The sequence below is a fragment of the Bacillus sp. SRL543 genome (assembly GCF_984799205.1).
This window is the reverse complement of record NZ_OZ481794.1, coordinates 3954125-4011795: the sequence shown is the minus strand read 5'-3', so window position 1 is coordinate 4011795 and position 57671 is coordinate 3954125. Positions and strand designations below refer to the sequence as shown.

The 57671-nt window shown below is 44.8% G+C and carries 56 protein-coding genes, 3 pseudogenes and 3 riboswitches (2 of these 62 running past the window's edge); of the genes and pseudogenes, 50 read left to right on the top strand and 9 right to left on the bottom strand.

Annotation, left to right across the window (positions count from 1 at the left end; genetic code table 11):
• From AC4E8B_RS20535 to AC4E8B_RS20370, 34 genes and pseudogenes are all read left to right on the top strand, one after another.
• Positions 1 to 866, top strand: partial view of a 3-hydroxyacyl-CoA dehydrogenase/enoyl-CoA hydratase family protein gene (locus tag AC4E8B_RS20535; protein ID WP_490219810.1) — the final stretch only. It extends 1516 nt beyond the left edge of the window; only the last 866 of its 2382 coding nucleotides appear in the window; its start codon lies beyond the left edge, outside the window; the stop codon is at positions 864 to 866.
• A 59-nt stretch (positions 867 to 925) separates the two neighbouring features.
• Entirely contained in the window at positions 926 to 2101 is a 1176-nt protein-coding gene (locus AC4E8B_RS20530; protein ID WP_490215239.1) for an acetyl-CoA C-acetyltransferase, read from the top strand.
• 80 nt (positions 2102 to 2181) lie between these two features.
• A complete protein-coding gene (locus AC4E8B_RS20525; protein ID WP_490215237.1) occupies positions 2182 to 3966 on the top strand; it encodes an acyl-CoA dehydrogenase FadE in 1785 nt (594 codons plus the stop codon).
• A gap of 209 nt (positions 3967 to 4175) precedes the next feature.
• Complete coding sequence (locus tag AC4E8B_RS20520; protein WP_490219808.1) at positions 4176 to 4532, top strand: arsenate reductase family protein; 357 nt, start codon at positions 4176 to 4178, stop codon at positions 4530 to 4532.
• A gap of 72 nt (positions 4533 to 4604) precedes the next feature.
• The gene (gene gcvH, locus AC4E8B_RS20515; RefSeq protein ID WP_490215235.1) at positions 4605 to 4991 is read left to right on the top strand and encodes a glycine cleavage system protein GcvH; all 387 of its coding nucleotides are present in this window, start codon (positions 4605 to 4607) and stop codon (positions 4989 to 4991) included.
• 144 nt (positions 4992 to 5135) lie between these two features.
• The gene (locus tag AC4E8B_RS20510; RefSeq protein ID WP_224904778.1) at positions 5136 to 5375 is read left to right on the top strand and encodes a YusG family protein; all 240 of its coding nucleotides are present in this window, start codon (positions 5136 to 5138) and stop codon (positions 5373 to 5375) included.
• Between the two features lie 225 nt (positions 5376 to 5600).
• Positions 5601 to 5957: a toprim domain-containing protein gene (locus AC4E8B_RS20505; RefSeq protein ID WP_490219806.1), complete on the top strand. Its 357-nt coding sequence runs from the start codon at positions 5601 to 5603 to the stop codon at positions 5955 to 5957.
• Entirely contained in the window at positions 5954 to 6274 is a 321-nt protein-coding gene (locus AC4E8B_RS20500; RefSeq protein ID WP_490215233.1) for a thioredoxin family protein, read from the top strand. The genes AC4E8B_RS20505 and AC4E8B_RS20500 overlap by 4 nt, the downstream gene beginning before the upstream one ends.
• A gap of 236 nt (positions 6275 to 6510) precedes the next feature.
• Entirely contained in the window at positions 6511 to 7779 is a 1269-nt protein-coding gene (locus AC4E8B_RS20495; protein ID WP_490215232.1) for an MFS transporter, read from the top strand.
• Between the two features lie 154 nt (positions 7780 to 7933).
• Positions 7934 to 8031, top strand: a riboswitch (SAM riboswitch).
• Between the two features lie 97 nt (positions 8032 to 8128).
• On the top strand, positions 8129 to 9466 hold the full coding sequence (locus AC4E8B_RS20490) for an O-acetylhomoserine aminocarboxypropyltransferase/cysteine synthase family protein (RefSeq protein WP_490215231.1): 1338 nt from the start codon (positions 8129 to 8131) through the stop codon (positions 9464 to 9466).
• Positions 9467 to 9572: 106 nt separating this feature from the next.
• A riboswitch (SAM riboswitch) is annotated at positions 9573 to 9682 on the top strand.
• A 192-nt stretch (positions 9683 to 9874) separates the two neighbouring features.
• A complete protein-coding gene (locus tag AC4E8B_RS20485; RefSeq protein ID WP_490215230.1) occupies positions 9875 to 10900 on the top strand; it encodes a methionine ABC transporter ATP-binding protein in 1026 nt (341 codons plus the stop codon).
• Positions 10893 to 11561 carry a methionine ABC transporter permease gene (locus AC4E8B_RS20480; RefSeq protein ID WP_490215229.1) on the top strand — a complete coding sequence of 223 codons (669 nt, stop codon included), beginning with the start codon at positions 10893 to 10895 and terminating at the stop codon, positions 11559 to 11561. The genes AC4E8B_RS20485 and AC4E8B_RS20480 overlap by 8 nt, the downstream gene beginning before the upstream one ends.
• 15 nt (positions 11562 to 11576) lie before the next feature.
• Positions 11577 to 12425: a MetQ/NlpA family ABC transporter substrate-binding protein gene (locus AC4E8B_RS20475; RefSeq protein WP_490215227.1), complete on the top strand. Its 849-nt coding sequence runs from the start codon at positions 11577 to 11579 to the stop codon at positions 12423 to 12425.
• Between the two features lie 147 nt (positions 12426 to 12572).
• Positions 12573 to 12950 carry a carboxymuconolactone decarboxylase family protein gene (locus tag AC4E8B_RS20470; RefSeq protein ID WP_490215225.1) on the top strand — a complete coding sequence of 126 codons (378 nt, stop codon included), beginning with the start codon at positions 12573 to 12575 and terminating at the stop codon, positions 12948 to 12950.
• A gap of 316 nt (positions 12951 to 13266) precedes the next feature.
• The gene (locus AC4E8B_RS20465; RefSeq protein WP_490219804.1) at positions 13267 to 13419 is read left to right on the top strand and encodes a YuzK family famiily protein; all 153 of its coding nucleotides are present in this window, start codon (positions 13267 to 13269) and stop codon (positions 13417 to 13419) included.
• Positions 13420 to 13827: 408 nt separating this feature from the next.
• Positions 13828 to 14613 carry a Fe-S cluster assembly ATPase SufC gene (sufC, locus tag AC4E8B_RS20460; protein WP_148974251.1) on the top strand — a complete coding sequence of 262 codons (786 nt, stop codon included), beginning with the start codon at positions 13828 to 13830 and terminating at the stop codon, positions 14611 to 14613.
• Between the two features lie 17 nt (positions 14614 to 14630).
• Positions 14631 to 15941: a Fe-S cluster assembly protein SufD gene (gene sufD / locus AC4E8B_RS20455; RefSeq protein WP_490215223.1), complete on the top strand. Its 1311-nt coding sequence runs from the start codon at positions 14631 to 14633 to the stop codon at positions 15939 to 15941.
• Positions 15941 to 17170, top strand: a complete 1230-nt coding sequence (locus AC4E8B_RS20450) for a cysteine desulfurase (protein WP_490215222.1) — start codon at positions 15941 to 15943, stop codon at positions 17168 to 17170. Before sufD ends, AC4E8B_RS20450 begins: the two co-directional genes overlap by 1 nt.
• Complete coding sequence (gene sufU / locus AC4E8B_RS20445; RefSeq protein WP_490215220.1) at positions 17160 to 17603, top strand: Fe-S cluster assembly sulfur transfer protein SufU; 444 nt, start codon at positions 17160 to 17162, stop codon at positions 17601 to 17603. Before AC4E8B_RS20450 ends, sufU begins: the two co-directional genes overlap by 11 nt.
• 53 nt (positions 17604 to 17656) lie before the next feature.
• Positions 17657 to 19054: a Fe-S cluster assembly protein SufB gene (gene sufB, locus AC4E8B_RS20440; RefSeq protein ID WP_490215218.1), complete on the top strand. Its 1398-nt coding sequence runs from the start codon at positions 17657 to 17659 to the stop codon at positions 19052 to 19054.
• 406 nt (positions 19055 to 19460) lie between these two features.
• Positions 19461 to 19973: pseudogene (locus AC4E8B_RS20435) on the top strand (DUF72 domain-containing protein); the annotation flags it as partial.
• Between the two features lie 229 nt (positions 19974 to 20202).
• Positions 20203 to 21516, top strand: coding sequence for a hypothetical protein (locus AC4E8B_RS20430; protein ID WP_490215216.1), 1314 nt, complete (start codon positions 20203 to 20205; stop codon positions 21514 to 21516).
• Positions 21517 to 24213: a hypothetical protein gene (locus tag AC4E8B_RS20425; RefSeq protein ID WP_490215215.1), complete on the top strand. Its 2697-nt coding sequence runs from the start codon at positions 21517 to 21519 to the stop codon at positions 24211 to 24213.
• A 10-nt stretch (positions 24214 to 24223) separates the two neighbouring features.
• Positions 24224 to 25969: a hypothetical protein gene (locus tag AC4E8B_RS20420; protein WP_490215214.1), complete on the top strand. Its 1746-nt coding sequence runs from the start codon at positions 24224 to 24226 to the stop codon at positions 25967 to 25969.
• A complete protein-coding gene (locus AC4E8B_RS20415; RefSeq protein WP_490215212.1) occupies positions 25947 to 26705 on the top strand; it encodes a hypothetical protein in 759 nt (252 codons plus the stop codon). The genes AC4E8B_RS20420 and AC4E8B_RS20415 overlap by 23 nt, the downstream gene beginning before the upstream one ends.
• Before the next feature lie 47 nt (positions 26706 to 26752).
• Positions 26753 to 27739, top strand: coding sequence for a DUF5677 domain-containing protein (locus tag AC4E8B_RS20410; RefSeq protein WP_490215211.1), 987 nt, complete (start codon positions 26753 to 26755; stop codon positions 27737 to 27739).
• 155 nt (positions 27740 to 27894) lie between these two features.
• Positions 27895 to 28230 (top strand): annotated as a pseudogene (locus AC4E8B_RS20405) (DUF72 domain-containing protein); the annotation flags it as partial.
• An 87-nt stretch (positions 28231 to 28317) separates the two neighbouring features.
• Positions 28318 to 29670, top strand: coding sequence for a bifunctional metallophosphatase/5'-nucleotidase (locus tag AC4E8B_RS20400; RefSeq protein WP_490215209.1), 1353 nt, complete (start codon positions 28318 to 28320; stop codon positions 29668 to 29670).
• Positions 29671 to 29733: 63 nt separating this feature from the next.
• Positions 29734 to 30036, top strand: a complete 303-nt coding sequence (locus AC4E8B_RS20395; RefSeq protein ID WP_490215208.1) for a YunC family protein — start codon at positions 29734 to 29736, stop codon at positions 30034 to 30036.
• 190 nt (positions 30037 to 30226) lie between these two features.
• Positions 30227 to 31333, top strand: coding sequence for an HD-GYP domain-containing protein (locus tag AC4E8B_RS20390; RefSeq protein WP_490215206.1), 1107 nt, complete (start codon positions 30227 to 30229; stop codon positions 31331 to 31333).
• Positions 31334 to 31393: 60 nt separating this feature from the next.
• A complete protein-coding gene (yunB, locus tag AC4E8B_RS20385; protein ID WP_490215205.1) occupies positions 31394 to 32143 on the top strand; it encodes a sporulation protein YunB in 750 nt (249 codons plus the stop codon).
• Positions 32144 to 32209: 66 nt separating this feature from the next.
• Positions 32210 to 32414, top strand: a riboswitch (Lysine riboswitch).
• A gap of 144 nt (positions 32415 to 32558) precedes the next feature.
• The gene (locus AC4E8B_RS20380; RefSeq protein ID WP_490215204.1) at positions 32559 to 34133 is read left to right on the top strand and encodes a Na+/H+ antiporter NhaC family protein; all 1575 of its coding nucleotides are present in this window, start codon (positions 32559 to 32561) and stop codon (positions 34131 to 34133) included.
• Between the two features lie 330 nt (positions 34134 to 34463).
• Positions 34464 to 35975: a sodium-dependent transporter gene (locus tag AC4E8B_RS20375; RefSeq protein ID WP_490215203.1), complete on the top strand. Its 1512-nt coding sequence runs from the start codon at positions 34464 to 34466 to the stop codon at positions 35973 to 35975.
• Positions 35975 to 36079: a methionine/alanine import family NSS transporter small subunit gene (locus AC4E8B_RS20370; protein WP_224904738.1), complete on the top strand. Its 105-nt coding sequence runs from the start codon at positions 35975 to 35977 to the stop codon at positions 36077 to 36079. The genes AC4E8B_RS20375 and AC4E8B_RS20370 overlap by 1 nt, the downstream gene beginning before the upstream one ends.
• A gap of 59 nt (positions 36080 to 36138) precedes the next feature.
• Here AC4E8B_RS20370 and AC4E8B_RS20365 read toward each other — a convergent pair whose 3' ends face one another.
• Positions 36139 to 37131 carry a M23 family metallopeptidase gene (locus AC4E8B_RS20365; protein WP_490215202.1) on the bottom strand — a complete coding sequence of 331 codons (993 nt, stop codon included), beginning with the start codon at positions 37129 to 37131 and terminating at the stop codon, positions 36139 to 36141.
• Between the two features lie 170 nt (positions 37132 to 37301).
• Between AC4E8B_RS20365 and lipA the strand changes: the two genes are divergently transcribed.
• Complete coding sequence (gene lipA / locus AC4E8B_RS20360) at positions 37302 to 38237, top strand: lipoyl synthase (protein ID WP_490215200.1); 936 nt, start codon at positions 37302 to 37304, stop codon at positions 38235 to 38237.
• A gap of 67 nt (positions 38238 to 38304) precedes the next feature.
• Here lipA and AC4E8B_RS20355 read toward each other — a convergent pair whose 3' ends face one another.
• Positions 38305 to 39003 carry a YhcN/YlaJ family sporulation lipoprotein gene (locus AC4E8B_RS20355; protein ID WP_490215198.1) on the bottom strand — a complete coding sequence of 233 codons (699 nt, stop codon included), beginning with the start codon at positions 39001 to 39003 and terminating at the stop codon, positions 38305 to 38307.
• Between the two features lie 126 nt (positions 39004 to 39129).
• On the opposite strand from AC4E8B_RS20355, the gene AC4E8B_RS20350 reads away from it, so the two are divergent.
• On the top strand, positions 39130 to 39405 hold the full coding sequence (locus AC4E8B_RS20350) for a YutD family protein (protein ID WP_009791458.1): 276 nt from the start codon (positions 39130 to 39132) through the stop codon (positions 39403 to 39405).
• Positions 39406 to 39435: 30 nt separating this feature from the next.
• Here AC4E8B_RS20350 and AC4E8B_RS20345 read toward each other — a convergent pair whose 3' ends face one another.
• A complete protein-coding gene (locus tag AC4E8B_RS20345) occupies positions 39436 to 39726 on the bottom strand; it encodes a hypothetical protein (RefSeq protein WP_009791457.1) in 291 nt (96 codons plus the stop codon).
• A gap of 70 nt (positions 39727 to 39796) precedes the next feature.
• The gene (locus AC4E8B_RS20340; protein ID WP_490215196.1) at positions 39797 to 40063 is read right to left on the bottom strand and encodes a DUF3055 domain-containing protein; all 267 of its coding nucleotides are present in this window, start codon (positions 40061 to 40063) and stop codon (positions 39797 to 39799) included.
• A gap of 159 nt (positions 40064 to 40222) precedes the next feature.
• Between AC4E8B_RS20340 and AC4E8B_RS20335 the strand changes: the two genes are divergently transcribed.
• The 5 genes from AC4E8B_RS20335 to AC4E8B_RS20315 all read left to right on the top strand — a co-directional run bounded on the left by AC4E8B_RS20335 (position 40223) and on the right by AC4E8B_RS20315 (position 45290).
• Entirely contained in the window at positions 40223 to 41536 is a 1314-nt protein-coding gene (locus AC4E8B_RS20335; RefSeq protein ID WP_490215194.1) for an EAL domain-containing protein, read from the top strand.
• 25 nt (positions 41537 to 41561) lie between these two features.
• Positions 41562 to 41999 carry a DUF86 domain-containing protein gene (locus AC4E8B_RS20330; RefSeq protein ID WP_490215192.1) on the top strand — a complete coding sequence of 146 codons (438 nt, stop codon included), beginning with the start codon at positions 41562 to 41564 and terminating at the stop codon, positions 41997 to 41999.
• Between the two features lie 195 nt (positions 42000 to 42194).
• A complete protein-coding gene (locus AC4E8B_RS20325; protein ID WP_490215191.1) occupies positions 42195 to 42959 on the top strand; it encodes a TIGR01457 family HAD-type hydrolase in 765 nt (254 codons plus the stop codon).
• Positions 42960 to 43124: 165 nt separating this feature from the next.
• A complete protein-coding gene (locus AC4E8B_RS20320) occupies positions 43125 to 44348 on the top strand; it encodes a S1C family serine protease (RefSeq protein ID WP_490215190.1) in 1224 nt (407 codons plus the stop codon).
• Between the two features lie 60 nt (positions 44349 to 44408).
• Positions 44409 to 45290, top strand: coding sequence for a peptidylprolyl isomerase (locus AC4E8B_RS20315; protein ID WP_490215189.1), 882 nt, complete (start codon positions 44409 to 44411; stop codon positions 45288 to 45290).
• Positions 45291 to 45451: 161 nt separating this feature from the next.
• Here the strand turns inward: AC4E8B_RS20315 and AC4E8B_RS20310 are convergent, their stop codons facing one another.
• The gene (locus tag AC4E8B_RS20310; protein WP_490215188.1) at positions 45452 to 46054 is read right to left on the bottom strand and encodes a kinase; all 603 of its coding nucleotides are present in this window, start codon (positions 46052 to 46054) and stop codon (positions 45452 to 45454) included.
• 964 nt (positions 46055 to 47018) lie between these two features.
• Entirely contained in the window at positions 47019 to 47525 is a 507-nt protein-coding gene (locus tag AC4E8B_RS20305; protein WP_009791447.1) for a phosphatidylglycerophosphatase A family protein, read from the bottom strand.
• A 212-nt stretch (positions 47526 to 47737) separates the two neighbouring features.
• On the opposite strand from AC4E8B_RS20305, the gene yutH reads away from it, so the two are divergent.
• The 5 genes from yutH to thrB all read left to right on the top strand — a co-directional run bounded on the left by yutH (position 47738) and on the right by thrB (position 53350).
• Entirely contained in the window at positions 47738 to 48733 is a 996-nt protein-coding gene (gene yutH / locus AC4E8B_RS20300) for a spore coat putative kinase YutH (protein WP_490215187.1), read from the top strand.
• 107 nt (positions 48734 to 48840) lie between these two features.
• Positions 48841 to 49806 (top strand): 2-hydroxyacid dehydrogenase, encoded by a 966-nt coding sequence (locus AC4E8B_RS20295; RefSeq protein WP_490215186.1) that lies wholly within the window; start codon positions 48841 to 48843, stop codon positions 49804 to 49806.
• Positions 49807 to 50078: 272 nt separating this feature from the next.
• Positions 50079 to 51374: a homoserine dehydrogenase gene (locus AC4E8B_RS20290; RefSeq protein WP_490215185.1), complete on the top strand. Its 1296-nt coding sequence runs from the start codon at positions 50079 to 50081 to the stop codon at positions 51372 to 51374.
• Positions 51375 to 52436 carry a threonine synthase gene (gene thrC / locus AC4E8B_RS20285; RefSeq protein ID WP_490215184.1) on the top strand — a complete coding sequence of 354 codons (1062 nt, stop codon included), beginning with the start codon at positions 51375 to 51377 and terminating at the stop codon, positions 52434 to 52436.
• Positions 52433 to 53350 (top strand): homoserine kinase, encoded by a 918-nt coding sequence (gene thrB, locus AC4E8B_RS20280; RefSeq protein WP_490215183.1) that lies wholly within the window; start codon positions 52433 to 52435, stop codon positions 53348 to 53350. Before thrC ends, thrB begins: the two co-directional genes overlap by 4 nt.
• A 71-nt stretch (positions 53351 to 53421) precedes the next feature.
• On the opposite strand, the pseudogene AC4E8B_RS20275 reads toward thrB, so the two are convergent.
• Positions 53422 to 53634 (bottom strand): annotated as a pseudogene (locus tag AC4E8B_RS20275) (NifU family protein); the annotation flags it as partial.
• Positions 53635 to 53803: 169 nt separating this feature from the next.
• Here AC4E8B_RS20275 and AC4E8B_RS20270 point away from each other — a divergent pair.
• A complete protein-coding gene (locus tag AC4E8B_RS20270; protein ID WP_490215182.1) occupies positions 53804 to 54133 on the top strand; it encodes a YuzD family protein in 330 nt (109 codons plus the stop codon).
• 334 nt (positions 54134 to 54467) lie between these two features.
• On the opposite strand, the gene AC4E8B_RS20265 is transcribed toward AC4E8B_RS20270, so the two are convergent.
• The gene (locus tag AC4E8B_RS20265) at positions 54468 to 55535 is read right to left on the bottom strand and encodes an NAD(P)/FAD-dependent oxidoreductase (RefSeq protein WP_490215181.1); all 1068 of its coding nucleotides are present in this window, start codon (positions 55533 to 55535) and stop codon (positions 54468 to 54470) included.
• Positions 55536 to 55882: 347 nt separating this feature from the next.
• On the opposite strand from AC4E8B_RS20265, the gene AC4E8B_RS20260 reads away from it, so the two are divergent.
• Positions 55883 to 56122 carry a YuzB family protein gene (locus tag AC4E8B_RS20260; RefSeq protein WP_490215180.1) on the top strand — a complete coding sequence of 80 codons (240 nt, stop codon included), beginning with the start codon at positions 55883 to 55885 and terminating at the stop codon, positions 56120 to 56122.
• Positions 56123 to 56175: 53 nt separating this feature from the next.
• On the opposite strand, the gene AC4E8B_RS20255 is transcribed toward AC4E8B_RS20260, so the two are convergent.
• Positions 56176 to 56868, bottom strand: a complete 693-nt coding sequence (locus AC4E8B_RS20255; RefSeq protein ID WP_490215179.1) for a DUF2225 domain-containing protein — start codon at positions 56866 to 56868, stop codon at positions 56176 to 56178.
• Positions 56869 to 57060: 192 nt separating this feature from the next.
• On the opposite strand from AC4E8B_RS20255, the gene AC4E8B_RS20250 reads away from it, so the two are divergent.
• The gene (locus tag AC4E8B_RS20250) at positions 57061 to 57426 is read left to right on the top strand and encodes a HesB/IscA family protein (protein WP_490215178.1); all 366 of its coding nucleotides are present in this window, start codon (positions 57061 to 57063) and stop codon (positions 57424 to 57426) included.
• Positions 57427 to 57526: 100 nt separating this feature from the next.
• A protein-coding gene (locus AC4E8B_RS20245; RefSeq protein ID WP_490215177.1) for a hypothetical protein crosses the window boundary here: on the top strand, positions 57527 to 57671 show its 5' portion. The gene runs 542 nt beyond the window's last position; the window shows 145 of its 687 coding nt (coding positions 1-145); its start codon is at positions 57527 to 57529; the stop codon falls past the right edge of the window.

The following is a 57671-nucleotide window of genomic DNA, read 5'->3' as shown; positions in this document are numbered from 1 at the left end:
TCCAGATGATCAATTTTGCGGTTGATGAGGTTGAAAAGAATTTCAAGGGCCTCGTGATCGGCAACCAGGGCAAGAACTTCTCGGTCGGCGCCAATCTGGCCATGATCCTGATGGAGGCTCAGGATGATAATGTCTTTGAATTGGACATGGTTGTCCGCCATTTCCAGCAGGCTATGATGAAAATTAAATACAGCACCAAGCCTGTTGTGGCAGCGCCATTCGCCATGACACTCGGCGGCGGTGCGGAGATCTGCCTGCCGGCAGCACATATCCAGGCTTCCATGGAAACGTATATGGGGCTTGTGGAAGCCGGCGTAGGACTCATTCCTGGCGGAGGCGGCAACAAGGAGCTTTATATCAAGCATCTTGAAGGCATGCCAAACGGGGTGGAGTTTGATCTGCAAAAAGTGGCCAACAAAGTATTTGAAAGCATTGCGATGGCCAAAGTATCGACTTCAGGCGAAGAAGCAAGGGAAAATAACTTCCTTGGAGCTGCAGACGGCATCAGCGTGAACGGAGACCATCAGCTGTATGATGCGAAGCAGGCTGTACTTGCTCTCCATGAACAAGGCTATACGCCTCCGGTAAGGAAGAAGGTTCCTGTTGTCGGCGAAACGGGATATGCGACGCTTCTCCTTGGAGCACAGGCGATGTTGTATTCAGGCTTTATTTCTGAGCATGATTTAAAGATTGCCCAAAAGCTGGCGTATGTCATTGCCGGCGGCAAGGTGCCATACGGGACGGAAGTTGATGAGCAGTATCTTCTGGATCTGGAAAGAGAAGCTTTCCTCAGCCTCGTAGCGCAGCCGAAATCCCAGCAGCGCATGCAGCATATGCTTGTTAAAGGAAAGCCATTGCGCAACTGACATATTGGCAGATTGATAGATTAAATCTCGAACATCCACAGAAAGAGAGGGAATGAACGATGAGAGAAGCAGTTATTGTTGCTGGTGCCAGGACGCCCGTCGGCAAAGCGAAAAAAGGAACACTCGCCCATGTCCGTCCAGATGATTTGGGGGCACTGGCTGTAAAAGAAACCTTAAGAAGGGCCGGAGGTTACGAAGGCAATATCGATGACCTGATTATCGGCTGTGCCATGCCGGAGGCTGAACAGGGGCTGAATATGGCCCGCAATATCGGGGCGCTTGCAGGGCTGCCCCACACAGTGCCGGCTGTGACAGTCAACCGTTATTGTTCTTCAGGCCTTCAGACCATTGCTTATGCTGCAGAAAAAATCATGGTAGGCAGTGCGGATACAGTCATTGCAGGCGGTGCTGAATCAATGAGCCTTGTGCCGATGATGGGCCATGTGGTCCGTCCGAATGCAAAGCTTGCCGAAAGTGCGCCTGAATATTATATGGGCATGGGGCATACCGCGGAAGAAGTGGCCAGGAAATACGGCATCAGCCGTGAAGACCAGGACGCATTCGCGGTCCGGAGCCACCAGAGAGCGGCTAAGGCAATCCAGGAAGGCAAGTTCCAGGATGAAATCGTGCCGGTGGATGTTACCTTCCGTTCAGTTGGAAAAGACAATAAGCTAGTTGAAAAGAATGTACAATTCACTACAGATGAGGGAGTTCGCCCGGATTCAACGGTTAATACGCTCGGCAAGCTACGTCCGGCTTTCTCTGTCACTGGCTCTGTCACGGCAGGAAATTCCTCGCAGACAAGTGACGGCGCTGCAGCGGTCATGGTGATGGACCGCGAGAAAGCTGAATCGCTCAGCCTGAAACCGATGGCCAAGTTCAGAAGCTTTGCCGTTGGCGGTGTGCCGCCTGAAGTAATGGGGATCGGACCGATTGTGGCGATTCCGAAAGCATTGAAGCTGGCCGGCCTGGAGCTGTCTGATATCGGCCTGTTCGAACTGAATGAAGCATTTGCTTCCCAATCGATACAGATCATCAGGGAGCTTGGCCTTGATGAGGATAAAGTGAATGTAAACGGCGGAGCAATTGCGCTTGGGCATCCGCTTGGCTGTACAGGTGCAAAATTGACACTTACGCTCCTGCACGAAATGAAGCGCCGCAACCAGCAGTTCGGGGTTGTCACAATGTGCATCGGCGGCGGCATGGGTGCAGCCGGGGTATTCGAGCTTCTCTAAATGCCGGCAATCAAATTAAAAGCTTAATTCAAAATAAAAAACGGAGCCTTGCGCTCCTTCAATTGAATGGAGGAAAAAAGATGTCTAACCAAACAGAAAGCGTAATCAAAGGCGGAAGTTTCCTGATCGAAGATGTATCCTATGAGCGTGTTTTTACACCGGAGGATTATACTGATGAGCAGAAAATGATTGCCAAGACAACTGAGGATTATGTAGTAAATGAAGTGGTTCCGCAGGTAGAACACCTGGAAAACCATGAGTTCGACCGCTCGGTCAAGCTGCTGAAGCAGGCAGGGGACCTTGGGCTCCTTGGCGCAGATGTGCCGGAAGAGTATGGCGGGCTTGGCCTTGATAAGGTAAGCTCAGCACTTATCGCTGAAAAAATGTCCCGTGCAGGCGGATTTTCAATCACCCACGGCGCCCATGTCGGGATCGGTTCTCTTCCAATCGTCCTGTTCGGGGATGAAGAACAAAAGCAAAAATATCTGCCTCTTTTGGCGACTGGCGAGAAGATTGCTGCCTATGCACTGACTGAGCCGGGCTCAGGATCTGATGCACTGGGCGCAAAAACAACTGCCAAATTAAATGCTGAAGGCACACACTATGTCCTGAACGGCGAGAAGCAATGGATTACCAATGCCGGCTTTGCCGATGTGTTTGTAGTTTATGCGAAAGTGGACGGCGAACATTTCTCCGCCTTCATCGTTGAGAGAGAGTATCCTGGCGTTTCCACGGGTCCAGAGGAAAAGAAAATGGGCATCAAGAGCTCTTCCACAAGAACGCTGATCCTGGAAGATGCACAAGTGCCGAAGGAAAATCTGCTGGGTGAACTTGGCAAAGGGCATATCATTGCCTTCAATATTCTGAATATCGGCCGCTACAAGCTTGGGGTGGGTGCAGTCGGAGCTTCAAAGCGCGCATACGAAGTTACTGTACAATATACAAATCAGCGCCAGCAGTTCAAAACGCCGATCTCACAATTCAACCTGACGAAAGAAAAGCTAGCCAATATGGCGGCAAAATTGTATGCGGCTGAGAGCTCTGTCTACCGCACAGTCGGCTTGTTCGAGGACCGTATGAGCAGGCTGACAGATGAAGAAGTAAAGAACGGCAAGGAAGTGGCCAACTCTATTGCAGAGTACGCAATCGAATGCTCTCTGAACAAGTTCTTTGCCACAGAAGTGCTTGACTATATTGCCGATGAAGGCGTACAGCTGCATGGCGGCTACGGTTTCATGGCTGAATATGAAATTGAAAGAATCTACCGCGATTCCCGCATTAACAGGATCTTTGAAGGTACAAACGAAATCAACCGCCTACTTGTGCCTGGCACATACCTGCGCAAAGCTTTCAAAGGAGAGCTCCCATTATTCCAGAAAGCACAGGCCCTTCAGGAAGAGCTGATGATGCTGATGCCTGAGGAGCCTGGCGATGAGCCTTTGGCACAGGAAAAATATTTAGTGAAGAATGCCAAGAAAATCGGCTTGCTTGCAGCAGGGCTCGCAGCACAGAAGTTTGGCAAAGCGATTGAAAAAGAACAGGAAATCCTAGTTAATATTGCAGACATCGTTTCCAATGCCTATGCAATGGAGTCAGCAGTACTCAGAACAGAAAAGGCAATCAGCAAGCATGGCGCTGAAAAGAGCAAGCAAAAGCTTCTTTACACGCAGATTTTCTGCCAGGAAGCTTTCAATAAGATTGAACAGGATGCAAAAGAGACTTTGGTTGCTGCAGAAGACGGGGATGCACTGCGCATGATGCTTTCCGCTCTACGCAAATTCACTCGCCACACGCCGATCAATCTTATTGCTAAAAAGCGCGAGGCGTCTGAGAAGCTGATTGATGCAGAGCGTTATGTACTGTAATCGGAAATAAATCCGGATTATCTTTGAACTAAAATCGTAATGACGCATTGCTCCTCTATCCGGAGGGGCAATTGCTGTTTTTGGACACCCTTAATCTGACGAAATTTTTAAAACTCAAGGTTATGAATTTTGCCGAAAATATGATAGTATGCAATTAAATGGGTGATTAACCTGTGAGTTTGGATAGAAACGATTGGGTGGTGCAGAATTTGCTGCTGAAATTTTACTGGTATCCAAAATGCGGGACCTGCCGGAAGGCCAAAAAGTGGCTGGAAGAAAACGGCGTTCCTTATGATGAAGTACATATTGTCGAAAATCCTCCTTCACGCACTGAGCTTGAAGATGCTTATAGAAAAAGCGGCCTCGATATTAAGAAATTTTTTAATACGAGCGGCCAGAAGTACAGGGAGCTTGGCTTGAAGGACAAGGTGAAAGCCATGTCCGAAGGTGAGCTGCTGGACCTGCTTGCATCTGACGGAATGCTGATAAAGCGGCCTTTGGCATTCGACGGCCAAAAAGCGACAGTCGGTTTCAAAGAAGAGGATTTTGCTAAAACATGGCTTTAAGGCATCATCTGCTATTTCCTTTATAGCAAAAGCTTAAGCCCGGTAAAGAACTAGAATCTTGGAGGGATTATTGTGAGCAGCATACCTAAGGAATTGCGTTACTCAGAAGAACATGAATGGGTAAAAGTTGAAGGAGAAAAGGTGCGGGTCGGCATTACCGATTTTGCCCAGTCAGAACTTGGTGATATTGTCTTTGTTGAGCTTCCTGAAATTGGGGACAGCATCACTGTTAATGAGCCTTTTGGAAGCGTTGAATCTGTAAAGACTGTGTCTGAATTATATGCTCCAATCAGCGGCAAGGTGGTTGAAATCAACGAAGAGCTGAATGACAGCCCTGAATTTGTAAATGAATCTCCTTATGAGAAGGCCTGGATGGTCGTTGTTGAACCTGCTGACAGCAGCGAAGTGGACAAGCTGATGACTGCTGAACAATATGAAGAGATGACGAACGAAGACTAATAAGATAAGCGCCTTATACAGGCGCTTTTATGCTTTCTCCTTCCATGCTTTGGGCGGCTCTCCTTCAATGTAATTTATTTCCCATAGTTTCTTTCCATAAGAAGGGCATTCTATTGATAAGAAATCAAAAAGGGTGGGATTTGAATGACACTGAAACAGCAAAAGATCGATATTACCGATCGGGTCACAGGAAGGCTGAAGGACGGGAAGCTGGAGCTTTATCTTGGGAATGAGATGATCGGGGAAGCGCCGATGCCTGAAGGTGCTTCATTTACCCTTGGCCATCATTTTGAGCAGAATGAACAGAAAATTTACCAGCATATTACTTCAACAGAGCAGCCGGAAGCCCGTTATACGGACTGCGATGAAGGCGGCTGGTGCTAAAGAAAGCAGCGGGCATTGCCGCTGTTTTTTTTGCAGAAAGAAAGGGAAAATAAGGATTCGCGGGCTCTTTTATGGGCGGATTTTGACCAGGAGGAATCCGGTGAGGGCGGCTTTCCGTAAGTGAAGGCCTGCCCGTTTTCCTAAAGCAAGGCAGGAGTTCAACACCATTTGGCCGAACATAGAATAAGGTAAAGTAAAAATATCAACTCCCGTCAGGTGATGAATATGCATGCAGAAAACATAGAAAAGGTAATTATTGTCGAGGGTACTTCTGATAAGCGAAAAGTGAAAAGCATTATCAAGGAGCCTGTTGAAATCATTTGTACGAACGGGACAATCAGCATAACCCGCCTGGATGAAATGATCGACGAATTATTTGATCGCGATGTCTATATTCTGGTGGATGCAGATGAAGCCGGCGAAAAGCTGAGAAAGCAGTTCAAACGGGAATTCCCGGAAGCAGCGCATCTTTATATTGATAAAATGTACCGGGAAGTGGCGACTGCACCGGAGCAGCACTTGGCAACAGTTCTGCTTGGCGCCAACATAGACGTATATGCTGAGTTTTTAGATAGAGGATGATAAGGTTGCAAGAACTGATACTTGGGGATGTGGAGCGGTATGAACAGGATAGGGAGACATGGATGCTCTATCTTTACACACCAATGTGCGGAACATGCCAGATGGCCGGACGGATGCTGTCAGTGACGCTCGAGGTTTTGCCGGGGATTAAATGCAGGAAGGCAAACTTGAACTATTTCCCTGACCTGGCCGGCAAATGGTCAGTAGAGAGTGTTCCCTGCCTGCTGTTTTTCCGGGAAGGAAAGCTGGCAGAAAAAATATATGCGTTCCACTCTGTTCCATACCTGCTTGAGAAAACAAAAGAATATCTGCTGTAATAGGTTAGCCTGTACCGAAGGGAATGACACCCGACTGGTACAGGCTTTTTATTGTTTACGGACTGTCCGCGGCCAGTTTCTATTATGCAGCAAGTGTCCTGCTCAATTAACAGGACTAAAAGCATCTGCTGGATCTTACAGAAAAAACAGAAGATTCACAGGAAAAGGATGGATTTTTTCTTTAAACGATATTATGATTATTTAGGGAACCGAAATAAATGCGAGGAGCATATAATATGGCTTTTTATCAGGAGTGGGCTGAACAGATCCGCGGATATAACAGTAATATACGGCGGGCTTTTGCGGCCAATATTTTTACGCAGATCGGAATGGGCATTTTTATGGTCATTTATAATTTTTATATACGGGAGCTAGGCTATTCAGAGCAGGTGAATGGCCAGATTATAGCGATGACTGCATTGGCGACAGCCCTGGCGCTGATTCCCGCCGGCATTATGAGTGACAGGATCGGCCGGAAGAAGGCTATGCAATTCGGGGCTGTTGCAACCGGTGTGATCCTGCTGGCCAGGAGCATGGTTGACATGCAGAGTCTGCTGATTCTGTTTGCCTTTGGCACAGGGCTTGGGACGGCCTTCATCCAGGTATCTTCTATTCCTTGGCTGACAGAAAATTCAAAGCCTGAGCAGCGGGTACACTTGTTCAGCATTCATTTCGCTGTCATGACAGGTGCCAATGTAATAGGCAATTTAAGCGGCGGACTGCTGACTGACTTGTTTGCGTTTTATTTTTCGGAGCTGGCGAGCATACGGTTTACTTTGCTGCTGGGAGGAGCCGTTTATTTGACAGGGATATTTCCGATCCTCCGCTTCCAGGAAAAGCGGATCGGCAAAATCCCTCAAATAGGTGGGGCTGAAGGGATCAGACGTTTTTCCCTGAAAGACGATGGTTTCAAGATCATCATGCTGTTCGCTGTCGCCCAGCTGTTTATCGGATTTGGGGCAGGTCTTGTCATACCGTATTTAAATTTATATTTTGCAGACCGTTTCCATGCGTCAAATTCCGCAATCGGGCTGATCATTTCACTCGGTCAGGCAGCCACGGCAGCGGCAATGATCATTGGGCCCCAGGTGGTTAGGAGGATCGGGGAGGTAAAGGCAGTCGTTATCCTGCAGCTTTCCTCCCTGCCTTTCCTGCTCCTGACTGCTTATACAGAGAATTTATGGCTGGCTGCCGTTGGCTTTCTATTCAGGCAGGCTTTAATGAATGCGGGAAATCCGATCCAGATGTCTCTGATGATGTCGAAGGTGGATGATTCGAATAGAGGGCTGGCCAGCTCGGTGAATCAGATGGTATTCAATCTGGGCTGGGCAGTGATGGGCCCTGTTTCTACAGGCATTGTCATCAAATATGGAGATTATTGGGGATATTCTATTGTCTTCACCATTACTGCTGTACTGTATTTAATAGGCTCCACATACTTTTTTGTCGTATTCAGAAAGCTTTCAGAGCCTGCTGGAAGAACAAATACAGCAAAGATTGTTTGATTAGCAGATATTTCTCGGGAAATTGTCATAAGCCTTCCTAATTGTCGAACTTTCACCGGAATATTATATCTGAACTTTCTAAAAAAACTGTTGACTAATTTTTGTCTGTTATGATACTATCATTTTAACTTCAAGCACGCTAAAAATTTCATATTTCTTATCAAGAGAGGTGGAGGGACTGGCCCGATGAAACCCGGCAACCGGCATGAACCGGTGCTAATTCCAGCAGAGCATGACTCTGGCAGATAAGTTGAGCGAAAAAGCCCCTCTTCTGCAGAGGGGCTTTTATTGTTACCAGCAGTGATCCGGCATAATGAAAATATTCGAAAAAGCCGAAGGAGAGATATCAATGTCAGAGAAGCAAAAGAATTATCGGTTTGAAACACTTGGTGTACACGGAGGGCTGCAGCCTGATCCTGCAACAGGGGCAAGGGCAGTGCCGATCTATCAGAATAATGCCTATCAGTTCCAGAATACAGAGCATGCCGCTAATCTGTTTGGCCTAAAAGAGCCGGGTTATATCTACACAAGGATCCACAATCCAACAGTTACCGTATTTGAGGAAAGGGTTTCACTGCTTGAAGGCGGCGTAGGGGGGCTTGCTGTTGCAAGCGGCCAGGCAGCCATCACTCTTGCCATCCTGAATATTGCCCAGGCGGGGGATGAAATTATAGCAGCATCAAACCTTTATGGAGGAACATATAATTTATTTGCCGTCACCCTTCCTAAGTATGGGATCAATGTAAAACTGGTCAATCCGGAAGATCCGGAAAATTTCAGGGACGCTATTACAGAAAAAACAAAAGCTGTATTTGCAGAAACAATTGGAAACCCAAGCCTAAAGGTCCTCGATATTGAGAAAGTGGCGGAAGTGGCCCATGATGCCGGCATTCCTCTGATTGTTGACAATACCTTTGCCACGCCATATCTTTGCAGGCCGATTGAATTCGGCGCAGATATTGTGATACATTCAGCGACAAAATGGCTTCTGGGAAATGGGACGACAATGGGTGGCGTCATAGTAGACGCAGGCCGTTTTGACTGGAATTCAGACAAATTCCCGGGCTTCACCAAGCCGGATCCAAGCTATAATAACCTGGTGTACAGCGAAGCAATCGGTGCGGCTGCTTTTATCGTCAAGGCGAGGGTACAGCTGCTCAGGGATCTGGGGCCTGCACTCAGCCCGCAGAACGCATTCCAGTTCACCCTCGGTCTTGAAACGCTGCATGTGAGGATGAAAGAGCATATCAGCAATACAAAGAAAGTGACAGAGTATCTAAAAAATCACCCTGCTGTGACTTGGGTGCTTTATCCGGGAGATGAAGACCATCCTGATAAGGCACTGGCTGACAAGTATTTGCCTAAAGGAGCCGGAGCTGTGGCTGTTTTTGGAATCGAGGGCGGCCGGGAAGCCGGGGCAAAGCTGATCAACAGCCTGGAACTGTGGGCCCATGTAGCAAACGTCGGCGATGCCAAAAGCCTTATCATCCATCCTGCCAGCACCACTCACCAGCAGCTTGATTCAGAAGGCCTTAAGGCGGCGGGGGTGCCGGAGGACCTGATCCGGATTTCCATTGGCATAGAAAATGCCGAAGACCTGATTGAGGATCTGGAGCAGGCAATTGAAGCCGCAACAGGAAGCCAATCACTTGCAGGAAAAGCAGAAACTTCAGGAACCAGCCGGTAAATTTTAGTGTTAAACTTTGTTGTTGACACCCTTTTTTATCCGTGATACGATAGCACTCGTAATTTAAAAATGGCTAATGAATGAAAATGAACTTCATATAAAGTAGCTCTTATCAAGAGAGGTGGAGGGATGTGCCCGATGAAGCCCGGCAACCGTCAATGTTTATTGAAATGGTGCCAATTCACACAAAGCTTTTTTAGCTTTGGCAGATGAGAGAAAGGTTTTTCCATCATGCCTTTCTGCTCACCTGCAGGAAGGCATTTTTATTTTTACAGGAAAATTTCCTGTCTTAAGCTTATGGAATAATCTTAACCTGGTTTCAGGAAACTACTCTAAAGAGGATTGGCAGAACATAAATCTCTGTAAAGCCATTTGTCTAATTGGATATAAAAGAGGTGAATACGGCAATTGATTTCAATAAAAGATGTTAAAAAGATATATTCGTCAAAAAAGGGTCCGGTCAAGGCGGTTGATGATGTCAACCTTGAAATCAAGGAAGGTGAAATCTTCGGAGTGATCGGCTACAGCGGTGCAGGAAAAAGCACCTTGATCCGGATGCTGAATGGGCTTGAGCTTCCCTCAGAAGGAACGGTCACGGTAGCCGGCAGGGAGATTTCAAAAATCAGAGGTTCGGAGCTGCGAAAAGCCCGTCAGGAAATTAGCATGATCTTCCAGCACTTTAACCTTCTCTGGTCAAGGTCTGTGAGGGACAATATTGCATTCCCGCTTGAAATTGCGGGAGTGCCTCGCCAGGATAGAGAAAAAAAAGTAACCGAACTCATCAAACTGGTCGGTCTTGACGGCCGTGAGGATGCTTATCCTTCACAGCTTAGCGGCGGTCAGAAACAGCGCGTAGGCATCGCCAGGGCGCTTGCCAATGATCCGAAGGTGCTTTTGTGCGATGAGGCAACCTCGGCGCTTGATCCGCAGACAACGGATTCAATTCTGGATCTGCTTGTGGACATTAATCACCGCCTTGGGCTGACGATTGTACTGATCACCCATGAAATGCACGTAATCAGGAAGATCTGCCACAGGGTGGCTGTCATGGAAGGCGGAAAGGCTGTGGAAATCGGCCCCGTTCTGGAAGTGTTTAAAAACCCGCGCGAGCAGATCACAAAAAGATTCGTCCAGCAGGTCACAGAACCTGAAGAAACAAAAGAAACTGCAGAGGCCCTGCTTGGATTGTATCCGCACGGCCAGGTTGTGCAGCTTTCCTTTGTCGGGGAGTCGGCCGAACAGCCGCTCATCACAAATCTGATCCGTTCCTTTGAGGTGACTGTAAATATCCTTCAGGGGAAAATATCACAAACCCAAAACGGCTCATATGGCACATTGTTCATCCACCTTGATGGGCAGGCTGGAGAAATTGCCAAAGCGATTGATTATATTCATGCACAGCAAGTTGGCGTGGAGGTGATTTCAAATGCTTAGTGAATTCTTTCCAAATGTAAACTGGGATAAGATGTGGGAAGCAACGAATGAAACGCTCTATATGACCGGCATCTCTGTCCTGGTAACATTCGTATTGGGAATTGTGCTTGGTCTGCTGCTATTCCTTACCTCCAAGGGGAACATCTGGCAAAATGCACTCATCAATAAAATTATTGCAGCGTTTGTCAATGTATTCAGGTCCATCCCGTTCATCATCCTGATCGTCCTGCTGATCCCGTTCACGAAATTTATTGTCGGCAGCATGATTGGAGAAAATGCCGCTTTGCCGGCCCTGATCATCGGAGCTGCCCCTTTTTACGCCCGTATGGTGGAAATTGCTTTGCGGGAAATTGACAAAGGGGTCATTGAAGCAGCTAAGTCAATGGGTGCAAAGACGAGCACGATCATCTTTAAGGTGCTCCTGCCAGAATCCATGCCGGCGCTTGTGTCAGGCATTACTGTTACAGCGATCTCACTCGTGGGCTTCACTGCAATGGCCGGAGTCATCGGTGCAGGCGGCCTCGGGAACCTTGCTTATCTGGAGGGCTTCCAGCGGAGCCGCTTTGATGTAACCTTGATGGCGACCATCATCATCCTGCTGATTGTGTTTATTATCCAAGTCATTGGAGACATAATAACTTCTAAACTAGACAAACGATAAAAGGAGACTTAACTAATGAAAAAATGGTTATCACTTGTATTGGCACTTGCCGTAGCGCTCGTCATTTCTGCCTGCGGAACTTCTGAAGATAATGCTGACGGCGGCAATGCGGACAGCGGGAAAGAAGAAACATCCAAACTGACTGTGGGAGCTTCAAATGTCCCTCACGCAGAAATCCTTGAAGAAGCAAAGCCTCTTTTGGAAGAAAAGGGAATTGAGCTTGAAGTCGTAACATTCCAGGATTATATCCTTCCTAACCAAGCACTTGATTCTGGCGAACTTGATGCAAACTATTTCCAGCACATTCCTTACCTTGAGGCGCAAATTGAAGAGAACGGCTATGATTTCGTCAATGCCGGCGGAATTCACATTGAGCCGATCGGTGTGTATTCAAAGAAATACAAAAGCCTCGATGAGCTTCCGGATGGTGCGAAAATCCTGATGAGCAACTCAGTTGCAGACCACGGCCGTATCCTGACTATGCTTGAAAAAGAAGGTCTCATCACTCTTAAAGAAGGCGTCGACAAAGTCAAGGCAACAATCGATGATATTGAAACGAACGAGAAAAACCTTGAGTTTGATACAGAATATGAAGCATCCCTCCTTCCGCAGATCTACAACAATGATGAAGGCGATGCGGTTCTGATCAACTCTAACTATGCCATTGATGCAGGCCTGAACCCGATCAAAGACTCTATAGCGATTGAAGACAAGGAATCTCCGTATGTGAACGTAATCGCTGTTAATAGCGGCGATGAAGATAAAGAAGCCGTCAAGGCGCTTGTAGAAGTGCTCCACTCTAAAGAAATCCAGGACTTCATCCTTGAAAAATATGAAGGTGCAGTTGTTCCTGTATCTGAGTAATAAAAGAAAAAGGCAGCCGCTTAAAATGCAGGCTGCCTTTTCTTATGCCAAAAAACAGCACATGCGGTTCCATTTCATCCCGCATAGCATTTCTGAAAATAAAACATACTAACTGTGTTAAAGATTTAAGGAATGGAGTGGACACGAATGGAGCATTCACACGAACCATCAAATTCAATCGAAGCAGCTCTTCATGACTATAAAATGGGCCTTGGCACATTTACACAAAAAATGCCGGATCTTGCACAGCATTATAATGCATTCACAGAAGCATGCTTTAAAGAAGGCAGCCTGTCCCAAAAGCAAAAGCAGCTGATTGCACTGGGAATCAGCCTGTATTCACAGGATGAGTACTGCATCATTTATCATGTGAAAGGCTGCATTGACCAGGGAGCGAGTGAAGAAGAAGTGCTTGAAGCTGTCGGCGTTACAGCGGCATTTGGCGGCGGGGCAGCGATGAGCCAGGCAGTCACGCTTGTGCAGGAAGCAATGGATGAACTGAATCAGGGACAGCTGAAGCAATAAAAAGCCAGCCTTTCCATATGATCAAGCAGCCCTGCCGCGAAAAGCAGGGCTGTTCCTTTTTGCTTGCTGGATGGACTGATGGAAGAGGGTCAACCTTTATTTGGAAGAATTCAGCCGGAATTGTAAGGATGCCGGAGTTGAAGTCCCTTCAAGGGGAGATACCTTAATGAATTATTCAAAATGAGGTTTTTTCCTGTTTGAGCGTGGTATAGGAGGAGTGTTACGATAACTCATGAGGAAAAATAAATCGCGAAAGCGACAAAACCGAAAGGATTGATTTACTATCAGTCAGCTGGACTTGAATTACACAAGTGAAATGGAAAAAGCGATGTACAGTGCCCACGGTGTCGGCTATGAGGTTTACAGCCGAAAACATGATGTACGGATGAGCGTAGAAAAAAGGCGCGAGCAGGACTATTTGAAAAGCCAGCGTATGGTAGCAGACTTGGAAAGAAAAGTACATTCTTAAGAATAATATATAATAAGGAAGAAAACAGTTTGAACCAGTGTGATGCCGCACTGGTTTTTCTTTTAGAATAAAGCAGAAACAATATAGCCCGATTTTTCCGGAAGAGTAGGAGCCCGGCACTTACTTATGTTAAACTGAAGGGACTGCACCCGAATTCATGTACATTGAAAGCCGCTCTGCAGGGAAAAATAGTTTGGACATGCCTGGATTTCCAGTTTTGGGGTCAGGGAAGCGGAAAGGGTTTAGCCAATAAAAGTTCTTACCAGATAATTAATACTATCTGCGTGTTGTTAAAGAGTTGCTAACACTTTCTATTTGTTATAAGATTGTAATGAGAATAAAATGAGAATAGAGATTTGCGGCTTTTGCCGGTATATACAAATCTTTTTTATTGACGGAGGTATAATGATGGCTGGATCTACACTTAAAATTAATGATCTTCATGTTTCTATTGAGGACAAAGAAATTCTTAAAGGGGTCAACCTGGAAGTGAAAGGCGGAGAAATCCATGCGATTATGGGTCCTAACGGAACCGGTAAATCAACCCTTTCTTCTGCAATCATGGGCCACCCTAAGTATGAAGTAACCTCAGGAAGCATTGAATTGGATAACGAAGATGTACTTGAAATGGAAGTGGATGAGCGTGCGCGTGCAGGCCTGTTCCTTGCCATGCAGTACCCAAGCGAAATCAGCGGTGTTACAAATGCGGACTTCCTGCGTTCGGCAATCAACAGCCGCATGGAAGAAGGCAATGAAATTTCATTGATGAAGTTCATCCGCAAAATGGACAGCAAGATGGATTTCCTGGAAATGGACCAGGATATGGCGCAGCGCTATCTGAATGAAGGCTTCTCCGGCGGGGAGAAGAAGCGCAACGAAATCCTGCAGCTGATGATGATCGAACCGAAAATCGCGATTCTTGATGAAATCGATTCCGGGCTTGATATCGATGCCCTGAAGGTCGTTTCAAAAGGGATCAACGATATGCGCGGCGAAGACTTCGGCTGCCTGATCATCACTCACTATCAGCGCCTTCTTAACTACATCACTCCTGACCATGTGCATGTCATGATGCAGGGACGCATTGTTAAATCAGGCGGGCCTGAGCTTGCACAGCGACTTGAGGCTGAAGGCTATGACTGGATCAAAAAAGAACTTGGCATTGAAGACGAAACCGTAGGGCAAGAAGCGTAAGCGTTAGGGGGATCACGATGACTATTGAAACTAAATTGCCGTTTGATAAAGAGTATATCAGCTCTTTTTCAAAAGAAATGGGTGAACCGGCCTGGCTGACAGAATTGCGTGTGAAAGCTCTTGCTGACGCTGAGACGCTGCCAATGCCGAGACCTGATAAAACGAAGATCGATAAATGGAACTTTACACAGTTTGAGAAGCATATTGTGGAAAGTGAAGACTTTGGCTCGCTGGACAATCTTCCGGAACAAGCCAAATCCTTGATTGACCTGGATAAAGAGAACAGGAACCTGTATATCCAGCGGAATAACCGTCCGGCCCACCTTTCTCTTTCGAAAGAACTGCAGGACCAGGGCGTCATTTTCGCCGATATCTTTACAGCAGCGCGCGAGTACGGCGATCTTCTGCAAAAGTACTTCATGAAGGATGGCGTAAAGGTGGATGAACACCGCCTGACTGCCTTGCATGCAGCACTTCTGAACGGCGGAGCATTCTTATATGTGCCGCGCAATGTCGAAGTGTCTGAGCCGATTCAGGCGATCTATCTGCATGATGACAAAGATGCAAATATCTTCAACCATGTCCTGATCGTGGCTGAAGATAACAGCAGCGTTACTTATGTTGAAACATACCTTTCAACGGTCGATTCAGCTGAAGGGATTTTCAATATCGTGACTGAAGTTCTTGCAGGGACTAACAGCAGGGTGCAGTACGGAACAGTTGATAACCTTGCAAAAGGAATCACTACTTATGTCAACCGCCGCGGAAGGGCGGAAAGGGATGCCCGCATTGAATGGGCTCTTGGCCTCATGAATGATGGAAACACGATTTCCGAAAACGTAACGAACCTGATCGGCGACGGTTCTGTCGGCGACACGAAGACTGTTGTCGTCGGACGCGGAGAACAAAAGCAGAACTTTACGACAAGTGTCGTCCATTTTGGCAAAAATACAGAAGGCTATATCCTGAAGCACGGCGTTATGAAAGAAAGCGCATCTTCCATCTTCAACGGAATCGGCAAGATTGAACATGGTGCAACCAAATCGAATGCAGAGCAGGAGTCCCGTGTTCTCATGCTGAGCGAAAAGGCCCGCGGCGACGCAAACCCGATCCTTCTCATCGATGAGGATGATGTAACGGCAGGCCACGCAGCATCTGTCGGCCGTGTCGATCCGACCCAGCTTTACTACCTGATGAGCCGGGGAATCCCGCAGACAGAGGCGGAGCGTCTTGTCATCCACGGATTCCTTGCTCCGGTCGTGAAAGCACTTCCGATCGAAGGAGTCAAAAAGCAGCTTGTTGATGTGATTGAAAGGAAAGTTAAGTAATGGATTTCAAGGATATCCGTGAACATTTCCCTATTTTAAACCAGGAAGTCAACGGAAGGCCTTTGGTTTACCTTGACAGCGCAGCAACTTCCCAGAAGCCTGTACAGGTCATCGAGGCTTTGGATCAGTATTACCGCGGATATAATTCCAATGTCCACCGCGGGGTGCATACCCTCGGTACCAAGGCGACTGATGCGTATGAAGGTGCAAGGGAAAAGGCAAGGAAATTCATCAATGCCCGTTCGATCGAGGAAGTCATCTTCACGAGCGGGACAACGAGCGCATTGAATATGGTTGCTTCAAGTTATGGCGGAGACAATCTTTCCGAAGGGGATGAAATTGTCATCTCCTATATGGAGCACCACAGCAATATCATCCCGTGGCAGCAGGCAGCCAAAAGAGCTGGAGCGGTGCTGAAGTACGTCCCTCTTCAGGAGGACGGCAGCATTTCACTGGAGGATGTCCGCAAGACGGTTACAAATAATACCAAGATCGTCAGCATCATGATGGTTTCCAATGTACTTGGCGTCATGAACCCGGTCAAGGACATCGCGAAGATTGCCCATGATAATGGCGCAATCATGGTGGTGGACGGTGCACAGGCTGCGCCTCATATGAAGGTGGATGTCCAGGATCTTGACTGCGACTTCCTTGCTTTTTCCGGACACAAGATGTGCGGTCCTACAGGAATCGGCGTCTTATACGGCAAAAAGCAGCTTCTTGAAAACATGGAGCCTGTCCTCTTCGGCGGAGAGATGATCGACTTTGTGGATCTCTATGACTCTACCTGGAAGGAGCTTCCCTGGAAGTTTGAGGCAGGCACACCGATTATAGCGGGAGCCATCGGCCTCGGTGCAGCGATCGATTTCCTTGAGGAAGTCGGCCTTGAAAACATTGAAGCTTATGAGCATAAGCTTGCCGCTTATGCAATGGAAAAAATGTCATCAGTTGAAGGCATGACCATTTATGGACCGAAAGATGCCGGCAAGAGAGCCGGGCTTGTGACCTTCAATCTTGATGATGTCCATCCGCATGATGTGGCGACTGTCCTTGATGCAGAAGGAATTGCTGTGAGGGCCGGCCATCACTGTGCACAGCCGCTGATGAAATGGCTCAAGGCTTCCTCAACAGCAAGGGCCAGCTTTTACCTGTACAACACGGAAGAAGATATTGATAAGCTTGTTGAAGGACTTGTTAAAACAAAGGAGTATTTCAGCGATGTCTTTTAATAATTTAGATACCCTGTACAGGCAAGTCATCATGGATCATTATAAAAACCCGCGCAATAAAGGGGTTCTTGAAGAAGATAGCAGCCTGACCATCAATATGAACAATCCAACCTGCGGAGACAGGATCCAGCTGACTTTGAAGGTTGAGGATGGAAAAGTGGCGGACGCCAGGTTCGACGGCGAAGGCTGCTCTATCTCCATGTCTTCGGCATCCATGATGACCCAGGCAATCAAGGGCCAGAAGGTTGAAGATGCTTTAAAGCTCTCAAAGATCTTCTCTGATATGATGCAGGGCAAAGAGTATGATGACGATTTGGATTTGGGTGATATAGAAGCACTGCAGGGCGTTTCAAAATTTCCGGCCCGCATCAAATGTGCGACTCTTTCATGGAAGGCCATGGAAAAGGGCCTGAAGGAAGAAGAACAACAATAAAACGGCAGTATAGAGCTTAAAGCTCTGTCTGCCCTGAATGGAGGAAAACGACGATGGCTAAAAAGATGCCTGAAATCGGTGATTACAAGTACGGATTTGCCGATAAAGACGTTTCCATTTTCCGCTCAAAACGTGGTTTGACGAAGGAAATCGTAGAGGAAATTTCAAAGCTGAAAGAAGAGCCGCAGTGGATGCTTGACTTCCGTTTAAAATCTCTTGAACATTTCTACAACATGCCAATGCCTCAATGGGGCGGAGATTTAGCGTCATTAAACTTTGATGAAATCACTTATTATGTAAAGCCTTCTGAAAAGACAGAACGCTCTTGGGACGAAGTGCCAGAAGAAATCAAGCAGACGTTTGATAAGCTTGGCATCCCGGAAGCGGAGCAGAAATACCTTGCAGGTGTATCTGCGCAGTACGAATCAGAAGTTGTTTACCATAACATGCAGGAAGACCTTGAGGCAAAAGGGATTGTATTTAAGGATACAGACTCTGCTCTAAGGGAAAACGAAGATCTTTTCCGCGAGCACTGGGCGAAGGTAATCCCTCCGACCGACAATAAGTTTTCAGCGCTGAACTCTGCTGTATGGTCAGGCGGTTCCTTCATCTACGTGCCAAAAGGCATAAAGGTGGACACTCCGCTTCAGGCTTACTTCCGAATCAATTCAGAGAATATGGGGCAGTTCGAGCGTACGCTCATCATCGTTGACGAAGGCGCCCATGTCCATTATGTTGAAGGATGTACAGCTCCGGTTTATACAACAAACTCCCTTCACAGTGCTGTTGTAGAAATCATCATCAAAAAGGATGCCTACTGCCGTTATACGACCATCCAGAACTGGGCAAACAACGTATACAACCTTGTAACAAAGAGGGCTGTATGTGAAGCCAATGCCACAATGGAATGGATCGACGGAAATATCGGCTCCAAGCTGACAATGAAATACCCGGCTGTTATCCTAAAAGGAGAAGGCGCCCGCGGCATGACTCTTTCCATTGCACTTGCAGGGAAAGGCCAGCACCAGGACGCTGGAGCAAAAATGATCCACCTTGCTCCAAATACTTCTTCTACAATCGTATCAAAATCAATCTCCAAGCAGGGCGGTAAAGTAACATACCGCGGAATCGTGCACTTCGGCCGCAAAGCGGAAGGCGCGCGTTCAAACATTGAGTGCGATACACTGATCATGGATAATCAGTCTACTTCTGATACAATTCCATACAATGAAATCCTGAATGATAACATCTCGCTTGAACACGAAGCGAAGGTATCAAAGGTTTCGGAAGAGCAGCTGTTCTATCTGATGAGCCGCGGCATCTCTGAAGAAGAAGCGACAGAAATGATCGTCATGGGCTTCATTGAGCCATTTACAAAAGAACTTCCAATGGAATATGCAGTTGAAATGAACCGCCTGATCAAGTTCGAGATGGAAGGTTCCATCGGCTGATCAAGCTTGAGCCCATCCGGGAATTTTTCCGGATGGTTTTTTTGTTGTTAAGGAATTTATAAAATGTAAGTCTTGTGGATAATCATTATTTCTTGATCAACGTCCGGCAGCTGCGCCGAGGTCACAAACCAAACCTCCAAAGAGGCAAGGAACGCCTTTCCGGGAGGTTTGTCTTGAGGCCCCCAGGAAGCTGGTCATGCAGACGTTGCTGCAGGACGTGGCGTTCTTGGTCTGCGTTCCTTAACGGTGATCAAGGCGCTTGCGCTTTTGTGCCTCTTTTAAAGGCACCTTGAAGGCGGCCTGGCAGGTGTTCTTGTATAATGGAGGCAGGAGTGCTTCGTGGTTTTTATATTTGTTAAAGAGGGAAAATAGAACGTTACATAGAGAACAGGAAGGAGGCGGCAGCATGATCAATATAGGACTCACAGGCTGGGGTGATCATGACAGCCTGTATAAAAAGGGCATATCCCCGCGTGATAAGCTGAAGGAATATGCAGCATACTTCCCCACCGTTGAGGTGGATGCTTCTTTTTATGCTGTCCAGCCTCTGAGGAATGCACATAAATGGACGGAAGAAACGCCTGACGGTTTTGAATTCATCGTTAAAGCCTATCAGGGGATGACCGGACATCAGCGCGGTGAGATCCCTTTTGACAGCAAGGAAGAGATGTTTAACGCATTTAAGGAGTCCTTGCAGCCTTATATCGCCAAGGATAAGCTCGGCATGGCGCTGTTTCAATTTCCGCCATGGTTTGACTGCCGCAGGGAAAATGTTGATTATCTGCGCTGGTGCAAGGAGCAGATGGAGGATATCCCATGTGCCCTGGAATTCCGTAATCAAACATGGTTTTATCCGGAAATGAAGGACAGGACCTTAAGGTTTATGGAGGAGGAAGACTGGATTCACAGCATTTGCGATATGGATTAGTATGCCTGGGGGATATTAATACATAAAATAATTTATATAAGTTAAACCTTTAATTTATAAGAGTTTGAACAAGGGACTATTTCACACAATAGTTTCTTTTTTTGTGTGGATGTAATTTCTATAATAGGTTAATATAGGATGTATAAAGTTATAGGACTATTTGCTTATTAGTTTAAGGGGACAGAGTCCCGTAGCGGGTAGCGGTAAGGAGAGAATCACAGTGAACTATAAATTTGTAGTAAAACAAATATATGTAAAGGAAATACGACAAGGGAAATTAGTTGATGAGGAAAAGATATTCTTGTGTATTGAAAATAAAACGACAGGAATGGTTTTACCACATCCATTATCTAATTTCATTAAAAGTACATATGATAGAAAATCATTAGCTCTTAAATCACAGAAAAATTATGCAGATGAGGTCAAACAGTTTTTGGAATACATTGTAGATAGTATAGATGATGAAGAGGAAATGTTTATAGACCTAAAACATAACGGTATATCTGCTCTACGATTAGTACATGGTGCAAGTTACATAACACATCTAACCCAAAGAGTGAGAATAGGAGAAATTAAACAACCTAAAAGAGTTAGTGATGCTGAACGCATACTTACAAAATTGTATTTCTGGTTAAGTGAGCAAAAACTAATTAATGAGAAGGTGCAATACAGAGAGGAGATTAGAAGCGTAAAAGGAAAAAAGGAAACTTATATTCGTAGTCCGTTTGATAACTTTGAACTTGGTACAGAATATCCCAATAGAAACGAAAATGGAACTACCGAAGAGAGATTAAAAGACTTTGGTGAAGGAAGATTAGACCTTGTAAATCGTTTTTTAAGAGTTGCTGAAGCGGAAGCCCCTGATATTGCATTAGGAATTGCTTTTCAATGTTATGGGGGATTGAGAAAAGGAGAAGTAGTAAATCTATTACGTAGTAGCATAAAAGAACCCAAACAAAATGCTACAGGCGAGTTTACTGTGAACATAAAGGACAATCAGAAGACACTCTTTCCAGAAAAGAAACTGACGGTTGGTGAACAAGTTAAGAATCCGAGAATGCAAGTAATATTTAAAGTTCCCATTGTATTAGAGTTATTAGAGAGGCATAAGCATCGGTTAAAACTTTTAGAGGAAAAAGGGAAATTAAAAAATGAACATGCTTTATTTTGTTCAATTCATACAGGAAAACCGATTTCTGGGATTGCGTATTGGGAACGATTTATAAAGATTAAAAACAAATTCTTGGAAAACCTGCTTACATATGATGAAAAATCTTATCAATTATTAACTTCAAAAAATTGGTCAACTCATATCGGAAGAGGTATTTTTACTAATACTCTTGTCTTTTTATTAGGATGGTCTGCCGAGGAAGTGAGGATTATGAGGGGAGATAGAAATATTCAATCCGCTAAGGATTATATAGAAGAGCATAATGTTAGGGTAAAAACCGAGGTGGCAATTGAAAAAATAGCTAAAGCAACAATACAATCAGAAAAAAAATATACAAAAATCGAAGATATAAGGGGCTTGTAAATGGAAAGCTATGAAACATTTTTCAATTTGTATAAAAAGTACGGATTAGAAAATTATGGAATTAGGAGTGATTATAAAAAAATTCAGCAATTACTCGATAGTAACGAAATTGAAGGTATGAGAGTAGATGGGAATCTATATATTTCGGTTCAATCCCTGGAGCGTTATATCAATAAAGTAGATACTGTACGAAACGATTATATGCCATTGGGGGAATTTATTTTTGAATTAACAGGGAAGAACTACGAAAAACTCCCTAATTTGCGTAAACTTAAGGAATTCGTTGAACAAACATGTATTGAGTTACTAATTTTAGATATTCCGATAACCAGAAATGAAAAGTATTTTATAAAGAAACTTAGTTATGAAAAATTTTTACAAGATTATATTTCATTAACCGATGCTTTTAATAAAGATAAGCTATATTCTGAAGTTAGAATTTTTAGAGACCGCCTAATTAATCAAGGAATTGAAATTGTTGTTTTTAAAAGATATTACGAATTCCAGTATGTTAAGAAGAAAGAACTGGAGGCCATTGAGGATAGAATAAATGTAAAAGAGGTGATGGAACAATTAGGATTATTACAACATAACTTCTATGGAATAATTAAACTTTATAACATCAAAATCCTTAGAGGAACAAAAACTTCAAACACCTATAACCAAACATTTATGAGTAGAAAAGACTGTCAATTTTTAAAAGATTTACAATTAAAAACCTTAAATGAATTGAAGGAAAATACCTATACATACGAAGAAATTGTTCAGCTTTACAATGAAATTGGTGGTGTATCCCCATATGAAAAAGTTCTAAAAGAATTTGCAGTCTCAGATGGGGTTCCTTTAATAGTTAGAACTGAAAAATATAAATACAAGATGTCGTTATACAACAAAGATGGTATTGATAGATATTTAAATCAACTAAAAAAGGAAAAAGAAATATCAAGGCTAAATAGTTTAACGACAGATAATTATTACCAACTTTTACTTCAAATCCTTGACATCGAAGATGTTCGTTTTTCTAATAATGCCCCAATTACAAAGGAGCTTTGGTTCCAGTTTGCTAAATGGAGACTTAGTAATATGGGGGGGAATGAGGAAACTTGTAAATCCAGAGTAGCAGGATTTAGATTCGCTACAAAACTAATGGCTGAATTAACAATATCGAAAGAAATACATGAGTTTTCTGAGAAGGAACTTAATTTGAGTATTTTTAACAATCATGTACAAATGACTTATCAAAAAGAGATATATTCCTTCTTACATAATATCGGACAAAGACTTGAAGAAAAATCAGGGAGAAGGATATTTAACATCTCCAAATTAAACTTCAAGAATACTAAAAATTATACCTTAGATAAAAAACAGAAAGACATTTATCCTCTTGATGAATACATAGCTGTTTATACTTATGTAAAAGATTATGAGATTCATAAGCAATATTCGATACAAAGTGTAAGAATCGCTTTGAAAAATAATGATTTATGGAAGAACAAAGAGTATAAGAAATATGATTCTATGTGGTTGTATGTATTACTACATATGAACAACGGCTGGAGAAATGGTACAGTTGTAGAGTTTCCAAGGTATCCCTTTGACCTTTTTGATAAATTGAATCTGAATTCAATTGAATCGTTAGAAAATCTGCAATTGTCATATAGTGAGGCAGAAAAAATTGTAAGATTTTATCAAACACAATGGTTTGAACATAACAAGAATAAAGAAAAAGCTACATTCTATTGTTCAAGTGAACTTATTTTACCAATGGCTTACGCCATTTTAATATGCGAATTTAGATGTAGACAACTTCATCTTTATGACGAACCAAATTTAATACACTTTTATAATTCAAGAAATCAAGTTAATTCAACTATTCATGATTCGTTTTTTAAAGGATATCGACAGGATTTTAAATTTGAATCGAGAAAAATGAACCGAACTGTTTTAGTTTATACAAGTTCTGTAGTTGAATCTACCTTGGGTGACCCAATAGAGGTGGCACAGCATTTAAGAGGACATACTACAAGTGATACAACTAATATTTATTTTCAAATACCACAAGAGCATTTAGATTTTATTACGGAACAACTCTTCGACACAGGTTATTTTGGCTTCATCTATTCTAAGATAAACAATTTGTTGATTAGCGATACCCCCAAAAATAAATTAGAACAAACTCAGCAATCAATGGAACTAAAAGAGTTACTTGGAGACGTTGTTAAATTGGAAGATACTACATCATACTTAAATCAACTGTCGCAAGAACAACAAGAGTTGGGAGATTATTTAGAGCATACCCCCAAAGAGGAATTAAAGCAAAAATTAAATTTAATCAATTTAGGACTTTCTCCTGCAAAAGAAGAAACGTATCAATGTCTTTTTGCCAATTGTATTGCCAACCAAACAGAATGTAATAAGTGTCCCTTTTCGATACCACATTTCTATTCATTGTCTACCATTTGTAAAAGAATAAAAAGAATGCTTCATCGTTATCAGAACATTATTGGAAATTCCGATATTCCCGAAGGAGAGAAAACAAAACTTTTTAATTTATTATTAAAAGACTATAAAAGCCTTTACCGAGCAAAAGAAAAATTTGGTGCAGAAATTGTTGAGATGCTAATTGATGATGACATGACTGACTTTATGGAGACATTTCACATACTACCAGAACCAGATATACAATATATAGATTGAAGGGAATAGCATGGGAACAGTAGATATAATCGATGAATTATTAAACATAGTGCATGACTATAACGAGCAGAGTTTTGACCTCGAAAATTCAATAAACGAATCAAGAGCTATACTTGAATGTGAGATGAATACAAATCATTTAAGTGATTGTCAATTTGAAAAAGATAAATGGTACTTGGAAAATATCTTAGAAGCAAAGAAAATATCAATTGATTTTAGTAGGATTATAGAAGCTATTCAATTCAATCATCAAATAAATACTACACAATTTATTGATATAGTAAAGTGCTGGACTGCTTCATTAATTGATGAAGGATATCGTTCAGCCGTTATAGAGGTAATGGTAAATAGTGGACTAAGACAATTTTTGATTTTAACTAAAGGTCTTACCGAAGGTAATGAAGAACAATTTGTGGATGAATTTAAACACTTCTCTGACAAAATGAAAAGGTCTATTTGTACGAGTTGCTTAAATTTTTTGGATTATTATAGTGGTTTTAACGATGGTAATGACGAGTATATAGCTTTGTTACATTCCGTAAGACCATCTTGGAAAGAGCATAGAAGATTACTTCCCCCGTCTAAAGACATTTTGATTTTTTCTAAGGTTTTACAAGATTATTTTTCAAAGGAACTATCTGAACAAGAATATTTGAGATGGTTTCCTGTTTGGTTATGGTGGAACTTAACCTCATTAATTCCAATGAGACCATCGGAGTATTGCACTGTTGAACGTAACTGTATTTTTCAAAGGGAAGGTATCTTTTATATTAAGTTACCGAGACATAAACAGAAGCAGAACAGCAGAAAGATACAGATTTTAGATACAATTAAAATTCCAGAAAATTTGTTTAGAAAAATTGAGGACTATCAGAAATTAACGGAACGCTTTGGGAAATCAGATACTTTGATTTCTTACCGTTCTCTACCTTCCATTGTTCATGAAAAAGTATTTTCCAAAAATATATATCTTAATAAACGATTAAATCCTAACAAATTTACAATCAATAATTTTAGATTTCTTTTAAATTCCTTTTATGACTATATAGTTTTTGGAGAATATAGAGTTACTTTCTCCGAAAATGAAATTGAGGGATTTTCTATTACAAGGAAACTAAGACCAGGTGATACAAGACACCTTGCATTTATAAATTTGCATAGACAAGGCTACCACGCCACAGAAATCGCTCGGCTTGGGGGACATGTTTCAATATATACACAAGGTCATTATTTTCACCATGTTGAAAAATCTGTAGACCTTGAGATATTAGAATTAATTCAAAAATTTGATTTAGATAGTTACAGTAATAAAATTTCTGATAAGGAATCAAAGCAAGAACACTCAATGAGTATGTCGTTTATTGAAAAGTTTGTATTAAGACCACCATTGACCGATTTTAAAAGGAAAATGAAAGACGGTTACTGTACCTATAAAGAACAGATATGCCCAGTAGAGGACTGTTGGGAGTGTAATGATTGGTGGAGAATTTCATCGGAAGAGTTTATGGAAAAACAACATATATTGACACAGAAACTTAATGATAGTCAGTCTGAAATAGAGAACGTAATTGAAAACCTTAAAAATTTATACAAAGGGATTTACAATTATGGAAAAGATGAATTTTATTCACTTAATAACACAGAGATACAAAAAGAACTAACTAATAAATCAAGGCGTGTAGATAACGCAATCAGGAAATATGTAAATCTGATGATGGTAAAAGAAAGGATTGTTGGGAGTGGAGACAAGGGGTAGAAAGCGTAAAGAATTTCCTGTCGAAGAAATTGATAATATAGTCTACCGTTTTACTCAAGAAGAGAAACTTACAGGGTGGATAAAGTATTCAGAAGTGTATCGCTTCGCTAAAAAGCTATACGAGAACGGAGAAATACCGTATAAATTAAGCGATGAATTTTGGAGAAGGAATGAACGTCAAGGAAAACAAGCGATTGATAAAGCAAATAAGGCTTATGAAACGACAATCACAAATAAAAAGGCTACGGTAACTGATACCTATGTAGATACGGAAGACTGTGTTAATAAGTATTTTACAGGTAAACCGTCTGACAGAAAAAGACTAATTCAGGCATTAAAACTAAATGAAAAAAAAGCAAAGGATTCAAATAAGCACTTGTCTCAAATCGAAGATTTAAAACAAGAAATAATTACTCACAAGGACACAATCAAGGAGTTAAAAGAATTAGTAGAACAACAGCAAATGATTTTATTTTCATGGTTCAATGCAAGTCATAAATCGGAAGTTCCCTTAATCAATTTAGTTACTACAGGAAAGTCAAGACATCCTATCGTAAATTACTTTTTTGAAACGGCATTTTCTTCTCCAGAAGTTGGTTATGACAAGTTTAGTGAGTATATTACTAATATCACCAATAACGAGGTATTGCCGAAGGTAAAAAGTACAAATGTAGTTACCCCAATTAAGAAAAATAGATTTCAGGAAATAACAGAGCAATATAAAGAAAACGAGTAACATCTTCCTCAAGGGTACAGGATAAAGAAAATAAGGAGAGAGAGTAAATGGATAAAGAAGAAATTTCTCAATCAATTGTTGGGGTTTTGAATAATCCAGAATATAAAACCAAAGTTTTGAACGAGTTACATAAACTAAGTTCCGAAATGGTAAAGATGATGAAATATGAAGAGAAAGTCTCGAAGGTTCGTGTACTAAACCTGTTGTTAATAAATGCTTATAGGAGTTTTAATTCTTTTATTACATTATTAGAAAATAATCATTTTAATGATGCGTTCCTTCTAACTCGAAAAATAGCAGAGATACTAATTAGGATAGAATATCTGTCTATAACAAATACGTTTGATAACTACCTACGTGAGAAAAGCATTGAACAAGCTAAAGTGCTTCATTCATTAATTAATTCTCATAATATTAAACATGTTTCTCAATCATCCCTATGGGATGTACGGTATAAGATAATCGCAGATTGTAAAGCTATTCACAATGACCAAATTAATGGCAAATTTGAAAATACCCCAAATGTGGAGCAAATGGCAGAAAAGGCAGGGATGTTAGTTTTATACAAGAAGACATACGGTGCTTTATCTAAATTTGTTCATAGTAATATGAGTATTGAGAATTTTTATTTATATAAATTAAATAACGAGCTCTATTACGATACAGATGATACTGATTATAATTTCGATAAGGGTACTGTTAGCAGTACAATAGATATTACGCTTTACTGTTTTTATCTAATCATAGTTAAATATAGTTCAGAATTAGATATCTATAAAGAACAAATAAAAAAATTCAATGAAGAGTTCTTTGTATTTGTATCAATGGATTTAGTAACAGGGAGATTTAAATCAAACGTAGATTTTACATTGAACTTAATTAAAAACCTGACTGGTGTGGATATTCCAAAAGAAGAGAGCGACTTAGAACATGAAGTAATGTTTGTTCAAGACGATTTATCCGCTTTAAAAGAAAGTTGGATAAAGTTGGAGTCGTTAGTAAAGAAAAAGGAAATTGAATTAAGAAATTTATAGGTGAATATGTATATTTCACTCTTGATTATGGTTAATTATCCAATATTACAACTCAAATTTTTATTTCACACAATCTATGTTGGGGTAAATTCATTCCAAACTATGATAAATTAGTTTTTATGTAATTTTAAACAATAATTTATCGAATCCAACGTGATGAACCCCAGTCCGGCGAGGGGTCCGTCCCAACAGTCCTGGAAAGCACACATCCGGAAAAGGTGCTTGTCCGTTTCCATGGAAGGAATGTGCATGGCTGGCAGAAAAGGAATGCGGAGAACTGGCGGGAAGTGAGATACCTCTACCGCTATAATGAAGAAGAGCTTTCCGGCTGGGCCCCGGCGCTCCGGGAACTGGAAAAAAGCACAAAGAAGGTATATGCTGTTTTCAATAATAATTCAGGCGGGGATGCGGCAGATAATGCCCTCCAGCTGGTCGATATGATGGGGATTGAGTATACAGGCCTGGCACCCCGGCAGCTTGACCTATTTTAAAATGAAGAAGGACGCCGCCATCGCGATGACCGGTCTGCTGGCCGGCCCTGCATTGGTCTGATGGAAAAAGGAAAGAAGGTTTCATGTTTGAAAGAAGTTATCCATATTTACCATACAAATGATTTGCACAGCCATTTCAGCAAATGGCCGAGGATTCATCGCCTCCTGACAGAAAGGCGCAGATGGCACAAAGAAGCAGGGGAGGATTCCTTTTTTTTCGATATTGGCGACCATGTCGACCGCTGGCATCCGCTGACAGAAGCTACCGGTGGGAAGTGCAATACAGACCTGCTCAATGAAGCAGGCTGCACTGCTGCTGCCATCGGCAATAATGAGGGAATCACCCTTCCTTTTGGGGAGTTGGACAGCCTTTATGAAAAAGCTGCTTTTGATGTCCTGACAGCGAATCTTTTTTACCAGGATGGCCATAGGCCGCCCTGGGCCAAGCCATATGCCATCTATGAGACTGACAGCGGCCTGAAGCTGGCCGCTGTCGGTGTTACAGCAGACTATGAACATTTTTATGAACTGCTCGGCTGGAAGCTGACAGATCCTTTCGAAGAGCTTAGAAAGGTATTTCCTGAGGTAAGGGAACAGGCCGATGTTATCGTCATCCTGTCACATCTGGGCATTCATGATGATGAAAGGCTGGCGGCTGAATTTCCGGAAGCAGATGTGATTCTTGGCGGCCATACCCATCATATTCTGCATGAAGGGAAAATGGTGGAAGATTGCTTGCTGGCAGCCGCCGGTAAGCACGGGTTTTATGCCGGGCATGTTATGCTGGAGATCGACATGGAAATGAATACAGTCACCGGCAAAAAGGCTCAGCTGTATGATACAAATGAACTGCCCCCAGCTGCTGATGAGGAGCATATCATCGAAGAGCTCTACCGGAAGGGAAAAAGCCTGCTCGATGTACCGGCAGCGGCACTCCCAAACGGAGGGATCGGCAAAAAGCAGATGGCCGCCCTGCTGTGTGAAGCACTGCAGGAGAAGTGCTTAGCAGATGCTGCCCTTCTTAATGAAGGCTTGATCCTCGAAGGGCTGGAGAAGGACGAAGCGACCAAATATGATCTCCACAGAATCTGCCCTCATCCGATTAATCCATGCAAAGTCATGCTGACTGGGGCTGAGCTGAAGGAAGTGTTACTTCATGCAGAAAGTGATGAGTGGGAGCAGCTTCAGGTTAAAGGGCTTGGTTTCCGCGGGACCTTGATGGGAAAGATGATCAGCACCGGCATTATAATGGATTCATCAGGCGGGTTACAGATTGGCGGGCAGAAGCTGGACAAAAAGAAAACCTATTCCCTCGCCATCCCGGACATGTTTACATTCGGTCCCTTTTTCCCTGAAATCAGCAGGGCAGCCGAAAAGGAATATTTCTTTCCCGATTTCCTGCGGCATCTGCTGGAATGGAAGCTGCAGCAGCTTCAATAATATCCCGGCACCCTTTTCCTTGCGCTTACATAATCTGTTAAGAAGCGAAAGGAGTGGATACTTATGATGGAACTGTCGCCTGTCATCATCGACGGCCATACCTTTTTAAGCGTATCCGTTCAGCTGCCGAAAACGACCCTGCTCGCTGTATCGAGCGATAAGGGCTATATTATGTGTGGAGCGCTGGACGTCGCCCTGCTCAATGAAAAGCTGAAGGACCGGAAAGTGATTGCCGGTAGGGCTGTTGGCGTCCGCACGATCGAGCAGCTCCTGGAGGCACCGCTCGAATCGGTCACTTTTGAGGCTGAAGAACTTGGAATCCATAAAGGCATGACCGGCAAGGTCGCCCTGCTGAAAATGCTGTAGAAAAGCGAGCCGCCGCAGGCGGCTCTTTCTTTGTCCTGCAGGAATAATTCACTCTAAATAGAGGCCCAAAGACATTCCTTCATGTAAAGGAATACCATTATCAGTCGTATTTTGTAGAATTTTCTACTATAATATGGGTAGGATGAAGGACGTAAACTGAGACTGAGACCGAAATGATTGGAGCCTTTATATGAGATTAGTAGCTACCTCATCTATACATCCGGGGAGCATTCTTGCAAAAGAAATTGTAAGCGACAAAGGAATCGTGCTCGTCAGCGACGGAGTGGCGCTTACGGAAAAGCTGCTTGCAAGGCTCGCGGACCTCGGTGTCACCTATATATATGTGAAGGACCCGAGAACGGATGATATCGAGTCCGGCAGCTCGATCGATGCGGCCATGAAAAGGAAAGCGGTATCTGCCATCGAGGCAGCGTTCACCCAGCTAAAGAAAGGGAACAAGCTTTCAGACTCGATCATTATTGAGAAATCGTCAAAAAGCTTTAAACAGATCATCAGGGATCTGGTGCAGCAGATTAAAGATAATAAAGATCTGTTTGGCATATTGGCGGACGTTTGCACATATGACAGTTATATTTTCTCCCATTCTTTGAATGTGACTCTCTATTCCCTGGCAATCGGCATAGAGCTGAAGCTAAAGCCGCAGGAGCTGGATATGCTGGGGATCGGGGCTATTCTCCATGATGTCGGCAAAATGAAAGTGCCGGCTGAAATTCTTTTTAAGAGCGGAAAACTGACAGAAGAAGAATTCTCAGAAATTCAAAAGCATGCAGAAGCCGGTTTTGAAATTCTGCGCAAGGTACATACATTGCCTCTGCTTGCAGCCCATTGCGCCTATCAGCATCATGAGAGGCTGAACGGAAGCGGCTACCCAAGGCGGCTGGTTGAAGATGAGATCCATCTGTTTGCCAAGATCATTGCCGTCGCTGATGTATTCGATGCTGTTACCTCCAACCGTGTATACAGGGGGGCCATGCTGCCTCATGAGGGGCTCGAAATATTGTATGCAGGCTCAGGTAAACAATTTGATACAGCGGTGGTGGAAGCGTTCCGGCGCTCTGTCGCGGTCTATCCTTCCGGGATGATGGTTCATTTGAATGACGGCAGGACGGGAATTGTGATCCGTCAGAATAAAGGAGTTTCCGACAGGCCCGTCGTACGCATCCTGGAAGAAAAGGGGCTCCCCGTTGAACCTTTCGAGATTGATCTGGCAAAAGAACTTACCGTAATAATCACCGGGTGTGAAATGCGGATGCCGGCAGCAGCAAATAAAATCTAACTTTTTCTGCTAGTTCACTCCTTTACAGCATACATATAGCTTGTAAAGGGGGGATTTGCTTTGGCTAAATTCGGCGGCCGGCTCCCAAGGAAAGGCCCGCTTCCTTTCCGTTATGTCTTTTTGCTGACTTTTGTGTTTTTCATGTTCTCGACCGCAGCCGGAATATGGATCATCAATAAAGGGCTTGAACCGACCCTGATGAGCTACGCTGACTCTCAGACGAGGAAAATCGCATCGCTTGTCATTAACAATGCCATCAATAAAAAAATCACCAATGTAATGGACCTCGAGGACATGTTTGTTAAAAGCGGCGATGGTTCTGTCATAACCATCAATACCGAGAAGCTTAACCGTGTGAAGGCAGAGGTGACGGAACTTGTTCAGGACAATATAAAAAAGGCCGAACAGGGTGACCTCTCCTCACTGGAATCATTCACGGATATAGAGATTGAAACAAAAGGATCAAAAAAGCAGGATGGGATCATTTATTATGTCCCATTGGGCCAGGCAACCAATAATGCCCTGCTGGGGAATCTCGGACCCAGAATTCCAGTGAAATTCAACTCCGTAGGTTCTGTTACATCAAATGTGATCAGAAAAAGCGAAGACCATGGAATCAATAATGTATTAGTGGAAGTGTTTGTCCGCCTGGATGTCCAGGTCCAGATCATCATACCTTTTGCCACAAAGGTTATACATGTTCAGGAGGACGTACCAGTGGCCATGGGAGTCATTCCGGGAGATGTGCCCCAATTCTATAACGGGGGCGGCGGAGATTCTGCCCCTTCCATTGAACTGCCTGCTAATTAATGGATTTGCTAAAAAGAAGGGCGCCTGTTATAGTATTTAAAGAAATTAATATGACCTTATCATATCCGGTGGGGTAGAGGTGCAAAATTCAATAGTAAGATGTGCGAGGATGACAACTTTGACCGCATCAGAAAGGGAATATTTGCCGAAGCAATTGAAATGTGTCCGCATTCCATTGCTGGGGCTGCTTTGAAGAAGGGCAGCACTGTCATTATAAAGGCAAAGCAGGTATATGCTTTGATAAGCTTTATAATGGGGAGCTACAGATCGTGATGGAGAAACCTATTACTTAGAAAGAGTAATGATGGAGTTTTTCTATCATTGCTCTTTTTTATTATCTGCAGCAGTACAGAGCTGTGACTGCATCTTCGTCTGGAAGTTCCCCCCTGTCATCATACAAGGAGGAGGAAAGAAATTGGCAAACACGATATTTTCACTTTTGCCGCCGCTTGTGGCCATTTTAATGGTCGTTCTGACAAGAAAGGTATTATTATCTTTAGGTGTCGGGATCATAACCGCTGCCTTCCTGCTTGCCGACTTTGGCATCGGGAAAACACTGAGCATCATCTGGGAAGCCGTCAAGGGAATTTTTGTGGCTGATGGCGCACTGAATACTTGGAATGTATATATTATTTTATTTTTATTGGTCCTTGGTGTCATTACAGCTTTTATCAATATCTCCGGCGGCAGCCGCGCTTTCGGGGAATGGGCGATGAAACGGGTGAAAACCCGGGCCGGCGCCCAGCTTGTCGGTGCAGTGCTTGGCATCATTATTTTCATAGATGATTATTTCAATGCACTGGCGGTCGGCCAGATTTCAAGGCCGATAACGGACCGCCATAAAGTTTCAAGGGCAAAGCTTGCGTATCTGATCGACTCTACATCTGCCCCCGTATGTGTCGTTTCCCCTGTTTCGAGCTGGGGCGCCTATATCATTGCCCTTATCGGAACGATTCTTGCCGGCCATGGGGTAACAGAGTACTCGGCATTCTCAGCTTTCATGCAGATGGTGCCGATGAACCTTTATGTATGGACAGCTCTTGCAATGGTATTCATCGTGGCATTGAGGAATATACAGATAGGGCCGATGAAAGCCCATGAAGAGCGGGCTGTAAAAGAAGGACTGGTTCTGGATCCTGAAAAGCCTGCCCCTGGAGAACTGAAAGATGATCTTCCAACAAGCACGACCGGGTCAGTCGGCGATCTTGTCTGGCCGATCATTGCATTGATCATTGGAACCGTCGGAGCTATGATCTGGACTGGATACACAGCAGCAGAGGGAAGCGCAACGATCCTGAAGATCTTTGAAAATACCGATGTAGCGAAATCCCTTATCATCGGAAGCCTTATCGGGCTTTCTGCAACACTGCTTCTTTTCCTTCGCCAGGCTGTCGTCCTGAAGGGCGTAAGTGCAGGCGTTTTCGGAAAAGGGATCTGGGAAGGGATCAAATCCATGCTTCCTGCCGTCTATATCCTGATCTTTGCATGGGCGATCGTCGACCTGATCGGCCAGCTGGAAACCGGGACCTATCTTGCAGGTGTCGTGGAAAACAGCAATATCAGCCTTTCTCTGCTGCCAATCATATTGTTTGTGATTGCAGGGATCATGGCATTCAGTACAGGGACATCTTGGGGCTCCTTCGGGATCCTGCTTCCGATTGCAGGCGATGTCGTGGCAGCGACCGACATTTCGCTGCTTCTGCCTGCAATGGCAGCCGTATTGGCCGGAGCGGTGTTCGGGGACCACTGTTCCCCTATTTCAGATACAACGATCCTTTCATCCACAGGGGCCGGCTGCAACCATATCGATCATGTGCTGACACAGCTGCCGTATGCACTCATCTCAGCGCTGATCGCAGCTGTGGGTTACCTGGTGATCGGATTTACAGGAAGCACCATTTTTGCTTTAATTTCTGTCGCAGTCCTTTTAACTGCCTTTGCCTTCATTGCGGGGCGCGGGCAGGGAGCATCTGCTGAATTGACAGATTGACATTGAGAGGCATCCCGCACTAGGGAGCCTCTTTTTTATTTTGAATTTGGAAGTGTAATATGAAGAACGATTTATATGAAATTGCTGAATTTCATGGATAGTCTATCCAGCAGGGGAATATTAGTATATTAAGGAGGTGGATGGGCATTTAGGGGCTTGGGAGTTATTATTTAAAAATAATAATTTTCTGAAAATAAAGCTTTGACACCACAGGAAAATGTGGCTATACTATGTTTAGATTATACTAAAAAATCAGAAAATATAAAAGTTTCCAACTTTGAGACATGCTTTTCAAAAGAAGCTGGAAATGAAACGGGGGTAAATAGAACTATGGATAATCGTCCGCAATGGGGAACGAGAGCAGGTTTCATTATGGCAGCTGTCGGATCAGCGATCGGGCTGGGGAATATTTGGAGATTCCCTGCGGTAGCTTATGATAATGGAGGAGGCGCTTTCTTCTTTCCTTATCTGTTTGCACTTTTGACAGCGGGTATACCGATTCTCATCCTTGAATTTACACTTGGCCATAAGTACCGCGGCTCCGCTCCGCTTACGTATGCAAGGCTGAGCAAGAAGTATGAATGGCTTGGCTGGTGGCAGGTAGCGGTATCCTTTGTCATCTCCACTTATTATGCAGTCATCATTGCATGGGCCATGTCATTTGCAGGCTTCTCCTTCAACCAGAATTGGGGAGATGACCCGAACGGATTCTTTTTCGGCGAATATTTGCAGCTTGCAGATGCACCGGGGTCAATCAGCACGATCGTCCCAGGCGTATTCTTCCCATTGATCCTTGTCTGGATCATCACACTTGGCGTTTTGTTCAAAGGCGTGAAAAAAGGGATAGAAGTAGCGAACAAAATCTTTATTCCGGCACTTGTTATCTTATTTTTAATCATTGTTGTTCGCGCGCTGACCCTTGATGGCGCTGTCCAGGGGCTTGACGCATTCTTCAAGCCTGATTGGAGCAAAATTGCTGATCCTGGAGTCTGGGTGGCCGCATATGGCCAGATCTTCTTCAGCTTGTCGATTGGGTTTGCCATCATGATTACGTATTCCAGCTATCTGCCAAAGAAGACGGATCTGACAAACAGTGCATTCATCACTGGCTTTGCGAATTCCGGGTTCGAGCTTCTGGCAGGGATCGGTGTCTTTGCAGCTCTTGGATTTATGGCTGCACAGCAGGGTGTGCCGATCAACGAGGTTGTCTCCGATGGTGTCGGCCTTGCCTTTGTCGTTTTCCCGCAGATCATTAATGAATTCCCGGCACTAAACGGAATGTTTGGCTTCTTCTTCTTCCTGTGCCTGGTCCTTGCAGGTCTGACATCACTCATCTCAATCGTGGAAACCTTTGTTGCCGGCGTACAGGATAAGTTCAAAGTGTCCCGTACAAAAGCAGTATTGTTCGGCGGCGGTGCTTCAGGTATCATCTCAGTACTGTTTGCGACAGACGGCGGTCTTTACTTCCTGGATGCAGCGGATTATTTCATTAACCAGTTTGGAGTCGCGCTGGCAGGTCTTGTAGAGGTTGTGGTTATTGCATGGGTGCTGAAGGAGCTGAAAAGCATCCAGTCCCACGCAGACAGCGTTTCGGATATTCTCCTTGGTGCTTGGTGGAGGATCTGCCTGACCGTCATCACACCGCTGATTCTTGGCTATATGATGATCCAGAATATCTACACTAATATCAAGGACAATTACGAAGGCTACCCGACAGGATTCATCATCTATTCAGGATGGGCAGTTGCTGTCGGCGCCATTGTACTTGGATTTATCTTCATGGCATTCAAATGGGATAAAGCTACCATTTCTGTCCCAGATAAGAAGGGGGTTTCTCAATAATGTCCGGCAGCGCTATTACAATGATGATCGTTGGGATGCTTATTATCTGGGGAGGGCTTGCTGCAAGTATTTCCTTTGCAGTATCAAAAGCAAAAAAATCATAATAATAAAGGCTGCCGGATTGATTTCCGGCAGCCTTTATTATTGTAATGGCCTCAGGCTCTTATTTCTTTTTTCGGGATTGGATCTTGTCCTGCCTCTCCCACATCCTTAGATGAGGATAAGGGTCGTAGGACCATTCAGTATATCCATTGTCTTTATACATCCCGTAATGAAGATGAGGCGGGAACTTTCCGGAGGTTCCGGGCGGCCCATAGCCCGAGCTGCCTACGCCGCCGATCAGCATGCCCGGCTCGACAATCTGGCCTGCCTTCAGATCCTTGGCAAAACCGCTCAGATGGGCGAAATAATGATAGTTATTATTGATATCGCGAATGCCGATCCTCCACCCGCCATACTTGTTCCAGCCTTTCATTTCTATGATGCCGTAGCAGGTGGCCCTTACCGGGACGCCATAGTCGGCAAAAATATCTGTTCCTTCATGGATCCTTCTGCCTCCCCAGCCCCTTGCATCGCCCCAGGTATTTTTATAGCTGTGATTGCTTCTGAAAGGAACGGGAAATGCATGCCCGTCAAGGTCCAGCCGCCCAAAGTGTTTATAGATCTCAGCATGCCCAATAATGATCCCGACGGTTTTATCCCGTTTATAATAATCCCATAACCCGATTTTGATATTGTCATGGTCAACTCCGTAGGAAAGAAGGAAGTGGGCAAAAGCATAAATGACATCCTGGTCATCGTTCAATGAGGCCTTGCCGTCGCCATTGCCATCGACTCCAATGCCTTCAAAGAATTGGATGGACGCAGGATTGTCATCCTCCAGATTGGGGTTCAAAAGGCCTGCCCATTCTTCCTGCTTAAAATAAATGCCTGTCAGCCCTTCTGCTTTGGGGAGGTCCCGGCGCGCCTTGCGGATGCTGCGCTCATACTGGTCTACGGCCGCCAAATAATACCAGGGGATATTGGTGATGGCCTCTGTATTTTTGTATAATTGCATTCTTTTGCTGTAAATCTCCGCCAGTCCGGTGCTTTCTGCTGCATCTGTTCTGGCCGGATAAAGGGAGCACAGCAGCATAATGGTCAAAAGTATGCGCATGGAAACCTTCCTTTCGGTCTTGTTTGCAGTTTAGTTTGTGGAAGAGGGCGGCATTTCATCTATATCAATTAATGGTAATGATGAGAGGAATGGCTTGTTCTGCCTTCTTCATTATGTTAAAGTGACATCATGAAGTCTAAATCAGTCCGGTTTTCTGTGGACAAGATTGAATGGATGGAGTGGGAATAGTGAGCCAAAAAGAAGAATATATCCGCAAGCCTGAATGGCTGAAAATAAAATTAAATACAAATGAAAATTACAATGGCCTCAAAAAAATGATGAGGGAAAAAAACCTTCATACCGTTTGTGAAGAAGCGAAATGTCCGAATATTCATGAATGCTGGGCAGTGAGAAGAACAGCGACTTTCATGATCCTTGGTGGCGTATGCACACGTGCATGCCGTTTTTGTGCGGTTAAAACAGGTCTTCCAAATGAGCTGGACCTGCAGGAACCGGAACGGGTGGCAGACTCTGTTGCCTTAATGAACCTTAAGCATGCAGTTGTGACAGCCGTAGCAAGGGATGACCTGAAGGATGGAGGGGCAGCCGTATTTGCTGAAACAGTAAGGGCAATCCGCCGCAAGAGCCCGTTCACAAGCATTGAGGTGCTGCCTTCAGATATGGGCGGGGTATATGATAACCTTAAAATGCTGATGGATGCCCGTCCGGATATCCTGAACCATAATATTGAAACGGTTGAAAGGCTGACTCCAAGAGTCCGTGCACGTGCCACATATAAGCGATCACTGGAATTCTTGAAGCGCGCGAAAGAAATGCAGCCGGATATCCCGACAAAATCCAGCCTGATGATCGGCCTTGGGGAAACAAAAGAAGAAATCATCGCAACCATGGATGACCTTCGCGCCCATGATGTAGACATCATGACAATCGGACAGTATCTGCAGCCTACCAAGAAGCATATAAAGGTGCAGAAATATTACCACCCGGATGAATTCCAGGAACTGAAGGAAATTGCCATGAGCAAAGGCTTCAGCCATTGCGAGGCCGGCCCTCTTGTACGATCTTCCTACCATGCCGATGAGCAGGTCAATGCTGCTGCGAAGCAGAAGCAGCTGATGGGTGAGCAAAGCGTCCAGCAAGCTTAAAATGCGGGAAAATGATTTGCATAGTAAAAGAGTTCAGCTTGCGCTGAACTCTTTTTCAGTCATAACATTATTTCATTTGAGGACTGCTGCCCTTTTTTGCTTTCGTTTTGTCCAAAGCTTCGCTAATATCGTCATGATCAGTATCGTCATTCATTTCACCCTGGGCTTCGCCGTTTTCATTTTCACCAGAAGACATTTTTCTGCCCTGCGGCGATTGGAGCATCTCTTTGATCGTTTCATTGATGGCATATTCCATGTTGCGGCTGTCTGAATCCATGGTCGCATAGTTTTCCACATTTTTGCGTAAGTTGGTGTTGTCGGAAACATAAACATGGTACCAGCGAGGTATGACAGACATGGCCATTTTTTTCACCTGGTCTGCCGTTTCAGCACGGTCCGTTGAATCTGTATCATATACAAGCAGGACCTCTTCATCCGTTACAAGAGCTGATACATCATCGACATTAGGGACATCTGTGCAATATTTGGCGATGATATCGGCAACCTGCTCCCGGTTAATGGCAGCGTAATGGTCATTGGAAGAATTATCTCCCTGGATCGGGCTTCTCTGATGGCGGACATAGCCATAGCTTTCGCTCATATTGTTGCCGCGCCTGTAATTCTGGTTATAAAGTTCAGGACGCTGATCATTGACATTGATCGTATTGCCGCTTTCCTCGTACATTTCATCCTTGGAAGAAAAATTCTGGCAGGCAGTAAGAGCCGAAAGGCTGCAAAGACCCATTATAATGATGGACTTCTTCAATTAAAACACCCCCTTATTACTATCATGACCATGTGTATACTTTTTTTTCTTAGTAATTGATGGGGAATCAGTTATAATTTAAGTAGCAGGACGGGAAAAGGCATAGAGACATGAGAGGTGATATACATGGTTTGCATCAATAATATCTGTTATGAGCTGATTGAGGAGAGAACAGATGGATTTAATGAAGAGGCCTTCCGCGGAAGGTACAGCGAGATCCTGACAAAGTATGATTATATTGTGGGGGACTGGGGCTATGGGCAGCTGAGGCTCAGGGGCTTCTTTGACGACCAGAACCAGAAAGCCACTTTTGATACGAAGATAAGCACGCTGACTGAATATCTTTATGAATATTGCAATTTTGGGTGCCCATACTTCGTCGTTAAAAAGATAAAAGCCTGACAAGAGCCGATGAACGGCTCTTGTTTTGTCTTATTTTGACGTATATGGCGGCTCTTCATTCTTATCTGGGTCATCATGGGTCGGATGTGCGCCCTCCATTTGCCTTGGGAGGTTTTGATGGAGGGATTTGAACTCATAATTAAAGGCGCTGTAATAGCGCTGGCCCTCGCGCCATGGGGTGCTTTTATTCTCGACAGGCTGATCCTTGCCTCTAGGGGAGCCATAGGGGCCTTCGGGAAGAGTCTCAGGTACAAGGAAATTACGCTGTGTTTCCACATTTGAAAAGTCTGTATAAGTTTCTTTTTCTTTATCATCGCTCATTTTATCACCTCTTGCTTAGTATCTGCATTCCCGCAAAAGATATAAGGGGCAAGAGCGTGGCCGAAGGCTTTTAGATCATTTCGTATAAAAAGGAGCGCAGTTCTTCCGCATCTTCTACAGACAGCTTGAAGGCATATTCCAGGTATCCTTCTTCTTTCAGGTCATCGGGGCCGATGATGGCAAACCGGCTGCCCTGGATATCAAGAACCAGCTGCTTTCCATAATAGCGGGACGACTGGATGATGGCCAGGTCGAAGCGCTGATTTTCCCCCATAAAACTGACAAATCTCGTTTTTGTTTCTTCCAAATCATCATATAAAAAAAATCTTTCGGACATCCTGCCGATTCCTCCTTGGGCTTTCTTATTATCTTTATCTTATCAGAAGCAGCCCTGTTGAGGCACTGTGATTTTATTGTATATTGCCTTAATGAGAAAAACGAATTTTGAAAAATTATGGTACAATAGATTCATGAAGAATGCCTACTCCTGAGAGGAATGAGACAAATGGTCCATAAAAGCAGACAAAAGCTCCGCAATTTCTTCAACTGGGGAAAAATTGTATTTCCGCTATCCAGCATCCGTTATTACCCTCCCCAATTCATCCTTAGGGACCCGATCATCCAGGGGGTCAAACGGGCATTCCGCAAAGGATCTGAGGTAGCTGTCGCGGTCTTTACTATAAAGAATCTGAGAGAGATTTCCGACCAGCTTGGACAAACCGGCTATTTTGCTTACATATCAAGCATTAAAAAGGAGTTCTGCCAGGCAATCCAGGACGAATTGAAGGAAGAGGAGGTCATTCTCCTTCATGACCATTACAGTGACGGACTTACTCTTTTCATTGAAGTGGGGCATGAACGCAATTGCATTTCTGAAATTGAGGGGATCATGAAAAAAATCCTCAGGGAATCTGAACGCAATCTCCTGCTGAGCCATCCTGCAGTCAATCCCCGGATTGAAACCGGATACATGTTTATTGAGAAAAAACACTATTCTATAGAAGAAGCTGTATTGAAAGCCCATCAGCAGGCGCTTGCCATGGCGGAAAAAAGAGTGCAGTCCGATTTCAATGAAATGCTTTACAGTATGAGCAAAATCGTCGCTAAGAAGGAGATACGCCTCCTCGCCCAGCCTATCCTTGATGTGGCTACAAAGGAAGTGAAGGCATGGGAGATGCTGACACGGGGGCCGGAGGGGACTCCGCTTGAAAATCCGCTTCAGCTCTTTTCGGTCGCAAGGCAGACTGGCATGCTCTACGACCTCGAAATGATCGTGATGGAAAAGATCATTGAACAGATTGAGACGACTGGCTGCCGGCAGGATATTTTTATCAACTTTACCCCGATCACCCTGGGCAACCAGCTTTTTGTCAGGGATATAAAAAAGCTGCTGGCCAGGCATAAAGGAATCGGCCCGCGGCAGATGACAATTGAGGTGACCGAAAGGGATTCGATTGAAGGAATGGAGTATTTTATTTACAATATAAAGGTACTCAGGACTTTAGGATTCCGGATCGCCATCGATGATACAGGAGCAGGGTATGCCAGCCTGAACTCCATTACGGAAATCATGCCGGACATCATCAAGATCGACCGTTCGGTCATTCAGAATATCGACAAAAATACGGTGAAGGAATCCATGCTTAAAGGCCTGCTCCTGGTGGCAAAAGAAACCGGCTCCCTAGTGGTGGCAGAAGGAATTGAAAGTGAAGAGGAGGCGACTGTCCTCTTCCGCAATAAGGTGGATCTGGCGCAGGGATATTTTTATGCCCGCCCAGATCTGCTTCAGAAAGGCCTGTTGTCATCATAGGGGCCAATTGAAAGGATGAACCTTTATGTACTTTGTGGACAGGGAAAAGATTGAAGAGATACTCGTATTTTTCGAAAAGCAAACCGCCCTTTTTGAGGAAAAAGACAAATGGGACAGCGAGATTGAACGTGCAGCACTTGAACGGATTTCCCAGCTGCTGATCGAAGCGATCCTTGATGTAGGCAACAGCATGATTGACGGCTTCATCATGAGGGACCCGGGAAGCTATGAAGATATCGTGGATATTCTTGAAGATGAAAAAGTGATTTCAGGCGGGATGGCAGGCAGCTATAAAGCGATGATCCAATACCGCAAGGAGCTGGTCCAAAACTATACAAACATCAGCCATGCGGAGCTGCAGGAGACTTTTGCTGATAAACTTGTGGATATTAAGAAATTTGCTCCTGCTGTCAGGTCATATATCCTTAACGAGCTTGGACCGGTTTCGGCTTTCAAGAACTGACCGGAGGAAGCTGAATCCTTTGGAGGGAAAAAGCTTTTCCTATATACTTAAAGCCAAGACCTTATGGTTTTGGCCTTGGCAGAATAAGATTCTGGACGAAAAAGGCTCTTGGAAAAGGGCTTTTTTTGCATTTTATTTTTAAACAGGGGCAAAACAAATCATGAATGAGGCAATTACAGGCAGGAGTTGGATATTTTGAAGGATTATAAAGGCTATTTAATTGATTTGGATGGGACTATGTACCGCGGAACAGAACTGATCCATGAGGCCGCTGATTTCGTCAAAAAGCTGAAAGAAAAAGGCATTCCTTATCTTTTCGTGACCAATAACTCATCACGCACTCCCCAGCAGGTTGCTGCGAAGCTGAGGGATTTTGACATCCCTGCTGAAGAAGAGCAAGTCTTTACGACAAGCATGGCAACAGCAAGCTTCATTGCAGAAGAAAAAAAGGATGCCTCTGTGTATGTCATCGGGGAAGAAGGAATCCGGACTGCGATTGAAGAGGAGGGCCTTTCGTTTGCAAATGAAGATGCAGATTATGTAGTTGTGGGAATCGACCGTTCCATCAACTATGAAAAGCTTGCCATCGGCTGCCTTGCAGTGCGCAGGGGCGCAAGATTCATTTCTACCAATGGCGACATCGCTCTCCCGACTGAAAGAGGCTTCCTTCCGGGCAACGGCTCTATCACCTCTGTGATAACCGTATCGACGCAAACCGAGCCGCTGTTCATCGGCAAGCCTGAATCAATCATCATGGAGCAGGCATTGAAGGTAATCGGCACCAGCAAAGAAGAGACGCTGATGGTAGGCGACAACTATGATACCGACATTCTGGCAGGGATGAATGCGGGGATGGATACCCTTCTTGTCCATACAGGCGTGACGACAAAGGAATTGCTCGAAGGTTATGAAAAGAAGCCGACATATGTCATGGATTCCCTTGACCAGTGGAAGCTGTAATATAAACGCAAAAGCAACGGCTGCAGAAATTCTGCAGTCTTTTTTTGTCTGATTTCTTCCCATATTCTTCTGTATCCCTTCCCAATTTGGTAACAGTTTAGTCATATTTGACCGGTAATATTAAAACCAAGCAAAGTATTAAATAATCTATTAGGAGGATTCAGAATGATGGATTCCAATGATAAATATAACCAGGAAGAAACAAAATCAAAGCAAAGGAAGGGGAAAGGCATATTGTCAGTTGTTGCAGCAGGGGTGATCGGTTCCGCTCTGACATTGTATGCGGCTCCTTACACAGGCTATATTAAGGATCACTTTCCAATGGCTTCAGCAAGCCAGGATGCTTCAGCTGGACAGGCTGCCAGCACGGGCGCTGCCGATCCCATCATACCAGAGCAGACCAGTGCAAAGACAGACGGCTCACTTGCAGATATGGTAGAACATGCATCGAAAGCGATTGTCGGAATCGTAAAATCAGAGAATCGAACCAATCAATTCTCAAACACCAGCCAGACGGTGGAAAGCGGTTCAGGCTCAGGTGTGATATTTAAAAAAGAGAATGGGAGCGCGTATATCCTCACAAACAATCACGTGGTAGAGGGGGCCAGCAAGATTGATATTTCCCTTCATGACGGCCAGAAAACAACAGCTGAGCTTGTTGGAGCAGATGCACTGACAGATTTGGCTGTGTTAAGGATGGATGAAAAGTATGCTGACAAGTTGCTGTCATTTGGCGATTCTTCCAAGCTAAGGCCTGGAGACCAGGTGCTGGCGATAGGAAATCCGCTCGGTCTTGATCTTTCCAGAACTGTTACACAGGGCATTGTGAGTGCAGTAGACCGTTCAATCTCTGTCGATACCTCGGCTGGAAGCTGGGATATGAATGTTATTCAGACAGATGCTGCAATCAATCCGGGGAACAGCGGAGGGGCACTGATTAACACCGCAGGGGAAGTAATAGGCATCAACAGTCTGAAGATTTCCGAAAGCGGAGTGGAAGGCCTTGGTTTCGCCATCCCTTCAAATGATCTTCAGCCGATCGTAGAGGAAATCATGGCAAATGGCAAAGTAGAGCGCCCTTATGCAGGGGTCGGTCTTGCCGGTCTTCAGGAAGTTCCTCAAGGGTATCTGCAAAACCTGCCGCAGAATGTCACTAAAGGAGCATTTATTGCCAATATAGATCCTGAATCTGCTGCAGCCAAGGCAGGCCTGAAAACGGGAGACGTAATTGTTTCCATTAATGATACAGAGGTTGGCAGTCCGGATGACTTCAGGAAGTATCTGTATACAAAGCTGAAAACAGGCGATAAAGCGGAGCTGTCACTCTACCGAAATGGGGAGAAAATGAATATCACCATGGAATTGGGAACCAAAACAATTACAGATTAAAAGTCCATCACCGGCCTGTATGCCGGCGGACATTTTAAATAATAGACTGGAAAGGAAGTTATGATGGGTTTTTTAACAAAGAAAATCGGATTAGGGATATTGGTGCTTATTTTGGCAGCTGCAGGTACTGCTGCCTTCTTTCTTTCAAAGGAGCCGGCGGTAGCAAGTGTAGGCGGCGAGAATATCAATAAGGATGAGCTTTACAGCCTTCTGGTCAAACAATATGGCGATGAGGCTCTGGATGCACTTGTAACAGATAAGATCATTGAACTGGAGTCAAAGAAGCAGAAAATATCGATAAGCGACAAGGAAAAAGAAGAAGAGCTGAAAGATCTGAAGAAATCATATGGCGGCGAGGAGGGCTTCAAAGCTGCCCTTGAGCAGAGCGGTGTGACAGAATCAGGCATAGCAGAGGATATTGAAAAGTATTTAAAAACAGAGAAGCTCCTCGAGCCGCGAATAGATTTAAAAGAAGATGAGATAAAAGCTTATTTTGATGAAAATAAAGACCAGTTCGCACAGCAGGAGCAGGTAAAGGCAAGTCATATTCTTGTAGAAGATGAAGCGACGGCAAAAGAAGTCAAAGCAAAGCTTGATAAAGGGGAGGACTTTGCTGATCTGGCGAAAGAATACTCAACCGATGCCTCCAATGCAGAAGCCGGCGGCGAGCTCGGCTATTTCGGAAAGGGAGAAATGGAGGCGGCCTTTGAGGAAGCTGCATTTGCCATGAAAGCCAATGAAATAAGCGGCCCAATTCAAACCGATTACGGCTACCATATCATTTTAGCAGAAGATAAAAAGGAAGCGAAAGAAGCTGTATACGAAGACAGCAAGGAAGCAGCGGAAAAGGCACTGTTTGATGAAAGGATGCAGACAGAGTATTACAACTGGCTTGAAGAGAAAAAGGAAGAATATAAGATCGAGAAAAATATGAATGCCTAAGATTTGGAACAGCCTTCCCCTTATTCCTGGATAATGACCACAGCAAAGCGAAATAGCTTGGCCGCTGCTTCAGGGATATGGGGCAGTGCTGCCCGAATTAATAAGGGAAATCGTCTTGGACAAAGCCTGATAGACAGACTATCAGGCTTTTGCTTGTAAGTTTAAACAGGCTGCACAGGCTGGCTGATGACCAGGTCTGCTCCTTCAAGCGGCCGGACAGTTTCTAAATAATGATCTTCTGCCTTCCAGTATCTGTTTTTGAATTTGTCCATTTTTTGTCTGACGGCTTCTTTTTCGCGTTTGAATCTTGCTTCTCTCGGACAGTCCAAGTAAACGATATAATCAAGATGATTTTTCCATTCGGGTCGCTGCATAAAGACGCCTTCGATGATGATAAGGCATTTCCGGGGGATGCTGGTATGTTCAAGGAAATGGCTGTCATTTTGTTCGTCATAAAATCTTAAGGCAAGCTCTTTTTCGGTATGTACCTTTGAAAACAGCTCTTGCTTTAAGTATTCTGCATCCCATTGAAGGGAGTAGTATTCGTACCATTCTTCGTGTCCTGTGTTGTATCTTTTGTTTCGGTCTTCTATATAATCATCCAGATGAAAGATGATTGCGGGATGTGCTTCTGCCTGCAGAGATTGTTTGAGCATATTTACGAGTGTGGTTTTTCCTGAGCGGCTGAGTCCGTCTATTCCTAGGATGAACCGGTCGTGCTGGAGCCCTTGTTTGAGGGCTTGTTTCAGCTGTTTGATTTCCATTTTTGCTCCTCCCGTTTCTTGTTCTCTCTGAATCTTAGCATGGAAGTTTTATAGTGTACAATTTTCCAGGATTGTAAAAACACTGCCTAAATGGGGGCTGTTGATTTGCGTTGCAGGCACTTCGCTTTCCGCGGGGCGAAGTTGAGCCTCCTCGCGCTGCGCGCTGTGGGGTCTCAACATTTTCGCTGCGATCCCGCAGGAGTCTTCGTGCCTTCCACTCCAATCAACAGGGTTTTTATAAATTTTTTGGGTGAATTTTTCTTTAGGGAAACAGGATTTTAGAGGAGTTTTTGTTGTAAAAGGGGGCTGTTGATTTGCGTTGCAGGCACTTCGCTTTCCGCGGGGCGAAGTTGAGCCTCCTCGCGCTGCGCGCTGTGGGGTCTCAACATTTTCGCTGCGATCCCGCAGGAGTCTTCGTGCCTTCCGCTCCAATCAACAGGGTTTTTATAAATTTTTGGGTAGGTTTTCTTTAGGAAAACGGGACGTTTTTTTAGAGGAGTTTTTGTTGTAAAAGGGGGCTGTTGATTAAAGTGAGGTGTGAAAATTAGGCGGAGAAATTCCGCTTAATTTTCAAATAGCCCTAAAAGTTGCTTGAATAGACGGAAAAATTCCGGCTATTTACTCGAAAAGCCTTGAAATGGGTATTTTTTCTTTACTTAGACGGAAAAACTCCGCTTAATTATACCGAATCAAGCTCTATTCTGATGGTTAACGGTAAAATTTCCGCTTATTTTTTCATATCAAGATAATCCACTAACTAAACGCCAATTTTTCACACATCCTCCAATAATGATTTTATACCCAGTCATTTACGAAAAAAAATTGGGGGATAAAAATTGCCAGCCTATTGATAAATCAATAAAAAACGCACTATGAGTTCAAGTGCGTTTTCTTATGTGTTTTACAAAGTGTGCATCGCTAAAGTAACCCCGTTACCCAACAGAGAGCTGTGTTTTCTTATCTTCTATTCCACCTTTGCAGCGCCATGGGCCAGGCGGCTTGAGGCTGCTGCTGCGATGGCGCCGACGATGTCATCGAGGAAGGTGTGGCATTTGCCGGAGGATTTATCGTTTAAGTCTTTCAGGATGCCGGGCTTCAGTTTATCGATATATCCGTAGTTGGTAAAGCCGATGCTGCCATAAACATTGACGATGGAGAAAGCGAGTACTTCGTCGACGCCATATAGGCTTTCATCGGTTTCTATGATTTTTTGGAGAGGCTGGTCCAGCATTCCTTTTTCACCGAGCATATCAAGCTGGATCCCGGTCAGGATGGCATTCTGGACTTCCCTTTTGGACAATACGCGCTCCACATTGTGCAGGCAGTCTTTCATTTCAAGATTCGGGTGGTATTTTTCCTGAAGAAAAAATACTAAATCTGCGATATCCTGTACGGTTACTCCTCTTTCAAGCAGCCATCTGCGTGCTGTCTGTTCTGTCAGGTCAACAACTTCTTTTTGTTCTTCAGACATTTGCCTCACCTTTTCTTGTTTTTTTCTAATATATATACCGTCAGAGCCGCAAATATACCTAACAGGGACATGCGGCTTCCCCAGGCCTGTCTACTTCATTTTTTCCACGGAGGCAGGGGTTATGCAAGAAACAAACAAGTTTTTGCAGCAGGCACATATAAATGAGGTATAAGCTAATTAGCGAATGATGAGGTGTTTCTATGCTCAGGCAAATGCTTAAGCAACATTTTGGCATACAGGCGGAGGAAGAATTGAGGATTGGGATGCATGAAGCGTTTAAAAAGGCTGACCAGCTTTATATACCGATGGAGGTTGGCTTGGAGGAAGAAGATCTGGCAGAGCTGAGCCTGATCGCCAGCCATCTGCAGCAAACCGGCGATAAGACCGTCAGCACTTTCCTGCAGACAACGGAAGGGAAGCACTCAAGCGTATGGGAGCAAAAGAGCTATTGTGTGCTGAAGTGCCCGAATGCACAGCCGCGCAAAGGTTATCAGTCAGGCAGGAAGCTTGCCAAATTTCATTACCGGGGCAGGCTTATTTCCTCCCCAATCACAAGGACAAGCAGAATCGGCCAGTGGAAGCAGCTGTGGGAAAAAAGGCTGGATCAGATGGAAAAGGTTTGGAATGCAATGCTTTTTCAGCAGCCGGAGCATGAGCTGGACCGGATGTTCCTGGAATCTTTCCCTTACTATATGGGCCTTGCTGAAAACTCTATCCAATACCTGGTCGATGCGGAGCTGGATGATGAGCCGGGGCCTGCGGACAGCGGGACAGTCTGCCATGAGCGTTTTGTATCCTCCACGTGGGGAAGTGATGACTATCTGATCAAAAGCCCGTTCGATTGGGTGTTTGATCATGCCAGCCGTGACTTGGCGGAATGGTCGAGGGAAAAGTACTTCAGGAACATCAAAACCTACCAGCCGGGGCTTACACAGTACCTGAAGGAATACCAGACAGTCGAGCCGCTTACCTCCTTTTCGTGGCGGCTGCTGTATGCCCGCCTCCTGTTCCCGCTTCACTATTTTGAGTGCATCGAGAATTATTATGGCAACCCAACCGAACATCAAAGGCATCTATCCGAGGAACAGCTGAACCGTTTTCTGCAGCATACCGGCGACCATGAAGAATTCCTGGGAAGGTTTTTTGAAATGGCAGAGGTTCCGGCAAGCAAACTGAAAATTCCTTCTGTAGACTGGCTGAATAGATAGCGGACCCGGCAGCACTCCCAAAAAGGCTTTTCCTTTGAATTGCCAATTCTTCCTTTTATAATAAGGAGGTAAAAACTTTTATGGCAACTGCTGGGAGGCTTAGATTAATGAAGGATTTAGTGTACATTACAAGAAAGCTGCCGGAAGAGACAATTGCCGGGCTGAACGATCGCTACCAAGTAGAGATGTGGGATAAGGAAGACATCCCGGTCCCGGCTGAAGTCCTTAGGGAAAAGGCTAAAGGGGCATCGGCACTCCTGACGATGCTTTCAGATTCCATAGATGGGGAATTGCTGGCTGAAGCAGGCAATTTAAAGGTTGTTGCCAATCTGGCAGTCGGTTATGACAATATAGATGTGAAGTCTGCAGCGGAGAAAGGAATCATTGTTGCCAATACTCCGGATGTGCTGACAGATACAACAGCCGATCTGACGTTTGCTTTATTGATGGCGGCTGCCCGTAGAATCACGGAAAGCGCAGAATATGTGAAAGAAGGTAGATGGAAGGGCTGGAGCCCGCTGCTGCTTGCCGGCCAGGATATCCATCATAAAACGATCGGCATTGTTGGCATGGGAAATATCGGCCAGGCAGTGGCAAAGCGTGCAAAGGGCTTCGACATGAACATCCTCTACCATAACAGGTCAAGGAGGCCTGAAGCGGAAGAAAAGCTCGGTGCTGTCTATGCTTCATTCGAGGAGCTGTGCGAGGAGTCCGATTATGTTGTATGTCTTGCCCCGCTAAATGAGTCTACGAAAAATCTGTTCACGGAAGAGACGTTCCGGAGAATGAAAAAGTCCGCAGTTTTCATCAATGCCGGCCGCGGAGCCATTGTGGATGAAGAGGCGCTTTACCATGCCCTTGCTGATGGGGAAATCAGCGGTGCCGGACTGGACGTATTTGTAAAAGAGCCGATTGGTACAGACCATCCGCTCCTCAGCCTGCCAAATGTTGTCGCTCTTCCACATATCGGAAGCTCCAGCACGGAAACAAGAATGGAAATGGCCAGGCTTTGTGCCGAGAATATCAATCTCGTTTTATCAGGCAAGCAGGCAAAAACGCCCGTACATATTTAATTCCTGATGGTGGCCCGGCTTTTCGCCGGGCTTTTGGTTTTATAAATATATCAGCATCATAAACAAACAATTTGATTAACAGCCATCGCACTTTGTCCCCTTTTGAAAAAAAGTTTGAACCTGCCAACACATACTCCCCCAATACAGTAAGCGATTCCATAAATATTTTTCTGAATATTGCCTATTGTAAAATTATCTGCCAAATTCTATAATGTCTACTATATAAATACAAATGTACACCTTAAAAGAACAATGGCGAGGGGGATAATAGATTGGAAGCTATTTCAGTTGGATTGTTAGGATTGGGGACTGTCGGATCAGGTGTTGTGAAAATCATTAAAAACCACCAGGATAAGCTGATGCATCAGGTAGGCTGTCCGGTTGAGGTTAAAAAAGTGCTTGTGCAGGATTTGAATAAGCAGCGCGAAGTGGATATTGAAGCCTCCCTGCTAACAGGAAGCCCGGAGGAAATCATCGATGATCCGGATATTGATATCATCATTGAGGTTATGGGGGGAATTGAGGATACAAGGAAGCACCTGCTTAGGGCGCTTGCCAATAAAAAGCATGTAGTGACAGCCAATAAAGATTTGATGGCCCTGTATGGTTCTGAACTTTTGACTGCTGCATCAGAAAATGGCTGCGATCTGTTTTATGAGGCCAGCGTTGCCGGGGGCATCCCTATTTTAAGAGGTCTTGCAGACGGTCTGGCCTCTGACCGCATCACCAAGATGATGGGCATTGTCAATGGGACAACCAATTATATTTTAACGAAGATGAGCCAGGATGGCAGTGCTTATGAAGATGTGCTGAAGGAAGCCCAGGAGCTGGGATATGCCGAAAGCGACCCGACATCAGATGTGGAGGGGCTCGATGCTGCAAGGAAAATGGCGATCCTGTCCACACTCGGCTTCTCGATGAAAATTGATCTGGATGATGTGAAAGTAAAAGGAATCACCGGGGTAACGGAAGAGGATCTGCAGTACGGAAAGCAGCTCGGCTATACGATGAAGCTGATCGGCATTGCCCACCGCGAAGGGGAAAAGGTGGAGGTCAGCGTGCAGCCGGCGCTTTTGGCAGAATCCCATCCGCTTGCCGGGGTAAATAATGAGTATAATGCGGTTTATGTATACGGCGAAGCGGTTGGCGAAACGATGTTTTACGGGCCGGGGGCAGGCAGCCTGCCGACAGCGACTGCAGTTGTATCCGATCTTGTCGGCGTCATGAAAAATCTGAGGCTTGGCGTGAACGGGAAGAGCGCTGTCAGCCCGCAGTATCCGAAGAAGCTTAAAGCTCCGTCCGAAATTTTCTCTAAATACTTTCTTCGGCTTCATGTCAAAGATGAAGTCGGTGTCTTTGGAGAACTGACATCTATTTTTTCAAAGCATTCTGTCAGCCTTGAAAAAATCCTGCAGCTGCCGGTAAAAGAAAAGGGGCTGGCTGAGATCGTTCTCGTCACCCATCAATCTTCTTTAAAGGATTATGAGGATATTCTTGCAAGCCTGAGGGATTTGCCTGCTGTTAATACGATTGAGAGCTCATACAGAGTAGAGGGGAGCGGGATGTAAATGCGCTGGGAAGGACTGCTGTCGGCTTATAAAGAATTTCTGCCTGTTAATGATGGAACACCTATGCTCTCCCTTAATGAAGGCAATACACCGCTGATCAAGCTGAACCGGATATCCCAGGAATGGGGGATTGAATTGTATGTGAAAACTGAGGGCAGCAATCCGACCGGCTCATTCAAGGACCGCGGCATGGTCATGGCTGTTGCCAAAGCAAAGGAAGCCGGCAGCAGTACGGTCATTTGTGCATCGACAGGAAATACATCTGCCGCAGCGGCAGCATATGCGGCAAGGGCCGGCATGAGATGCATTGTTGTCATTCCTGAAGGCAAGATTGCCATGGGGAAGCTTGCGCAGGCAATCATGTACGGAGCGGAGATCATTTCAATTGAAGGCAATTTTGACGAGGCGCTTGCCATGGTGCGCAGCATCAGCGAAACGGAGCCTGTCACTCTTGTGAATTCTGTCAATCCATACAGGCTGGAAGGGCAGAAAACGGCTGCCTTCGAAATTTGCGACCAGCTTGGGAGTGCGCCTGACATTCTCGCAATCCCTGTAGGAAATGCCGGCAATATCAGTGCCTACTGGAAAGGGTTTAAAGAATACAACCGAGCTAAACAGACTGGCCTTCCCCGGATGTTTGGCTTTGAGGCGGAAGGGGCCGCAGCCATTGTCCATGACAGAGTCTTTTCTGAGCCCGAAACGATTGCGACTGCCATCAGGATCGGAAACCCGGCAAGCTGGCAGCTGGCCGTGGATGCGAGGGACGAGTCAAAAGGGAAAATCGATGAAGTCAGCGATACAGAGATCCTTGGGGCGTACCGCAAGCTTGCAGCTACAGAGGGCATATTCGCGGAGCCGGCTTCGTGCGCATCGCTGGCCGGGATATATAAAAAGCTGCGTGAGGGTGAAATACCTCATGGCAGCAAAGTTGTTGCAGTCCTGACAGGGAACGGGCTGAAAGATCCGAACACAGCAATCGATACAAGCCTGGTAAAACCGGTTCTCCTGCCTAACGAGCTTGAAGCGGTCGCCGGCCATATCAGGGGAGCCGTGCACTCATGAGGGAGGGAGAGATGCTGTCCATCAGGGTGCCTGCAAGTACGGCCAATCTTGGACCGGGCTTTGATTCTGTCGGGCTTGCCCTGAGTTTATATTTGACCGTGGAGGCGGAGCGTTCAGGCCACTGGGAGGTTGTGCCGGAGAGCAGGTGCCTGGAGGGGTTCCCGAGGGATGGCAAGCATTTGATCGTCCAGGCTGCAAAGATGGCAGCCGAGCATTATTCTGCGGAGCTTCCGTCATGTTTGTTAAGGGTAAAAAGCGACATCCCCCTGGCCAGGGGCCTCGGTTCGAGCGGAGCAGCGATTGTCGCTGGAATAGAACTGGCTGATTCCTTATGCGGCTTAGAGCTTACCCGGCATGAAAAGCTGTCCCTCGCAGGCCGGATGGAGGGGCATCCGGACAATGTGGGGGCCTCTATCTTTGGCGGGCTGGTGATCGGTTATCAAGCGGGAGAAGAAGTGCTGGCATCCGCTTTCCATGATCTTGGCTTTGAGGTGCTGGCGGTCGTTCCCCAGGAGGAGCTGCTGACGAAAGAATCAAGGGGGGCCCTGCCGGCAAGCTTGTCCCATCAAGAGTCGGTCCTGGCCGGCGCTGCTGCCAATCTACTCATAGCCGCTCTTCTTCAGGGCAATTATGAGCTGGCGGGAAAGATGATGCAGAAGGATTTGTATCACCAGCCGTACAGAAGAAAGCTTGTTCCCCATCTTGCCATGATTGAAGAGAAAGCAGCAGCTCTCGGCATCTTTGGAACTGCTTTGAGCGGAGCAGGACCAGCCGTAGTCTGCTTCATTGCCCGTGAAAAAGGGGATGAAGCTGCTGATGGACTAAGCAGGATGCTGCCGCAGATGGAAGTGCTGCGCTTAGCCATTGATCAGAAGGGCAGTACAGTATCCCGGCATGCAGTTTCTGGACGGTAATATAAGCAGAGGCGCCATCCATAAAAAAAAGCGATCCGCCGCAGGCGTGATCGCTTTATTATTGAAATGTCTCAGAATACCTGTTCTACTTCTACAACTCCAGGGACTTCTTCTAAAAGGGCACGTTCAATCCCTGCTTTTAAAGTAATGGTTGAACTAGGGCAGCTGCCGCACGCTCCAAGCAAACGAAGCTTAACGATGCCGTCTTCTACATCAACCAATTCACAGTCTCCTCCATCGCGAAGAAGAAACGGACGCAATTTATCTAATACTTCCTGAACATCTGATATGATATCTTGTTCCATTAAAATCGACTCCTTTCCTACTACTTATTATAATCACTGTCGAGCCAAAAATCTATTCCCCAATCTTCAAATCCAATAATCGTTAATTTTTTTTCTATATGATTATCAAACTCCCATCAGGTAAAATAGACATAAAGGGGTGGAAATAATGGACAGAAAGTCAGTCGAAATCATTGTATACGGTGCAGAGCAATTGTGCCCAAGCTGTGTGAACCTGCCATCATCTAAAGAAACCTATGAATGGCTGGAGGCTGCGGTCAGCCGGAAGTTTGCCAATCAGCCTTTTTCCATCAGTTATGTGGATATCCATAATCCTCCTGAAGATGAGGCAAAGAGGGACTTTGCGCTGCGGGTGATTGAGGAGGATATGTTCTATCCGGTCGTTTTGATCGGCGATGAAGTGGTCGGCGAGGGCAATCCGAAGCTGAAAACGATTTTCGCCAAGATGGAGGACTGCGGTTATACGCCAGCTTCATGAATGGGAAAAAGGAGATATCTTCTTGAATGGGGGCTGTTGATTTCCGTTGCAGGCACTTCGCTTTCCGCGGGGCGGCGCTGAGCCTCCTCAGAGCAAGCTCTTGCGGGGTCTCAGCATTGCCGCTGCGATCCCGCAGGAGTCTGCGTGCCTTGCACTCCAACCAACAGGTCTTCGAAATGTTGAGGCAGCTCTGCAATGGTACAGGTACCTTCCTTTCCGCGGGTCGGCGTTTTATTATTATTTTTTAAAATTTATAAAAAGATATTTTGCACAGTTCCATTCAAATCAAAAAGGAGTACGGATGTTTCCATCCGTACTCCTTTGCTGTGCTTGATCAGCCATTATGATATTTGTACATCCACAGGATCCCAGATTTAAGCAGTCTGGCGACGCGGCCAGTGATTGGCCTTTCGGCGACAAGGCCGAAACCATGCTTTTTGCCGAGTGAGCCAAGGACGCCTTTTAGCTTGATGACCGGAAGGGATTCCGGAAGCTCCTCGCCTTTCCAGCGCTTGAGGAGGATCTGGACAATCTGTTCTGCCTGGCCTTCGGCAAGCTGTGCGCTTGGTGCATGCGGCAGGCTTGCGCAGTCTCCAACAACATACACATGCTCATTGCCGGGGATATTATGATGTTTTGTGAGCACGACACGGCCCTGTGCATCTTTTTCCACCGGCAGGTCGCGGACAACCTTACTTGGCTGGATTCCTGCTGTCCATACGATAGCATCGCACTGAATGGGCTCGTCATGGTTATAAAGGATGTTTTCTTCTACACGGGTAATGTTGGAATTATTGATGATTTCAACTCCGTGGTTGTCAAACCAATTTTCCACATAAGTGCTTAGTCTTTCAGGGAAAGCGGAAAGAATATGATTCCCTCTGTCAAACAGTTTCACTTTCAGATCCGGCCGGCTTTCGTTCAGCTCAGATGCCAGCTCCACTCCGCTCAGTCCTGCCCCGACGATGGCAACGACAGATCCCGGCGGCAGATTGTTCAATGTTTCATAAGTGCGGCGTGATTTTTCGATTGTCTGGATGCTGTAGGTGTGTACATCTGCTCCTGGGACATTGTGGTACTTGTCCTCGCATCCAAGTCCGATGATAAGGTCATCATAGGAAACAGGCTTTTCATCTGACAGGTTTACCTGCTGGTTTTCAAGGTCGATGCCGGAGATTTCTCCGTATTTGATCTTGAGGCGCGGATGTTCAGGGAAAGCAACCCGTACATGCTGATCAGAGATCGTTCCTGCTGCCAATGCATAATATTCAGTTTTAAGGCAGTGGTAAGGCACCCGGTCAATCAGTGTAATGCTTGTATCTTCCGGTAATGTGTTCGGGAGCAGACGGGCAAGGGCTCTCATGCCGCCATATCCCCCGCCAAGTATGACAAGATTTTTCATAACCAAATTTCCCCTTTTGTCCAGTATGTAAGCAGCTATAGTAATATAGTAAAATAATAGAAAATACAAAGACGGTATAAAAAATTAAACGTTTACATTATTATATTAGCAAAATAATTAGAATTTTAATTCACAAGGAAATTCATGAAACAACATAAAAAGTATAACGAAATTATGGCTAAATCACAACACATATCTGAATAATCCAGGCAAAAGTCGACATTATACGCCTTATGATCATGCATTAATGATAATTCAGTGCTTTTTGAGTATATGACTGTATGCCTTTGCTTGCGTTTTATCCTGAAACCAAGTACGATTAACAATTAGTAGAGAGGTGAAAAGATATGATTCAGCCAATCATAGAATTTTGCATCAGCAACCTGGCAAGCGGTGCACAAAAGGCACTGGAAACCCTTGAAAAGGATCCGGACCTGGATGTGATTGAGTATGGCTGCCTGGGATACTGCGGAAAATGCGCTAGCTCTTTATATGCCCTGGTGAACGGCGAGGTTGTAACAGGAGAGACGCCGGATGAACTGGTGGAAAACATATATCAATTCCTGGATGAAAATCCAATGTTTTAATATAAAAGGCCGCATTTGTATGCGGCCTTTTCGCTTTTTGTGGAGGGAGAACATTAGACAGTGTGCTTCCTGCTTTCCCTCATTTCATGCCAGCGCTCCCTTGCCATGTCGATGATCCCTGGCTCAAGTGAACGGCTTTGCTGTTCAATCACTTTGGAGAAAAACTTTACCGCCTGTTCATTGCTGCCTGTTTTCCTGGAAAGTTCTGCAATGAGATAGAGAAGCTTCGTTTCAGAGAGCTGGGTTCCCTGGAAGTCCCCGCTTGAATAAGATTCAACATATTCATGGGCAGCCAGTTTCATAAAGCGCAGCTCCTGGTTTTCATCCCCGGCAACTCTGTAAAGCCAGGCCAGGCGCATATACAGCCCGGCAATTGAAACATGCTTTTCCTTTTTCAGCAAGGCTGAGTAGACAGCCAGCTTGTATGTCTGGATTGCTTCATTACGGCTCCGCTTCCTGCCAAAGTCCCGGGGTTTCCATTGGCTGGTGATCTTTTCATTGATCTGTTCCTTTGATCCCGTGGGAAAATAAGGGCTGAATTCCTCTGAAAAAGAGAAGCCGCATTGAGGGCATACTTGTATGTAATAGAATATCGGATTGCTTTCATCTGAGTCATAAAAAGGAAGAAAATCAGTGTCATAGCCTTTGATTTTTACAAAGCGGGAACGGACCTTCTGGCTTGTAAAAGTGTTCCTGCAAACAGGGCAGCTGCAGCTTTTTCCATACAATGGTTCCAGTACGGCCAATTTTCTCACCTTCCTTTATTCTTTAGTGGGTTTATTATACCATAAACCAAAGGCTGATTAGGTAAAAAGATCTACTTGAGCTGCGATTTTGATAAAAGGGCTTCGAAAATGAAGCCTGCTCAGTTGAGTCCCGCTCAAAGTCTGTATATACTATATATAAGAGTAAAACCTCAAGATTAAGGAGGATTTAAAATGGAAAACCAAATTGTTGAAATTACTGAAGCTGCGGCTTTTCAAATTAAAGATATGATGAAGCAAAATGAAGAGGAAAATGCTTATCTGCGGGTTGCTGTAAAAGGCGGGGGCTGCAGCGGGCTGTCATACGGAATGGGCTTCGCACATGAAATTGAAGAAAATGATGCCCAGTTTGAGCTCCATGGCCTGCAAGTCCTTGTCAGCAAGGAAGATGCTGCCATCCTTAATGGCACTAAGATCGACTATAAGCAATCTATGATGGGCGGGGGCTTTACAATCGACAATCCCAATGCTATCGCCTCCTGCGGCTGCGGTTCTTCCTTTAGAACGGCTAAGAATGCAGGTTCTCCCGAAAATTGCTGATTCCTTAATGCCATACTATATACGGCAGAACGCTTCCTGACCTCAATAGAGCCTATCGGGAAGCGTTTTTTTATGGAAATAGAGAAGTGGAGGAAGGAGAATGAAGCTTTTTCAATACACGAAGGGGTCTGAGTGCGAGTTTGGGCGCAGCCCGATTATCCTGACACCGGCAGGGACCATTTCATTTGACCTTCGAATCAAAGGTCATATCCTATCCAGCCTTCAGAGCAGACCATCCTGTTTTC

Bases quoted from the DNA above. Each gene is read 5' to 3' on its own strand.
- AC4E8B_RS20530 (WP_490215239.1), top strand. From the start codon at position 926: ATGAGAGAAGCAGTTATTGTTGCTGGTGCCAGGACGCCCGTCGGCAAA.
- AC4E8B_RS20525 (WP_490215237.1), top strand. From the start codon at position 2,182: ATGTCTAACCAAACAGAAAGCGTAATCAAAGGCGGAAGTTTCCTGATC.
- AC4E8B_RS20510 (WP_224904778.1), top strand. From the start codon at position 5,136: ATGACACTGAAACAGCAAAAGATCGATATTACCGATCGGGTCACAGGA.
- AC4E8B_RS20505 (WP_490219806.1), top strand. From the start codon at position 5,601: ATGCATGCAGAAAACATAGAAAAGGTAATTATTGTCGAGGGTACTTCT.
- AC4E8B_RS20500 (WP_490215233.1), top strand. From the start codon at position 5,954: ATGATAAGGTTGCAAGAACTGATACTTGGGGATGTGGAGCGGTATGAA.
- AC4E8B_RS20495 (WP_490215232.1), top strand. From the start codon at position 6,511: ATGGCTTTTTATCAGGAGTGGGCTGAACAGATCCGCGGATATAACAGT.
- AC4E8B_RS20490 (WP_490215231.1), top strand. From the start codon at position 8,129: ATGTCAGAGAAGCAAAAGAATTATCGGTTTGAAACACTTGGTGTACAC.
- AC4E8B_RS20480 (WP_490215229.1), top strand. From the start codon at position 10,893: ATGCTTAGTGAATTCTTTCCAAATGTAAACTGGGATAAGATGTGGGAA.
- AC4E8B_RS20475 (WP_490215227.1), top strand. From the start codon at position 11,577: ATGAAAAAATGGTTATCACTTGTATTGGCACTTGCCGTAGCGCTCGTC.
- AC4E8B_RS20470 (WP_490215225.1), top strand. From the start codon at position 12,573: ATGGAGCATTCACACGAACCATCAAATTCAATCGAAGCAGCTCTTCAT.
- AC4E8B_RS20465 (WP_490219804.1), top strand. From the start codon at position 13,267: ATGGAAAAAGCGATGTACAGTGCCCACGGTGTCGGCTATGAGGTTTAC.
- sufC (WP_148974251.1), top strand. From the start codon at position 13,828: ATGGCTGGATCTACACTTAAAATTAATGATCTTCATGTTTCTATTGAG.
- sufD (WP_490215223.1), top strand. From the start codon at position 14,631: ATGACTATTGAAACTAAATTGCCGTTTGATAAAGAGTATATCAGCTCT.
- AC4E8B_RS20450 (WP_490215222.1), top strand. From the start codon at position 15,941: ATGGATTTCAAGGATATCCGTGAACATTTCCCTATTTTAAACCAGGAA.
- sufU (WP_490215220.1), top strand. From the start codon at position 17,160: ATGTCTTTTAATAATTTAGATACCCTGTACAGGCAAGTCATCATGGAT.
- sufB (WP_490215218.1), top strand. From the start codon at position 17,657: ATGGCTAAAAAGATGCCTGAAATCGGTGATTACAAGTACGGATTTGCC.
- AC4E8B_RS20425 (WP_490215215.1), top strand. From the start codon at position 21,517: ATGGAAAGCTATGAAACATTTTTCAATTTGTATAAAAAGTACGGATTA.
- AC4E8B_RS20420 (WP_490215214.1), top strand. From the start codon at position 24,224: ATGGGAACAGTAGATATAATCGATGAATTATTAAACATAGTGCATGAC.
- AC4E8B_RS20410 (WP_490215211.1), top strand. From the start codon at position 26,753: ATGGATAAAGAAGAAATTTCTCAATCAATTGTTGGGGTTTTGAATAAT.
- AC4E8B_RS20395 (WP_490215208.1), top strand. From the start codon at position 29,734: ATGATGGAACTGTCGCCTGTCATCATCGACGGCCATACCTTTTTAAGC.
- AC4E8B_RS20390 (WP_490215206.1), top strand. From the start codon at position 30,227: ATGAGATTAGTAGCTACCTCATCTATACATCCGGGGAGCATTCTTGCA.
- AC4E8B_RS20375 (WP_490215203.1), top strand. From the start codon at position 34,464: ATGGATAATCGTCCGCAATGGGGAACGAGAGCAGGTTTCATTATGGCA.
- AC4E8B_RS20370 (WP_224904738.1), top strand. From the start codon at position 35,975: ATGTCCGGCAGCGCTATTACAATGATGATCGTTGGGATGCTTATTATC.
- AC4E8B_RS20365 (WP_490215202.1), bottom strand. From the start codon at position 37,131: ATGCGCATACTTTTGACCATTATGCTGCTGTGCTCCCTTTATCCGGCC.
- lipA (WP_490215200.1), top strand. From the start codon at position 37,302: ATGGATGGAGTGGGAATAGTGAGCCAAAAAGAAGAATATATCCGCAAG.
- AC4E8B_RS20350 (WP_009791458.1), top strand. From the start codon at position 39,130: ATGGTTTGCATCAATAATATCTGTTATGAGCTGATTGAGGAGAGAACA.
- AC4E8B_RS20345 (WP_009791457.1), bottom strand. From the start codon at position 39,726: ATGAGCGATGATAAAGAAAAAGAAACTTATACAGACTTTTCAAATGTG.
- AC4E8B_RS20340 (WP_490215196.1), bottom strand. From the start codon at position 40,063: ATGTCCGAAAGATTTTTTTTATATGATGATTTGGAAGAAACAAAAACG.
- AC4E8B_RS20335 (WP_490215194.1), top strand. From the start codon at position 40,223: ATGAGACAAATGGTCCATAAAAGCAGACAAAAGCTCCGCAATTTCTTC.
- AC4E8B_RS20330 (WP_490215192.1), top strand. From the start codon at position 41,562: ATGTACTTTGTGGACAGGGAAAAGATTGAAGAGATACTCGTATTTTTC.
- AC4E8B_RS20320 (WP_490215190.1), top strand. From the start codon at position 43,125: ATGATGGATTCCAATGATAAATATAACCAGGAAGAAACAAAATCAAAG.
- AC4E8B_RS20315 (WP_490215189.1), top strand. From the start codon at position 44,409: ATGATGGGTTTTTTAACAAAGAAAATCGGATTAGGGATATTGGTGCTT.
- AC4E8B_RS20310 (WP_490215188.1), bottom strand. From the start codon at position 46,054: ATGGAAATCAAACAGCTGAAACAAGCCCTCAAACAAGGGCTCCAGCAC.
- AC4E8B_RS20305 (WP_009791447.1), bottom strand. From the start codon at position 47,525: ATGTCTGAAGAACAAAAAGAAGTTGTTGACCTGACAGAACAGACAGCA.
- yutH (WP_490215187.1), top strand. From the start codon at position 47,738: ATGCTTAAGCAACATTTTGGCATACAGGCGGAGGAAGAATTGAGGATT.
- AC4E8B_RS20295 (WP_490215186.1), top strand. From the start codon at position 48,841: ATGAAGGATTTAGTGTACATTACAAGAAAGCTGCCGGAAGAGACAATT.
- thrC (WP_490215184.1), top strand. From the start codon at position 51,375: ATGCGCTGGGAAGGACTGCTGTCGGCTTATAAAGAATTTCTGCCTGTT.
- thrB (WP_490215183.1), top strand. From the start codon at position 52,433: ATGAGGGAGGGAGAGATGCTGTCCATCAGGGTGCCTGCAAGTACGGCC.
- AC4E8B_RS20270 (WP_490215182.1), top strand. From the start codon at position 53,804: ATGGACAGAAAGTCAGTCGAAATCATTGTATACGGTGCAGAGCAATTG.
- AC4E8B_RS20265 (WP_490215181.1), bottom strand. From the start codon at position 55,535: ATGAAAAATCTTGTCATACTTGGCGGGGGATATGGCGGCATGAGAGCC.
- AC4E8B_RS20260 (WP_490215180.1), top strand. From the start codon at position 55,883: ATGATTCAGCCAATCATAGAATTTTGCATCAGCAACCTGGCAAGCGGT.
- AC4E8B_RS20250 (WP_490215178.1), top strand. From the start codon at position 57,061: ATGGAAAACCAAATTGTTGAAATTACTGAAGCTGCGGCTTTTCAAATT.